The following is a 55966-nucleotide window of genomic DNA, read 5'->3' on the forward strand; positions in this document are numbered from 1 at the left end:
GCGCGCGCCATCCACGAGGTCTTCGAGGACGGCTCGGTGACGAGCATGTTCGGCGGCGACGCCTAAGACGCGCCTCTCATCGCGTCTCGACAGCGCAGACACAGCCCGCCCATAGCGGCCGGCCCTACGCTCGATCCCATGATCAGCCAGGCCGTCTCACCCACCGTTCGGAAGGGCGCCGCCGTCGTCGGCATGGCCGGCATGCTCGTGCTCGCCGGATGCTCCGGCGCGGCCGATACCGGGGATGCCTCGACCGATTCCACAGGGAATTCCGGGAGCGGCGGCGGGGCGCCATCCGGAGACTACGCCGATGGCACCTACACCGCCGAGGGCTCGTATCAGACCCCCGAGACGGTCGAGCAGATCTCCGTGACGCTCACCCTCGCAGACGGCGTCGTGACCGACGTCGAGGTCACCGGCGACCCCCAGGCCCGCGAGACCGAGCAGTATCAGGGGCAGTTCATCGCGGGCATCGCCGATGAGGTGGTCGGTGTCGCGATCGACGAGCTGAACGTCACCCGCGTCGCAGGATCCTCGCTCACCAGCGGCGGGTTCAACGCGGCCCTCGAGGACATCAAGGACCAGGCCGCGAGCTGACGATGGCGACCTGGCGATTCGACGCCATCGGCACGAGGTGGGAGATCGAGACCGCCGAGGCTCTGACCGGCGCGCAGCGCTCCCGCATCGACGCGATCGTCGCCGGGTTCGATGCCACGTGGTCGCGGTTCCGGGCCGACTCGCTCGTCACCGGCTTGTCGGTCGCCGGGGGCCAGGCGGACACCCCGTCGGACGCCGTCGCCATGTTCGATGCGTACCGCGAGCTGTCGGATGCGACAGCCGGCGCGGTCAACCCTCTCGTCGGCCGGAGCCTGAGCGCTCTCGGCTACGACGCTGCGCACTCGCTCTCTGCACGCGATCCCGAGCCCGCGCCCGCCGACTGGCAGAACGTCCTCGACTGGGACGGCGAGCAGCTGTCCCTGGCATCCGGCGCGATCATCGACGTCGGCGCACTCGGCAAGGGCCGTCTCGTCGATCTCGTGGCGGCCGAGCTCGACGACGTCGACGGCGACCTCGTCGTCGACGCATCCGGTGACCTCATCGTGCGCGGCGAAGCGCGCATCGGGCTGGAGCATCCGTTCGACCAGGCCAAGGCTATCGGGATCGCGACGATCCGCGATCAGGCGCTGTGCGCTTCGGCGACGAACCGGCGAGTCTGGGGAGACGGCCTGCACCACGTGCTCGACGCCCGCACCGGCGCGCCGGTGCGGGCCTGGGCGGCGACGTGGGCCATCGCCGAGGACGCCATGCACGCGGATGCCGTCGCCACCGCGCTGTTCTTCGACGGCGGACCGCAGCTCGCCGAGCGCTGGGGCGTCGAGTGGGTGCGGATGAGCACCTCGGGTGCGGCCGAACACTCGCAGAACGCCCCCGTCGAGCTGTTCATGCGGAAGAGTTGAACCGTGACCTCATTCACATCCCTCCGCCAGCGGGTGCTGGCCGTCCTCGGCGCCGTCTCGATGTACCGGCTGACGCTTTCATCGCTCGCGATCCTCGCCGCCATCGCGTTCGTCCTGTCGTTCTTCGGCCTCGTGGGCCCGTCGCCGCTTGAGCTCGCGCTCTCGTTCGTCGTGCTGGCGATCGTGATCTCACTCGTGGATGCCGCAGCGCAGCGTCTGCTGCATCTGCCGTGGCGCCTCGAGTCATCGCTTGTCACCGCGCTCATCCTTCTCTTCGTCATGCGCCCCGGTGCCGATGCGACAGCCCTCGTCGGACTCGCGCTCGCCGGTGCCATCGCGAGCGTGTCGAAGTACCTCATCGCCTGGCGCGGCCGGCACATCTTCAACCCCGCTGCGTTCGGCGCGGCCGTCGTCTCGATCGCCGGTGCATTCGGCGCCTTCGCATGGCTCGGCACGTCGGCATCGTGGTGGGTGGGGACGCCGGCCATGGCGATCCCGGTCGCGCTGTTCGGCCTCGCCGTCCTCTGGCGCACCGAGAAGGTGCGGGTCGTTCTCGTGTTCCTCCTCCTCGCCGTGGGCGCCGCGGTCGTGCGACAGGCCGTGCAGGCACAGCAGTTCGGCATCGCGTTCGACCTGCCGACGGCGCTGTCGTTGGCCGTGCTGCAGTCGCCGTTCCTGTTCCTCGGCGTGTTCATGGTCTCGGAGCCGCTCACGAGCCCGCCGCGACGCTGGCAGCAGTTCTGGGTCGCCGGCGTCGTCGGCGTGCTCGCCGGCTGGCCGATCCCCGTCGGGGACCTCTTCACGCTCGGCCAGGAGCGGGCGCTGCTGATCGGCAACCTGCTCGCGCTCACCTTCGCACTGCGCGGATCGGTGCGGCTCACGCGCGAGAAGCGCGAGTTCATCACCCCGACCGCGCAGGAGCTCACCTTCCGAGCCCAGGGCAGGCTGCGGTTCCAGCCGGGGCAGTACCTCGAACTCGACGTCCCGCACCACCGCCCCGATGCGCGGGGCACCCGTCGCGAGTTCAGCATCGTTTCCGCGCCGGCTGATCTGCCGACGCTCCGGATCGCGTACAAGAACGGCGATCAGAAGCATCCGTCGTCCTACAAGCGCGCGCTCGCCGCGGCCGAACCGGGCACGGTGCTCGCCGTCACCGGAACCTGGGGCGACTTCCTGCTCCCGAAGGGCGAGGCACCCGTCCTCATGGTCGCGGCCGGCATCGGCGTCACACCGTTCGTGTCGCAGCTGCGCGAGCTGCAGGCCGCGGGGCACAACCGCGACATCGTGCTCGTGTACGTCGCATCCGAGGCATCCGAGCTCGCGTTCCGTTCCGAGCTCGAGGCCACAGGAGTGCCGGTCGTCGTCTTCACGCGCGACCGGCCGGAGGGTCTCCCCGCGCACTGGACGTGGGCGCAGGGCGTTCGGCTGGATGCCGAGGGGCTTGAGCGCGTCGTGCCGGACATCTCGTCACGGCACACGTTCATCTCGGGTCCGCCGCGCCTGATCGCCGACCTGGCGCCGGCACTGCAGAAGGCGCGCTCGGTCACGACGGACGCGTTCGCCGGGTACTGATCCCTCTTCCCTGCACCGCACGGATGCAGGGAGAATGAACGGCGGGAGGGCGATGCGCCGACGGATGCCCCTGCATCCGGTCGGCGGCCCTGCATGTGTACGGGACGACTCGTTCTGCACAGTCGATCCGGGTTGCGGCCCCATCCCCAGAAGCGTCATCTCGAACCTGGCGGTGGTCGTTCGTGGGCAAAGATCGTCGGATGCTCCAGCCAGCTCTGCTCATCAGTCATGAAGGCGGTATCGCCCGCGGCGTGCGCCTGCAGGAATTCGGGCTTTCGCGACGGGTGCTATCGGAGGCGGTGAAGGACGGCACGATCCTGCGCGTGCGCCCTGGTGTATTCGCGAACGTGTCGACCGACCGCCGCCTGGTCGCCGCTGCCGAGCACGGCGGAGCCCTGACCTGCGGTGGAGGGCTGCGGTTGCACGGCATCTGGACGCTCCAGGACGATCTGGTGCCGCATGTGTGGCTCGGTGGCACCGGGCGCGTCCATCACCCCCGAGAATGCACGTGCGTCGGTCACTTCTTCGGCGGAACCATGCGACTCGGGCTGGCGCCGTTGGAGATCGTTCTCGTGCATGTCTTCCACTGCCATGGCGATGAGGCGTTCTTCGCGGCTCTCGAGTCCGCTCTCCGCACGGGGCGCATCAGAGCGGCGGCGAAAGATCGTATCCGGCGCAGGCTCCCCGCCCGGGCGCGTTGGCTCGTCGATCTCGCTCGGAATGACGCTGACAGCGGTCTGGAATCGCTGCTCCGGCTCCGGCTGCATGTCCTCGGCATCCGACTCGTTTGTCAGGTCGACATCCCGACCGTCGGCAGGGTGGATTTCGTGATCGGCGATCGGCTCATCCTCGAGGTCGACGGCAAGGAGAACCACGACGGCGGCGCCCATCGGCACAAGGACCTGGTTCGGGACGCCGCAGCATCCGCTCTCGGTTATGAAACGCTCCGGTTCGACTACGCTCAGATCGTCCACGATTGGCAGAGCGTCGAGGCGGCCGTCGTCGCGGCGCTCGTCCGGACGTGATCCCGGGACGGATGCAGGTTCGTTGAACGGATGCAGGGCCAATCACCGGACGATTCTCGTGCATCCGTCCGATGACTCTGCATGCGTGCGGATGTCGGACGAGAGGTCACGCTGTCCGGCGGGGCGTCAGCGGGAAGCGGACCGTGAACGTCGTGCTCCCCGGCTCCGATGTGACGTCGATCGTGCCGTGGTGGCCTTCGACGATCGCCTTCGCGATCGCCAGGCCCAGGCCCGTGCCGCCGGTCTGACGCGCTCGCGAGCTGTCTCCGCGAGCGAAGCGCGCGAACAGCTGATCGCGGACGGCCGGCTCGATACCCGGCCCGTCGTCATGCACGCGCATCACGGCCTCGTCGCCCTCGCGGGCGACGCTCAACGTGATCTCCGTCCCCGCCGGTGTGTGGGTCCTCGCGTTGGCGAGCAGGTTCGCCACGACCTGGTGCAGGCGGCCCGCGTCGCCGAGCATCACGACCGGCTCGGCGGGTACATCGATGTTCCAGATGTGCTCGGGGCCGGTGGGGCGGGCGTCCGACAGGCCCTCGAGTGCGAGCTGCGTCAGGTCGACGGTGCCGTGCACGAGCTCCTGCCCCTCGTCGAGGCGGGCCAGGAGCAGGAGGTCCTCGACCAGGCGCGTCATGCGCAGCGACTGCGCCTGGATGCGCTCGAGCGCGGTCTCCGTACCGGATGCGTCCGCTCCCTGGGAGAGGGCCCGCAGGGAGAGCTCCGAGTATCCGCGGATGGATGCCAGGGGCGTGCGCAGCTCGTGACTGGCGTCGGCGACGAACTTGCGCATGAGCGCCTCGTTCCGCTGACGCGCTGCGAGGGAGTCGTTCACGTGGTCGAGCAGCTTGTTCAGCGAGGCGCCCACGATGCCGGTCTCCGTGCGCGGATCGGCCTCGGCCGCCGGAACGCGCTCGGTGATCTCGACCTCGCCGCGGTCGAGGGGCTGATTCGCGACACGCGTCGCCGTGCGTGCCACGGCGCGCAGCGGCCGGAGGCTGTAGCGGATCGTGACCGCCGTCGTGAGGGCGAGCAGGATGAGTCCGCCCAGAGTGGCGAGCGTGATCACGGTGAGCAGCTGCGCCATGGTGCTCTGGATCTCGGTGCGGGGGAGGCCTGTGACGATCCCCACCCCGTTGCGCGAGGTGACGGTGACGAGGAAGGACCCGACCCCCTCCAGGTTCACGGAAGCGTCCGGAGAGCTCTGCACGGCTTCGTTGATCGCCAGCAGCTGGGAGCGGCTGAGCTCGATGGTCTCGTCGGACGTCACGACCACCCCCGTCGCCCCGTCGGCCGATGCTACGGCGAGGAGCACGCCCTGGCCCTGAAAATGCTGGCCGGAGAGCACGCGCTCCGCCGTGATCGGCTGCCCGTCGACGGCCGCGGCCTGCGTCCGCTGGGCGACCAGAAAGCTCGTCTGCGACGCCGTCGCCTTCACCTGATCGAGCAGGCGCCCCTCCAGGGCGGTCCCGAGCGTCGCGCTCGTGATGACGGCGACGATGATGAGGATGATCGACACGAACCCGATGACGGCGGTCATGAGCCGCGCCTGCAGGGTCAGCGGTCGATGCAGCCTCGGTGCGATCACTGCGGAGCCTTGATCATGTATCCGACGCCACGGACCGTGTGCAGCAGCGGGGTGCGGCCCGCGTCGATCTTCTTGCGGAGGTACGAGATGTACAGCTCGACGACCGAGGACTTGCCGCCGAAGTCGTAGCTCCACACGCGGTCCAGGATCTGCGCCTTCGACAGCACGCGGCGCTCGTTGCGCATGAGGTAGCGCAGCAGCTCGAACTCGGTCGCGGTCAGCTCGATCTCGGTGCCGTCGCGCTCGACCTCGTGGCTGTCCTCGTTGAGGGTGAGATCGCCCACGCGCAGAATCGACTGACCGTCGTCGGACGTCGCCGAACCGGTCCGGCGGATGATCGCACGCAGGCGCGCGATGACCTCCTCGAGGCTGAACGGCTTGGTGACGTAGTCGTCGCCGCCGGCGGTGAGTCCGGCGATGCGGTCGCCGACGGCATCCTTCGCGGTCAGGAACAGTACGGGCACGAGATTGCCGGACTCGCGCAGACGGCGCAGGACGCTCATGCCGTCGAGGTCGGGCATCATGATGTCGAGCACGAGGGCGTCCGGTTCGAACTCCCGCGCCACCTGCAGGGCCTCGAGGCCCGAGGATGCGGTGCGCACCTCCCAGCCCTCCATCCGCAGCGCCATCGCGAGCAGGTCGGTGAGCATCTGCTCATCGTCCACGGCGAGGATGCGCAGCGGGGATCCGTCAGGGCGGTGCAGTTCGGGCAGATCGGTGCTCATGGCTCCATTGTGCGCATCCGATCGGAGCGAATCCATAGAGCGCGCTATGCGATTCCTGTGAACCGCTGGTCATACGATTCTCATCACCCGTTGATCGCGCGCCCATCGATCGCGTTCCTACTGTCGAATCCGTTCCGCGACGCACGCGGCAGAAGGAGAGACATGTACGCAACGTATCTGCGGCGCGAGCTGGCGGGCCGCAAGAGACAGACCATCATCGTGGCGGTCGGGCTGGCGGTGGCGATCGCGCTCGTCAGCTCGCGACCGTGCTCGGCACGGACGGCGTCGCCGCGGCATCCGGGGCGCTGAGCCTCACGAACTCGACGTTCTCGGGCGAGCTGCCCAGCGGCGGGTTCGGGCAGCCGGGCGAGGGAACGCCCGGCGACGGCGAGGCGCCGCCGACCGGCGGGGCGGACGGCGAGGGCGGCAGCGCCTTCGGCATCGATTCCTTCACGGTGCTCGGCATCGACCCCGGTGAGGATGCCATCGGCCCGCTGGCCTCGGTGGAGGTCAGCGACGGCCGCGGATTCGACGCCGCCGACAGCGGCGAGCTCGTCGCCCTCGTGGACTCGTCGTACGCCGCCACGTCCGCGATCGCCGTGGGTGACACGATCGACGTCGCAGGCTCCGACGTCGAGGTCGTGGGCATCGTGGCATCCACCTCCGACTCCGCCGACACGGCCGCGAATGTCTACCTGCCGCTGGAGACCGCGCAGGAGCTTGCGGGCGTCGAGGACGTCCTCTCGACCGTCTACGTGCAGGCCGATTCGGCATCGGCCATCGACTCCGTGCAGGCCGCTCTGTCCGACGAGCTCCCCGACGCCACGGTGAGCTCGCAGTCGGATCTCGCCTCCACGGTCTCCGGGTCGCTCTCCAGTGCCAACGAGATGATCACGAACCTCGGCACCTGGCTGTCGATCATCGTGCTCGCCGTCGCCGTCATGATCTCGGTGCTGTTCACGATCTCGGGCGTCACGCGGCGCACGCGGGAGTTCGGAACGCTGAAGGCCATCGGATGGTCCAATGGCCGCGTCGTGCGCCAGGTGGCAGGGGAATCGATGGTCCAGGGGCTGATCGGCGGGGCCGCCGGACTCGTGCTGGGTCTGGTCGGAATCCTGCTGATCAACGTCATCCAGCCGACGATCTCGGCCGCGGCTGAGACGCCTTCGGGCATGGGCGGGCCCGGCGGCGGCATGGGGGGCCCGACCGGCGGCGGAGGCGGCGGGATGTTCGAGACCGCGCAGGCGACCGACATCGTCCTGAGCGCGCCCCTCACCCCCTGGGTGCTCTTCGCCGCCGTCGGACTCGCGGTGCTCGGCGGACTCGTCGCCGGCATGTTCGGCGGGTGGCGCGCCGCCAGGCTGAGCCCCGCCGAGGCCCTGCGCTCGGTCGCGTGACCGGCGCCGATCAGTGAACCACGACAAGGAGCAAGAGATGACCATGACAGACACCGTGCCTGCAGAGCGGACTCCCGACGCACCGGCGACGCTGTATCGCTTGGAGGGTGTCACGCGCACCTACACGCAGAAGCAGCGCGTCGTGAAAGCGTTGACCGGCGTCGACCTCGAGATCGGCTTCGGCGAGTTCGTCACGATCCAGGGACCAACGGGAGGGGGCAAGTCGACGCTCCTGCAGCTGCTGGGAGCGCTCGACAAGCCCACCTCCGGGTCGATCAGCCTCGGCGCCGCCGAGCTCTCGTCCGCGTCGCCGACGGCGCTCGGCCGGATCAGGGCCGAGGAGATCGGATTCGTGTTCCAGGGCTTCAATCTCATCCCGACGCTGACGGCCGCCGAGAACGTGAACATGGCGCTCGAACCGCTGGGGCTGAGCGGTGCAGAGCGGAAGACGCGCGTCGACGAGGCCCTGGCGCACGTGGGCCTCGCGGATCGTGGTGACCACCTGCCGACCGAACTCTCCGGCGGCCAGCAGCAGCGCGTCGCCATCGCGCGAGCGATCGTCAAGCGTCCGCGAGTGCTGCTGGCCGACGAACCGACTGGAAACCTGGACGAGAGCATGCGCGACGAGATCCTCGTGCTCCTCGAGCGGCTGTGCGCCGAGGGATTGACGCTCGTCATCGTCACCCACGACTCTGCCGTCGCCGCGCGGGCCAGCAGGCGATTGCGGCTCGCGAAGGGAGTGGTCACCGACATCACGCGCGGATGAAGCGCGAGAGGCCGGCAACCTGACGGTTGCCGGCCTCTCGTCGCAGACGCACGCGGTCAGTGCGTGTCTTCCGCCTCGATCTCGGTGCGGTCGCCCGACCACTGCGTGTGGAAGGTGCCGTCCTTGTCGATGCGCTTGTAGGTGTGGGCGCCGAAGAAGTCGCGCTGGCCCTGGACGAGGGCTGCGGGGAGGCGGTCGGCGCGGATGCCGTCGTAGTACGACAGCGAGGAGCTGAAGGCGGGGGCGGGGATGCCCGAGGTCGCGGCGGCGATGACGACGCGGCGCCAGGCGGCCTGTCCACGGGTGAGTGCTTCGGCGAAGTACGGGGCGGTCATGAGGACCGGCAGGTCCGGGGCCTCGTTGTACGCGTCGGCGATGCGGTTGAGGAACTGGGCACGGATGATGCATCCGCCGCGCCAGATCTTCGACACGGCGCCGAGGTCGATGTTCCAGCCGTATTCGGCGGCTCCGGCGCGGATTTCGTCGAACCCCTGGGAGTAGGCGACGATCTTCGACGCGTACAGGGCCAGGCGGACGTCTTCGATGAACGCGTCGACGTCCTCGGCGGGGACGGTGAAGTCGCCCTCCGGGCCGGGGAGAGTGGTGGCGGCGGCGCGCTGCTCGGGGTGCGAGGACAGCGACCGGGCGAAGGTGGCCTCGGCGATCCCGGAGACGGGGACGCCGAGGGTGAGCGCGGTCTGAACCGTCCAGGCTCCGGTGCCCTTGGCGCCGGCCTGGTCGACGATGACGTCGACGAGAGGCTTCCCGGTTTCGGCGTCGACCTGGCGGAGCACCTCGGCGGTGATCTCGATCAGGTAGGACTCGAGCTCGCCGGTGTTCCAGTCGGCGAAGATGTCGGCGATCTCGGCCGGGGTCTTGCCGGTGCCGCGGCGGATCAGGTCGTACGCCTCGGCGATGAGCTGCATGTCGGCGTACTCGATGCCGTTGTGGACCATCTTCACGAAGTGCCCGGCACCGTCGTGCCCGATGTGCGTGACGCACGGCTCACCCTCCGCGACCGCGGCGATGGAGCGCAGGATCGGTCCGAGGGTGACCCAGGACTCGTCCGACCCTCCGGGCATGATCGACGGCCCGGTCAGGGCGCCCTCCTCGCCGCCGGAGATCCCGGCGCCGACGAAGTTGATCCCGGTCTCGCGGACGGCCTTCTCGCGGCGGATCGTGTCGGGGAAGTACGCGTTGCCGCCGTCGACGATGATGTCGCCCGGCTCGAACACGCGCACGAGCTCGTCGATGACCGCGTCCGTACCGGCACCGGCCTTGACCATGATGATCGCGGTTCGCGGCTTCTGCAGCGACGCGGCGAACTCCTCGTAGTCGAATGCGGGCACGAACCCCGCCTCCGGGTGCGCTGCCACCAGCTCATCCGTCTTCGACCGCGACCGGTTGAACACGGCGACCGTGTTCCCCTCACGCGACGCGAGATTCCGCGCCAGATTCGAACCCATGACGGCGAGTCCAACGACTCCGATATTCGCTGATGCTTCGGGCACAGATACTCCTCGATCGTGAAGCCAGGGGGATGGACTTCAGCGTATCGCTGTGCGAGCGACCAGGGCGCACTGTGTGACGCCTGGCGCTGAGGTGCTCAGTCCTTGCGGTAGCCCGAGCGGCCCAACGAGAAGAGGGCACCGATGCTGAAGACGGTCGCGCACACGGTCATGGCGCCGATCAGCCATGCGATGGCGTGGGAGAGGAATGCGCCGTCGATCATGCCGGACTCCTGTTTCTTCGTGGTGGGTTCTGAGAGCGTCAGAGGTCTGGGTTTCAGCCTATCGGGTCTTCGGGTAGGATAGATGAGTTCCTCGGCGAGGGATGCTTCGCGTGCGCAGCATCCGTAATCGACGCGGCGAATCCAGCCTCGTGGCTCTTTCGCGCGTCTGCGTCCGGGAAGCCGATCACAAGACCACCACGCGGCGAGCAGTTCGCCGCGTGCCCCGAAGGAGAACCCATGTCTGAGGACACCAAGGTCCACGCCGAGGTCCGCGAGCAGTTCGGCAAGGGCTTCGCCCGCCGCCTCCGCGCCGCCGGCAAGATCCCCGCCGTCATCTACGGCCACGGCACCGAGCCCGTTCACGTCGCCCTCCCGGGCCACCAGGTCTCGCTCATCATCCGCCGCGCCAACGCGCTGCTCGAGCTCGACATCGAGGGCAAGGACCAGCTCGCCCTGGTCAAGGACGTCCAGAAGGACCCGGTGCACCAGGTCATCGAGCACATCGACCTCCTCGTCGTGAAGAAGGGCGAGAAGATCCAGGTCGACGTCCCCGTGATCGTCACCGGTGAGCCGTTCGCCGGCACCGTCGCCAACCTCGACGCCACCTCGATCGCTGTCGAGGTCGAGGCCACGCACATCCCCGAGCACGTCGAGGTCTCCGTCGAGGGTCTGGAAGAGGGCGCGCAGATCACCGCCGCCGACGTGAAGCTGCCCAAGGGCGCCACGCTCCTCGCCGACCCCGAGACGCTCGTCGTCGCGGTCTACGTTCCGACCGAGGAGCCGGAGGCCGAGGAGGGCGACGAGGCCGCTGAGGCCGAGGCCCCCGCCGAAGAGGCCGCAGCAGAGTAAGACATCTGCTTCCACGAAGGGGACGCGAGCTGATCGCGTCCCCTTCGTCGTATTCTGGCGACCGAGAAGACAAGAGATGAGAGACGCATGGCCGACACCTGGCTGATCGTGGGGCTGGGCAATCCCGGTCCGCGGTACGAGGCGACCCGGCACAACGTCGGGCAGATGGTGGTCGACGAGCTCGCCGGCCGGCGCGGCGAGAGCTTCCGCGAGCACAAGGGCGGCGCTCGTGTCGTCGGGACGTGGTTGCGCCCCGGTGCGGACAAGATCGTGCTCGCCAAGCCCAACTCGTTCATGAACGTCTCGGGCACCCCGGTCGCGGCCCTCGCGCGCTTCTACTCGGTGCCTCCCGAGCGCACCGTGATCGTGCATGACGAACTGGACATCCCGTTCGACGCCCTCAAGCTCAAGACCGGTGGCGGGCACGGAGGGCACAACGGCGTTCGCGATGTCGCGCGTGCCATCGGGACGGCGGACTTCCCGCGGGTGCGCGTCGGCATCGGGCGCCCGCCAGGACGGCAGGACCCAGCCGACTGGGTGCTCTCGCCGTTCGGCAAGACGGAGCGCGAGACGCTGCCGATCCTCGTGTCGGATGCCGCGGATGCCGTCGAGCTCCTCGTCGCGGAGGGTCTGCTGGCAGCTCAGCAGAAGCACCACGCACCGCGGTGACGGTTGAACCTTCGGTGCTTCAGGGTCCGTAGGTAGAGACCGCACCAGCACCCGCGCCGGCGCCGAGGGTCGCACCGAGCACGACGAAGAAGATCACCGGCCCGAGCACGGCGAGGATCAGGGCCACCACGCCCCAGACGCGACCCGCCCGCTTCACGATGGCCATGATGCCGAGGACGATCGCGGCGATGCCGCCGAGAGTGCCGACCCAGAAACCGATCTCTCCGATGAGCACCTGATCGCGCACCGGCGAGAGGAACGAGAGGTCTGAGGTCGTCGGGTCGACGTACTGGGTGACGGTGGGCAGCTGGAACCCGATCTGGTACCCGGCGATGCCGGCCACGATCGGCGCGACGACGGCCGCGACGATGGACAGCACGAACGCCACGATGCCCAGGACCGCCGAGCGCGGCTGTGCGGGAGCAGGAGCCGGCGCCTGGTAGCTGCCGGCCGGTGCGGCGTAACCGCCCACGGGCGCCGCATACGCGCCGGGCGGCGTCTGGTACGACGGCGGGTTCTGGTATGACGGCGCGGTCTGCGACGGGGGAGTGCCGTACGGAGAGGGCGGACTCGGAATCGGCGGGACCGATCCGTGCGGGGTGGTCGGAGGAAGCTGCGGGTCGGTCACGCACCCATCCTAGGGTGCGCGACCGACCCGATCGTCACACGCGGCGCAGCAGGCCGACCTTCTCGTAGACGTCGGCGAGCGTGGCATCGGCCACGGCATCGGCGCGCTCGGCATTGGCGGCGAGGATGCGGTCGAGCTCAGCCGGGTCGTCGAGCAGCTCGAGGGCGCGCGAGCGCACCGGCTCGAACTCCGAGACCACGACCTCGGCGAGGCCCTTCTTGAAGTCCCCGTACCCGCGGCCTGCGTACTCGTCCTCGATCGCGGCGACCTGGCGGCCGCTGAGGGCCGCGTAGATCGTCAGCAGGTTCGAGACCCCGGGCTTGTTCTCGCGGTCGAAGCGCACGGAGCCCTCATTGTCGGTGACGGCCCGCATGATCTTCTTCGCCGATTTCGCCGGGTCATCGAGCATCCACAGCACGCCCGCGTCCGTCTCGGCCGATTTCGACATCTTCGACGTCGGATTCTGCAGGTCGTAGATGCGCGCGGTGTCCTTCTGGATGACCGGCATCGGCACGACGAACGTCTCCCCGAACCGGGCGTTGAAGCGCTCCGCGAGATCGCGCGTGAGCTCGACGTGCTGCTTCTGGTCATCGCCCACGGGAACGACATCGCTCTGGTACAGCAGGATGTCGGCCGCCATGAGGACCGGATAGGTGAACAGGCCGACGCTCGTGCCGTCCTGCCCGTAGCGACTGGACTTGTCCTTGAACTGCGTCATGCGTCCGGCCTCGCCGAAACCCGTGATCGTCGAGAGGATCCAGGCGAGCTCGGCGTGCGCGCGCACGTGCGACTGCACGTACAGCGTCGACTTCGACGGCTCGATGCCCGCGGCGATGTACTGCGCGGCAGTACGCCGGGTCTTCTCGCGCAAAGACGCGGGGTCCTGCGCGACCGTCAGCGCGTGCAGGTCGACGACTGAGAAGAACGCGTCGTAGGACGCCTGCAGATCGCGCCACTGCAGGAGAGCACCGATGTAGTTGCCGATCTGAAGCGAGTCGGCGGATGGCTGCATTCCTGAGTAGAGACGAGGTCTGGTCACGGATCAATCCTATGGTGCTGGGGCGACCGCCCTGTCAGTAGGCGTAGTCGACGACCACCGGCGCATGATCGCTCCACCGCTCGGCATACGTGGCGGCGCGTGCCACCCGGTAGTCCTGCACGCGCTCGGCGAGCGCCGGGGTCGCCAGGTGATAGTCGATGCGCCAGCCGGAGTCGTTGTCGAACGCCTGCCCGCGCATGGACCACCACGTGTACGGACCGTCGACCTCGCCGTGGAACCGGCGCCCGACGTCGACCCATCCGAGCCCCGTGCCGACCGTGCCGTCGACGCCGGTCACCTCGGCGCCGGCATCCCCGAGAAACCGGTCGAAGTACGCCCGCTCGCGGGGGAGGAATCCCGCCTTCTTGCGGTTCCCGCGCCAGTTCTTGATGTCGAGTTCGCGGTGACCGACGTTCAGGTCACCCGTGACGAGCGCGAGCGCGTCACCCTGCCCGAGGTCGGCGAGGCGCGCGCCGAACGCGTCGAGGAACTTCCACTTCTCATCCTGCTTGGGCGTGTCGGCCTCACCGCTGTGCACATAGGCGCTGACGACGGTGAGCGGGCGGCCGTCGATGAGGAAGTCGCCCTCGATCCAACGGCCCTTCGAGTCGAAGTCCTCGGCCCCGAACGCGGTGCGCGAGGCGAGCGCAGGGGTGCGGCTCGCGATCGCGACGCCGGCTCGACCCTTGGCCGTCGCCTCGTCGTGGACGATCGACCATCCGGGCAGCGCTGCTTCGAGGTGCTCGTCCTGCCCGCGCACCTCTTGCAGGGTCAGGATGTCGACGTCGGCAGCATCGAGCCACCCGCTCATGCCGTTGCGGGCCGCGGCCCTGATCCCGTTGACGTTGACCGAGGCGATACGCAGATGAGGCATGGATTCAGCCTAACGAGGGCCGGTGACATCCTCCGCCTCGGCACCCTCGATGGCGATGGCCAGAGCATCCTGCGCGCGCCGCACCGCCCGCCCGGCCCAGAGCCTGCGGTACCAGGGCGCGTCCTCGTACGCGTCGCGGGCCCGCCGCAGCTGCACGCGTGCGGCGAGCACCAGGGCCTCCTGCTCGGCCAGCCGGGCGGCCTGCTCGTCCTCGAGCTCCAGCGGGTGGTCGTTGTCGGCCGCGGTGACCGCGATCCAGGAGGCCGCCACGAGCACCACGCTCGCGAGCAGACGGCACCACAGGAGGAGCCCGATGATCACGGCGAAGGACGCGAACAGGGGGTTGCTGGGCACGCGGGTGAGCAGGAAGCCCGCGATGAGCTGGAGGACCACCATCGCCCCGCCGCCCAGCAGCGAGGCCGGCCAGATGAAGCGCCATCGCAGGTCGGCGCCGACGAGGAAGCGCACGAGGGCCGCCAGGGCACCGGCATCCACGATGAAGGCGCTGGCCATCCACAGTACGCGGGCCATCCCCGACAGCACCCAGGAATCGCCCCAGCCGAACAGGTCGAACAGCCACTCCAGCGCCCAGACGCTCAGCACGCTCAGCGCCGCACCGAGCAGCAGCGCGAGGCCGAACAGCACGCCTGCGAGCAGATCGCGCAGCTTGAGCAGCCAGTAGGAACGCGTGTCGAACGGCAGGCCGAAGATGTCTCGGATCGCCCGTCGCGTGAAGGTCACCGCCGCGATCGCGGTCCAGGCGGCGAAGCCGACGGCCACGGCGCCCGTGATGCCCAGTAGGCTCGTGCTGCCCTGGGCGATCTCGACGACGTCGTCGCGGCCGATGAGACCGGGGTCGCCGATGAGCCCTGGCAGATAGCTGTTTGCGAGATCGATGAGCGCTTCGATCGCGCGCGGGCTGGCGCCGAGCCAGATCCCCACACCGGCGAAGCTGACGTAGATGACCGCGAACAGCGAGAACAGGACGTAGTAGCTCATCCCCGCCGAGAGCAGGAAGCCGTTGCCGCGGAGGAACCCGCGCCAGACGCGCACGGGGAACGCCGCGAGCGTGCGATCCTTCAGCTCTGCGGCGCGTTCGAGGGGTCCTTCGAAGCGCTCACGCAGCCGGACTCGGTCCTCCGACATGCCCTCACCCTATCCAGGGGAGCACCGATGCGAGGCGGAGGTCAGGGCCGGCCGCGCAGAATGGCCTGCTTGACCTCGGCGATGGCCTTCGTGACCTCGATGCCGCGCGGGCACGCCTCCGTGCAGTTGAAGGTCGTGCGGCAGCGCCAGACGCCCTCCTTGTCGTTGAGGATGTCCAGACGCACGTCGGCGTTGTCGTCGCGCGAGTCGAAGATGAACCGGTGCGCGTTGACGATCGCGGCAGGGCCGAAGTACTGGCCGTCGGTCCAGAACACCGGGCACGACGAGGTGCAGGCGGCGCACAGGATGCACTTGGTGGTGTCGTCGAAGATCGCGCGGTCGGCGATCGACTGGACGCGCTCCTTGCCCTTCTCGGGCACGCTGTTCGCGACGAGGAACGGCTGCACCTCGCGGTAGGAGGCGAAGAACGGCTCCATGTCGACGATGAGGTCCTTCTCGAGCGGCAGACCCTTGATCGCCTCGACGTAGATCGGCTTCGAGATGTCGAGGTCCTTGATCAGCGTCTTGCAGGCCAGTCGGTTGCGGCCGTTGATGCGCATGGCGTCAGAGCCGCAGATGCCGTGCGCGCACGAGCGGCGGAACGACAGCGAACCGTCGACCTCCCACTTGATCTTGTGCAGCGCGTCGAGCACGCGGTCGGTGGAGAACAACTCCACGTCGTAGTCGACCCAGCGGGGCTCGGCGTCCTGCTCGGGGTCGAACCGGCGGACGATGAAGGTGACCAGGAAGGACTGGACGGCCGGGTCTGCGGCGGCGGGCGCCTCTGCAACAGCGTTCGACATTCTCAGTACTTCCTCTCCATCGGCTGGTAGCGGGTCTGGACGACCGGCTTCGAGTCGAGCTTGATGTGATCTGCGGGCGTCGACGAGTGCGGGTCGCCCGTCAGGTAGGCCATGGTGTGCTTCATCCAGTTCTCGTCGTCGCGCTTGGGGAAGTCGTCGCGCATGTGACCGCCGCGGCTCTCCTCGCGGTTCTGCGCGGCGTAGACGACGACCTCGGCGATGTCGAGCAGGAACCCGAGCTCGACTGCCTCGAGGAGGTCGGTGTTGAAGCGGTGGCCCTTGTCGTCGATGTAGACGTTCTTGTAGCGCTCGCGCAGCTCGGCGATGACGCCCAGCACGTGCTCGAGGGACTCGTGGGTGCGGAACACCTGGGCGCCGCGGTCCATCTCCTCCTGGAGCTTCTTGCGCAGCACGGCGACGCGCTCGGTGCCGTTGCTGCCGCGCAGGTTCTCGAGCATGTCCTTGACGAACCCGGCGGGGTTCTCGGGGAGCGGCACGAACTCGGCGGTCTTGGCGTACGCCACGGCGTTGTTGCCGGCGCGCTTGCCGAACACGTTGATGTCGAGGAGCGAGTTGGTGCCGAGGCGGTTCGAGCCGTGCACCGAGACGCACGCGCACTCGCCGGCGGCGTAGAGACCGGGGACGACCGTGTTGTTGTCGGCGAGGACCTCGGCGTCGTTGTTCGTCGGGATGCCGCCCATGGCGTAGTGCGCGGTCGGCATGACGGGGACGGGGTCGGTGACCGGGTCGACACCGAGGTATGTCCTGGCGAACTCGGTGATGTCGGGCAGCTTGGTCTCGAGGACCTCGGCACCGAGGTGCGTGCAGTCGAGGTAGACGTAGTCCTTGTGCGGGCCCGCGCCGCGGCCGTCGAGGACCTCCTGCACCATGGAGCGCGCCACGATGTCGCGCGGTGCGAGATCCTTGATGGTGGGGGCGTAGCGCTCCATGAAGCGCTCACCCGAGTCGTTGCGCAGGATCGCGCCCTCGCCTCGCGCACCCTCGGTGAGCAGGATGCCGAGACCGGCGAGACCCGTCGGGTGGAACTGGAAGAACTCCATGTCCTCCAGCGGCAGGTTCTTGCGCCAGATGATGCCGACGCCGTCACCGGTGAGGGTGTGCGCGTTCGAGGTGGTCTTGAAGATCTTGCCGAAGCCGCCCGTCGCGAAGACGACCGACTTGGCCTGGAACACGTGCAGCTCGCCCGTGGCCAGTTCGTACGCGACGACGCCGGCGACTCCGGTCTTGCCGTCGTCGTCCTTCACCGTGATGAGGTCGAGCACGTAGAACTCGTTGAAGAAGTTGATGCCGAGCTTGACGCAGTTCTGGAACAGCGTCTGCAGGATCATGTGACCCGTGCGGTCGGCGGCGTAGCACGCGCGGCGGACCGGGGTCTTGCCGTGCTCGGCGGTGTGACCGCCGAAGCGGCGCTGGTCGATCTTGCCCTCAGGGGTGCGGTTGAACGGCAGACCCATGTTCTCGAGGTCGATGACCGCGTCGATGGCCTCCTTGGCGAGGATCTCGGCGGCGTCCTGGTCGACGAGGTAGTCGCCGCCCTTGACGGTGTCGAAGGTGTGCCACTCCCAGCTGTCCTCCTCGACGTTCGCGAGGGCGGCGGCCATGCCGCCCTGCGCCGCGCCGGTGTGCGAGCGGGTGGGGTACAGCTTCGTGATCACGGCTGTCTTCGCGCCCGGGCCCGCCTCGATGGCGGCGCGCATGCCTGCGCCTCCTGCGCCGACGATCACGACGTCGAACTGGTGGTAGTGAACGCCGTCGCGGACGACGGAATCCTGCGTCTCAGTAGTCACTTCTCGATGCTCTCTTGTCAGTTTCCGACGACGCCCGCAGCCACGCAGGTGTCCCACAGCGTGCTGGACTCGGTGACGCCCAGGCACGGGTCGAACGTGAAGACGACCAGGGTGCCGAGGATGATCAGCAGGCCCGCTGCGAGGACGATCGCGCCGACGAGGGCCTTGCGGACCTTGTCATTGGTGGCGTAGTCGTTGACGATCGTGCGCATGCCGTTGCCGCCGTGGATGAAGGCGAGCCACAGCATCAGCACGTCCCACCACTGCCAGAACGGCGTGGCGAACTTGCCGGCGATGAATGCGAAGTCCAGCGCGTGGATTCCGTCGCCGACCATGAGGTTGACGAACAGGTGGCCGAAGATGAGGACGATCAGCACGACGCCGGATGCTCGCATGAACATCCAGCCCCACTTCTCGAGGTTGACGCCGCGGCGGCGGCGCGCCGGTGCGGCGATGGTCTGTGCGGACATCAGTGACCCCCTCCGAACCCGGCGAACGCGAGCGACAGGTGGCGCCCGGTGAAGCCGGCCATGAGCACGACCCAGACGGCGATGACGCCCCAGAACATCTGGCGCTGGTACCGCGCGCCCTTCGACCAGAAGTCGACGAGGATGATTCGCAGGCCGTTCATGGCGTGGAACACGATGGCGCCTACCAGCACCACTTCACCCAGAGCCATGACGGGGTTCTTGTACGTGCCGATCACGGCGTTGTACGCCTCGGGGGAGACCCGGATCAGTGCCGTATCGAGCACGTGCACGAGAAGGAAGAAGAAGATGGCGACTCCGGTGATGCGGTGAAGCACCCATGACCACATGCCCTCACGACCGCGGTACAGAGTGCCGCGCGGGGTCTTGGACGTGGTTTCCGAAATCGACGGTGTCAAGCGTGTGCCTGCGGACACGGTCGTCCTCCCTGATCGATGCGAGGTCGGGTAGCACGTGCGGGTCTGAACAGACCGCTGGACGTGCCCGGCCGTGCACCATCCTATTCCTGTCAGAACGCTGGGTGCGACGAAGGCGACCCTAAGGGGCGGGGCGATCATGTTCGTTCTGCATCGTCACGATTCGGCTCGGCTATCGTGCCGAGGGGCTCCGGATCGGCGGCGGATAGGCTGAGCGCATGGCGCCGTTCGACGACTTCTACGCAGTGATCCCCGCCGGCGGAATCGGCAGCCGGCTGTGGCCGCTGTCCAGGGCGGACGCACCCAAGTTCCTGCATGATCTCACCGGCTCCGGCAACTCCCTGCTGCGCGACACCTGGGATCGACTCGAGCCCATGACGGGCCCCGATCGGATCGCGGTCGTCACCGGGCGCGCGCACCGCGCCGCCGTCGAGTCCGAATTGCCCGGCATCCCCGATAAGAACGTCTTCCTCGAGTCCGAGCCGCGGGAGTCGGCCGCAGCCATCGGACTCGCGGCGGCGATCCTGCACCGTCGCGACCCGGACGTCATCATCGGCTCCTTCGCCGCAGACCACGTCATCCGCGGCACGCGCACGTTCGAGTTCGCCGTCCAGCAGGCCGTCGCCGTCGCTCGTGCCGGCTACATCTGCACCATCGGCATCCAGCCGTCGGAGCCGTCTGTCGGCTTCGGATACATCCAGAAGGGCGACGAGCTGGTCGTCGAAGACGCCCCGGAGGCTGCGACCGTCGAGCGCTTCGTCGAGAAGCCCGATCTGGAGACGGCCAAGCAGTACTACGCCGACCGGTCGTTCCTGTGGAACGCCGGCATGTTCATCTCGAAGGCGAGCGTGCTGCTCGACGAGCTCGCCGCGAACGAGCCCGAGCTGCACGCCGGTCTCCTCGAGCTCGCCGAGGCGTGGGACGACCGCGCCCGCCGCGGTCCCGTCGTCGACCGGGTCTGGCCGCGGCTGAAGAAGATCGCCATCGACTACGCGGTCGCCGAACCCGCCGCCGACAAGGGGCGCCTCGCCGTGATCCCCGGACACTTCGACTGGGATGACGTGGGGGATTTCGCCTCGCTCACCAAGCTCATCTCGGGCGGACGCAAGAACGACCTCGCCGTCCTCGGCCCCAGGGCCCGCGTGCTGTCGGATGCCGCGACCGGGATCCTCGTCAGCCAGACCTCCCGCGTGATCAGCCTGGTGGGTGTGAAGGACATCGTCGTGGTCGACACCGAGGATGCTCTGCTGGTCACCACGGCGGAGCACGCGCAGCGCGTGAAGGGCGTCGTCGAATCGCTCAAGCTCACCGGTCGCGGAGACGTCCTCTGAGCGCACGTCACGGGTCTGTTGCGAGTTTGTAACCATTAACCGTCTTGGGCGGTGCGGACGCCGTGACACTGGGTAACTTAGCCAGACGGACCCTGCGATCGGCGCAGGCCAGTAGTCGTGGAGGCTTACGTGACCATTTCCACCCGAAAGCGCGCTCTCGCCGCGATCGTGGCGACCGGCGTCGCCGTCGCACTCGCAGGCTGTGGAGCCGCTCCCGAGAGCAACGGCGGGAACGCCGGTGGCGAGGAGATCGACTTCCTGCCCTGCATCGTGTCCGACATGGGCGGATTCGACGACAAGTCGTTCAACCAGCTGTCGTTCGAGGGCTCGCAGAAGGCCGCGGACGAGCTCGGAGTCGACCTCAAGGACGTCCAGTCCAACGCCGAGACCGAGTACGGCCCCAACGTGACCAACCTCGTCGACGAGGGCTGCAACGCCATCGTCGCCGTCGGCTTCGCGCTCTCGGCCGCGACCGTCGAGGCGGCGAACGCCAACCCCGACGTCGACTTCATCCTCGTCGACGACGCCGCCGACAACGACTTCGACGGCAAGAAGGACGCCGAGAACGTCAAGCCGCTCCTGTACGACACCGCTCAGGCGGCATTCCTCGCCGGCTACCTGTCGGCCGGCTACTCGAAAACCGGCAAGGTCGGAACCTTCGGCGGCATGGAGTTCCCGACCGTGACGATCTTCATGGACGGCTTCAAGCAGGGCGTCGACCACTACAACGAGGTCAAGGGCACCGACGTCCAGGTCGTCGGGTGGGACGGCAAGACCGGCTCGTTCACCGGTGGCTTCGAGGCCAACCAGGACGCCAAGCAGGTCGCCGTGAACATCCTCGACCAGGGTGTCGACGTCATCCTCCCCGTCGGCGGACCGATCTACCAGTCGGCTCAGCAGGCGATCAAGGAGTCCGGCAAGGACATCGCCCTCATCGGCGCCGACGCCGACCTGTTCGTGACCGACCCGAGCACGGCCGACGTCGTCCTCACCTCGGTCCTGAAGGCCATGGACCTGTCGACCTACCAGGCCGTCCTCGCCAGCGGCAAGGGCGAGTTCGACCCCGAGGCGTACATCGGAACGCTCGAGAACGAGGGCGTCGGCATCGCCGACCTGCACAACTTCGCCGACAAGGTCGACGCAGGTCTGCAGGACGAGGTCGCACAGCTGCAGCAGGACATCATCGACGGCACCGTGCCCGTCACGTCCTACCTCAGCGAGTGACGCTCTGAGACGGGGAGGCCGGCGAGAGCCGGCCTCCCCGTCTCGTTCTGTCCGGCTACTCCCGCAGACCGAGGTCTGCTGAATAGGATCGACCACATGAAGCTTGAACTGCGCGGCATCACGAAGAGATTCGGCGCGCTGACGGCGAACGACCACATCGATCTCGCCGTCGAACCCGGCGAGATCCACTGTCTTCTGGGCGAGAACGGCGCCGGCAAGTCGACGCTCATGAACGTGCTGTACGGCCTGTACCAGGCCGACGAAGGCGACATCCTCCTCGACGACGAGGTGCAGCACTTCTCCGGCCCCGGCGACGCGATGGCTGCCGGCATCGGCATGGTGCACCAGCACTTCATGCTCATCCCCGTCTTCACCGTCGCCGAGAACGTCATGCTCGGCAACGAGCAGACGAAGTTCGGCGGACGGCTCGACCTCGCCGCCGCCCGCAAGCGTGTGCGCGAGATCTCCGATCGCTTCGGGTTCGACGTCGACCCGGACGCGATCGTCGAGGAGCTCCCTGTCGGCGTGCAGCAGCGCGTCGAGATCATCAAGGCGCTCTCCCGCGACGCCCGCGTGCTCGTGTTCGACGAGCCGACTGCGGTGCTCACCCCGCAGGAGACCGACGAGCTGATGAACACCATGCGGCAGTTGAAGTCGCAGGGCACCTCGATCGTGTTCATCACCCACAAGCTGCGCGAGGTCCGCGAGGTCGCGGACCGCATCACCGTCATCCGCCTGGGCAAGGTCGTCGGCGAGGCCTCGCCGACCGCGACCAACGAGGAGCTCGCCTCCCTCATGGTCGGGCGCGCCGTCGAGCTGACGGTGCAGAAGGACGCGCCGAACGTCCGGACCAACTCGCTCGTCGTCGAGGGACTCACGGTCACCGATCGGGTAGGCACCGTGCTCGTCGACGAGGCCTCCTTCGAGGTCCGCGGCGGTGAGATCCTCGCGATCGCCGGTGTGCAGGGCAACGGCCAGACCGAGCTCACCGAGGCGATCATCGGTCTGCAGGACCACGTCCGCGGTAGCATCCGCCTCGACGGGCAGGAACTGATCGGCCGGTCGGTCCGCGACATCCTCGACGCCGGTGTCGGGTTCGTCCCCGAGGACCGCAGCGTCGACGGCCTGGTGAAGGAGTTCACCATCGCCGAGAACCTCATGCTCGACCGCTCGCACGGCGCACCCTTCGTCAGCGCGGGTACGGTCAGGCGCGGCGCCCTCGACGCGTTCGCGCGCGAGAAGATCACCGAGTTCGACATCCGCACCCAGGGGCCGTCGCAGGCGGCGGGGCGTCTCTCCGGCGGAAACCAGCAGAAGGTCGTCCTCGCCCGCGAGCTGAGCCGCGACCTGTCGCTGTTCGTCGCAGCCCAGCCCACCCGCGGCGTCGACGTCGGTTCCATCGAGTTCATCCACAAGCGCCTGATCGACACCCGCGACGCCGGAGTGCCCGTGATCGTGATCTCTACCGAGCTCGACGAGGTGGCCGCCCTTGCCGACAGGATCCTCGTGATGTACCGGGGCCAGGTCGTCGGCATCGTGCCGGGGAACACCTCCCGTGAACGCCTCGGCCTGATGATGGCCGGCATGTCCGAGACCGCAGCGACCGAGGAGGCCAGCGCATGAGCACCACCCAGCCGCAGAGCCCGCTCGCCGCACCCGAAACGAAGGTCGCTCCGTCCCGCTGGCGGCTTGCCATGCAGGCGATCGTGCAGGGCAACGGGATCATCTCGGTTCTCGCCGTTCTGATCGCGGTCGTGGTCGGCTCGATCATGATCGCCGCGACCAATGAAGAGGTCCAGACGACTGCCGGGTACTTCTTCGCCCGCCCGATGGACATGATCGGTGCCGTCTGGGATGCCGTCGCCGGTGCCTACGCCGCTCTGTTCCGCGGAGCGATCTACAACTTCAACGCCGACAGCTTCGCTATCGGCATCCGCCCGCTCACGGAGACGCTGAAGTTCGCCACGCCCCTGATCGCGGCCGGCCTCGGCGTCGGTCTGGCCTTCCGCGCCGGCTTGTTCAACATCGGTGGTCAGGGGCAGATGCTCATGGCCGCCGCGGCCGGCGGCTACGTCGCCACCCAGTGGGACCTGCCCATGGGGCTGCACCTGATCGCCGCGATCGTCGCCGGTATGATCGCCGGTGCGATCTGGGCCGGCATCGCCGGTCTCCTCAAGGCGCGCACCGGAGCCCACGAGGTGATCACGACGATCATGCTCAATCACATCGCGTTCTACCTCCTGGCGTGGATGCTGGCGACGCAGGGCATCCTGCAGGCGCCGGGCTCCAGCAACCCGAAGACAGCCCCGATGCCCGACACCGCGGTGCTGCCGCAGCTGCTCGGGCCGCAGTACAAGCTGCACGCCGGCTTCCTGCTCGCCCTCGTCGCTGTCGCGTTCACGTGGTGGCTGCTGGAGCGCTCGTCGCTCGGCTTCCGGTTCCGCGCCGTCGGTGAGAACCCGGCCGCGGCGCGCGTCGCCGGCATCGACGTCGGACGCATGTACCTGGTGGTCATGCTCATCGCCGGCGCCCTGGTCGGCATCGCCGGCATCAGCCAGATCCTCGGCACCGAGACGAGCGGCTTCGGCGGCGCGATCGACGCCGGCATCGGCTTCGACGCGATCACCGTGGCACTGCTCGGCCGTTCCTCTCCGCTGGGCATCCTCGCCGCCGGCCTCCTGTTCGGTGCGTTCAAGACCGGCGGGTTCACGATGCAGTCGTCGCAGGGCATCCCGATCGAGATCGTGCTGGTCGTCCAGTCGCTCATCGTGCTGTTCATCGCCGCCCCGCCGCTGGTGCGGGCGATGTTCGGCCTGCCGCAGCCCGGAGCCCGCAAGAAGCCCAAGAAGCCGAAGAAGAATGCGGCGCAGATCGCCGAGGAGGTGTCCGCATGACCGTCACGGCCGAACCCGTCGTCAGCGACGAGCAGCGTCGAGTGACCGTCGTCTCCTGGAAGGCACCGGTGATCTTCGCGATCTTCACCGTGCTGTTCGCCCTGCTGCCGCTGCTGGCCCCGCGCGAAGGCGCGACGACCTTCCGACTGTCCGCCGGCGAGGCGTTCTTCACCGTCCCCGACGTCGTGCTGCCGGCCACGGCGACCGCCTGGATCGCCGTGGTCCTGCTCGCCGCAGCCACGGTGTTCGCGTTCCTCCTCGTATCCGGGAGGCGCAAGATCCCGCTGTGGCTGGTCATCGTCTACGTCGCGGTGCTCATGATCGGGTTCCTCGCGTGGGCTGCCGCCGGTAGCACGCTGCCGATGATCGGCCTGCTCGGCGGTGCTCTGGCGCTGGCGACACCGCTCATCTTCGGCGCCCTCGGCGGCGTGATCGGCGAGCGGGCCGGTGTCGTGAACATCGCCATCGAGGCGCAGCTGCTCGCCGGCGCGTTCTCGGCCGCCGTCGCGGCCTCGCTCGCGGGTTCGCCGTGGGCGGGCCTGGTGGCCGCCATGGTCGCCGGCATGCTCGTGGCCCTCGTGCTCGGTGTGTTCACGATCACGTACTTCGTCGACCAGGTCATCGTCGGCGTCGTCCTGAACGTGCTCGTCATCGGCCTCACGACGTTCCTGTTCCGGCAGGTGCTGGCGCCGAACACCGAGACGCTGAACAGCCCCGAGACGTTCAACGCGGTCGCGATCCCCGTCCTCAGCGAGATCCCGGTGATCGGGCCGATCCTGTTCCGCCAGTCGTTCATCGTCTACCTCATGTACGTGGTGGTCGCCCTCGTGTGGTTCGGCCTGTACCGCACCCGCTGGGGACTGCGGCTGCGCTCGGTCGGCGAGCACCCGCAGGCGGCCGACACCGTGGGCATCAAGGTGCTCGCGACCCGCTACCGCGCCGTGCTGCTCGCCGGTGCTGTGGCCGGTCTCGGCGGGGCGTTCTACACGCTCGTGTCGGTTCCGCGCTTCAACCAGGAGATGACCGCCGGTGCCGGCTTCATCGCCCTGGCCGCGGTGATCTTCGGAAAGTGGGACCCGATCCGGGCGACGTTCGCGGCGCTGCTGTTCGGGTTCGCGACGAACCTGCAGGGCGTTCTGTCGGTGATCGGATCGCCCGTGCCGAGCCAGTTCATGCTCATGCTGCCGTACATCGTCACGATCTTCGCGGTCGCCGGACTCGTCGGCCGCTCCCGGGCACCCGCCGCAGACGGCGAACCGTACATCAAGAGCTGAGTCGAGAAGGAGCCATGACAGACATCGATTGGGACGAGCTTCGTCACGTCGCCACCGAGGCCATGCAGAAGGCGTACGCCCCGTATTCGCGGTACAAGGTGGGTGCGGCGGCTCTCGTCTCCGACGGCCGCATCGTCGCCGGATGCAACGTCGAGAACGCGTCGTACGGCGTCGGACTGTGCGCGGAGTGCGCCCTGGTCGGCGATCTGCACATGTCCGGCGGCGGTCAGCTCGTCGCGTTCGTGTGCGTGAACGGCGAGGGACAGACCATCATGCCGTGCGGGCGCTGCCGCCAGCTGCTGTTCGAGCACGCCATGCCCGAGATGCTGCTGGAGACCGTGTCCGGCATCCGGACGATCGATGAAGTCCTGCCCGACGCATTCGGGCCGCGCGACCTGGAGGACGTGCGATGACGACTCCGGAGCCGTTCGACGCGATCGATGTCATCAGGGCTAAGCGCGACGGCGGCGCCGTCCCCGAGCCGGCCCTGCGCTGGATGGTTGACGCCTATACCCGCGGCTACGTCTCGGACGCGCAGATGGCGTCGTTTGCGATGGCGGTCTTCCAGCGGGGGATGGAGCGCGACGAGATCCGCGTGCTCACCGACGCGATGATCGCGTCGGGGGAGCGGATGAGCTTCGGCGAGCTCGGCAAGCGCACCGTCGACAAGCACTCCACGGGAGGCGTCGGAGACAAGATCACGCTTCCACTGGCTCCGCTGGTGGCATCCTTCGGCGTCGCCGTCCCGCAGCTGAGCGGTCGGGGTCTCGGCCACACCGGCGGGACGCTCGACAAGCTCGAGTCCATCCCCGGGTGGCGCGCGGCGCTGTCGAACGAGGAGATGTTCGCGCAGATGCAGGGCGACGTCGGCGCGGTGATCTGCGCTGCGGGTTCCGGTCTCGCCCCCGCAGACAAGAAGCTGTACGCGCTGCGCGACGTGACAGGAACGGTCGAGGCCATCCCGCTCATCGCGTCGAGCATCATGTCGAAGAAGATCGCCGAGGGCACCGACGCGCTCGTGCTCGACGTGAAGTTCGGCTCCGGGGCGTTCATGCAGGACATCGACCGTGCCCGCGAGCTCGCGCAGACCATGGTCGCGCTCGGAACCGATTCCGGTGTGGCCACGACGGCGCTTCTGACCGACATGAACGTGCCGCTCGGCCTCGCGATCGGTAACGCCAACGAGGTCCGCGAGTCCGTCGAGATCCTCGCCGGCGGTGGGCCCGCAGACGTTCGCGAGCTGACGATCGCCCTGGCTCGCGAGATGCTCGCTCTCGCGGGTCTCCCGGATGCCGACGTCGAGCGCGCGCTGGACGGCGGAGCCGCGATGGACGTATGGAAGGCCATGATCCGGGCGCAGGACGGCGACCCGGATGCCGCGTTGCCGACGGCTCGCGAGACGCACGTCGTCACGGCAGAAGCCGACGGTGTCGTCGCCCGCATGGATGCCCTGCCGTTCGGCATCGCGGCCTGGCGCCTGGGAGCGGGTCGCGCTCGTGCCGAGGATCAGGTCGTCCACGCCGCCGGCATCGACCTGCACGCCAAGCCCGGAGACCGGGTGAGCGCAGGGCAGCCCCTGTTCACGCTGTCCGCCGAGGACGAGGCGCGATTCGCCAGGGCGCTGGAGGCCGTCGAGGGAGCCTGGGAGATCGGCGACGCCGCACCCGAGATCGGCCCCCTCGTCCGCGAGCGCATCACCGCGTAGGCTGGGGCGGCTGGCGGTCGGGGCGCACGCTTCGACTCCCTCGCTCAGCACACCGCGGTCTTCGCTCGCTCAACGACCCGCTCGCTCAACGACCCGCAATCGGGAGGACACCCCATCATGTCGATCGCATCCGACGGTGACGTCAAGGTCCAGGGCGCGTCGCTGCGCTCCCTGCCGAAGATCTCGCTGCACGACCACCTCGACGGCGCCGTGCGCCCGGCGACGGTAGTCGAGCTCGCACGGGAGATCGGGCTCGAGCTGCCGCACACTTCGACGGGCTCAGTGAGCGACGGGCGCGCGCTCGGCGACTGGTTCGGTTCTCAGGCCGACTCCGGGTCGCTGGTGAACTACCTCAAGACGTTCGACCTGACCGTGGGCGTCATGCAGTCGGCCGAGGCGCTCACGCGCGTCGCGCGTGAGTTCGTCGAAGACCTCGCCGAGGACGGCGTCATCTACGGCGAGGTGCGCTGGGCGCCCGAGCAGCACCTGTCGGGCGGACTCTCGCTGGATGACGCCGTCGACGCCGTGCAGCAGGGGATCGAAGAGGGGGAGGATGCGGCGGACCGCGATGGTCGGAGCATCCGCGTCGGCCAGATCCTCAGCGCGATGCGTCAGAACGACCGGGCTCTCGAGATCGCCGAGCTCGCCCTCGACCACCGCGAGGACGGCGTGGTCGGCTTCGACATCGCAGGCCCCGAGGACGGCTTCCCGGCTTCCGATCACCGCGAGGCGTTCGACCTGCTCGCGGCGAACTTCATGCCCGTGACCGTGCACGCCGGAGAGGCGGCGGGTCTCGCGTCGATCCGCAGTGCGCTGCTCGACGGCCGGGCACTGCGTCTGGGGCACGGTGTGCGCATCGTGTCGGATCTCGAGGTCATGGGCCGCGACGGAGAAGAGGTGCAGGTCCGCTTCGGCGACCTCGCCCGCTGGGTACGCGACCGCGAGATCCCGCTCGAGCTCTCGCCGTCCTCGAACGTGCACACAGGCGCGATCGAGGCGTGGGGCACCGAACTCGCCGACCACCCGTTCGACCTGCTCTACCAGCTCGGGTTCGCCGTCACGGTGAACGTCGACAACCGCACGATGAGCCGCACCTCGCTCACGCGCGAGCTCGCCCTGCTCGTCGACGCATTCGGGTACGACCTCGACGACCTGGAGACCTTCCAGTTCAACGCCGCGGCGGCGACGTTCCTGCCCGTCGAGGAGCGCGAGGAGCTCGTCGAGATGATCGCCGAGGGATTCCGGCGGGCGTGAGGCGTCCATCATGAGTTCGGCCGTCTTCATCGCGGGCCCCGCGTCGTGGAACTCGATCATCGTGCTGGATCGGCTGCCGGAGCCCGAGCCGCACATGCAGTTCGCCCAGGCGAGCTGGGACACGCTCGGGGGAACCAGCGCCGGGAAGGCCCTGAGCCTCACCGCTCTCGGCGTGCCCGCGACGCTGTACGCCCTCGCGGCCGACGATGACCACGGTTCGCGGGTGCGCTCGGCGCTCGCTTCTGCGGGCGTCGAGACGGTCTGGGGGCAGACCGAGGCGACCGAGCGCCACGTGAACCTCATGACGGCGGCCGGTGGCCGGGTGTCGCTGTACCTCTCGGCGCCGTCGGCATCGGCCCTTCCGCCTCCGCGCGAGGTGCGCTCCGCCATGGCGGAAGCCGAGATCGTGGTGCTCGACCTGGCGGAGGAGCCCCGCCGCCTCCTGCCGCTCGCGGAGGCGGCCGGCCGGCCGGTCTGGGTGGACGTGCACGACTACGACGGCGCCGCCGCGTACCACCGCCCGTTCCTCGCCGCCGCGGACGCGGTGTTCTGCAACGCCGACCGCCTCGCCGACCCCGTGGAGTTCCTGCGCTCGCGCGTCGCCGCCGGCGCATCGCTGGCCGTGTGCACGCTGGGCGCAGAGGGAGCCGTGGCCGTCGACGAGGCAGGGGAGGTGCACCGCGTGGATGCCGTCCCCGCCGATGTCGTCGACACGAACGGCGCCGGAGACGGGTTCTTCGCCGGCGTGCTCGCCGCCCGGCTCGCGGGTGCGCCACTCGATCGCGCGCTGCGGGCCGGTGCCGAAGCCGCAGCGGTCGTGCTCGGCAGCAGGCACCTGCATCCGCTGCTCGACGCCGTCCTCTGAGCGGCGGGCCGGCCGGCCCCCCCGCACGGGGCGGATCAGAGCGCGCGCAACTCCCGCTGACGTGCGGCGAACACCGCGTGCACGGCGGAGAAGAGCGGATGCCCCGGCTCGAGGCCGGTCACGTCCGCGGTGAGCGCGACGGGGTCGTCCGCACCCAGCCTCCGCTGCAGCTCGACGGACTGCTCGTCGGCGGGGTCGTCGAAGGCCGTCGTCGCCGCGATCGCGGCGACGAGGGCCGATGTCGGCAGGCCGCGCTCGGCGGCCTGGGCGGCCGGCCCGATGAAGCGCTCGTGCCGCGACAGCTTGCGCAGCGGCTGGCGGCCGACGCGCTGCACGGTGTCGACGAGCTCGGGATTGCGGAACCGGTCGAGGATCTTCGCCCGATAGGCGGCGAGCTCCTCGGGATCAAGCCCGTGGACGGCCGAGAGCATCGCGCTGGTCTCTTCGAGGGCGGCGCTGACACGCGCGGCGATCGACGGATCGGCGAGAGCGTCGGAGATCCGCTCGATGCCCGCCTGTGCGCCGAAGTACGCCGTCGCGGCGTGACCGGTGTTGACCGTGAACAGCTTGCGCTCGATGTACGGGCCGAGGTCGTCGACGAAGTGCGCGCCGGGGATGCTCGGCAGGTCGCCCTCGAACGGCCCGGACTCGATCGTCCACTCGTAGTACGGCTCGACGGTGACGTCGACGCCGGCCCCCGCCGGCTGCGCGGGCACGATCCGGTCGACGGCCGTGTTGGCGTAGACGGCGCGTCCCGCCGCCGCGGGGTCGATCTTCTCGATCTCGGCGCGCAGCTGATCGGTGGCCCCGATCGCGTTCTCGCACGCCATGACCTTCAGAGGCGGCAGATCGGGGGAGCGGCGGGCGAGGCCCGCTACGATCGCCGGGGCGATGAAGCGCAGGACCGTCGGCCCCACGGCGCACGTGACGACATCGGCTGTCGCGACCTCGTCGGCCACGGCATCCGGGTTCTCGGCGCTGTTGACGGCACGGTACCCGGTGACCACGCGGTCGACCCCGCCGGGCCCCGCCTCGTGGACCGTGTACGAGTCCGTGGCGTTGATGGCGTCCACCAGCGGGCCGGCGACGTCGGAGAAGACGAGCTCGTACCCGCCCTCGTGGAGCAGGAGCCCCACGAAGCCGCGCCCGATGTTGCCGGCGCCGAAGTGGACGGCCTTCATGCCTCGTTCACCGCCGACAGGAGGGCGAACAGTTCGTCCGGCGTCTGCGCGGCGTTGAGCTTCGCGACGTCGTCCTCGTCCGAGAACAGGATCGCGATCTGCGAGAGGATCTCGAGATGCTCGTCTCCGCGACCGGCGATGCCGATCACGAACGTGGCCTGCTCACCCGCCCAGTCCACGCCGCCGTCGTAGCGGACGACCGAGAGCCCGGAGGCGAGGATCGCCTCCTTCGTCTCGTTCGTGCCGTGCGGGATGGCGAGGCCGTTGCCCATGAACGTCGACACGGTCTCCTCGCGCTGACGCATGGCGTCGACGTACGCGGGGGTCACGGCGCCGGCGGCGACGAGGATGTCGGTCGCCTCCTGCAGCGCTTCCTCCTGCGTCGCAGACCCTGAGTGGATGCGGACCTGTCCGATCTCGAGAACGCTCATTCCGTCTGCTCCTTCTGGGACTTGACCATTTCGACGACCTCTTCATACTGCGGTGCATTCATGAAGTTGTCGACCGAGACATGGAACGAGTTCGGGGACTTGCCCTTCGCCCGGTCGGTGAGCTGCTGCTGCGTGATCACCAGGTCGGCCGTGCCGTCGAGGTTCGCGATGGCGGCATTGGTGACCGTGACGTCCTCGATGCCGGCCTTCTTGAGCTTGTTGCGCAGCACGCTCGCGCCCATCGCGGACGACCCCATGCCGGCATCGCAGGCGAACACGATGTTCTGGATCGGTGTGGTGGCGACAGCCGTCGCGGCCGGCGCCGACGCACCCGCAGTGGAGCCCGTGCGTGCGGCGAGGTTCGACAGGTGCTCGGACTTCTTGCCCTTGTTCGCCTCGGTCTGCGCGATCGCGGCAGCGAGCTTGTCGCCGCCGGCTGCCTCGGCCTCGAGGTCGCGTCGACGCGTGGCGAGCAGGAACGGCATGCAGACCACGAACGTGACGGCAGCGGCCAGGATGACCGACAGGATGACGCCCAGGTGGCTTCCCGGTGCGGTCTGGAACAGCACGGCGAAGATCGACCCCGGAGCCGCAGGAGCGACGAGACCGGACTGGAAGATCACGTTGGTGAGCACTCCGGTCGCACCGCCGGCGATGAGGCCGAGGATCAGTACGGGCTTGGCGAGGACGTACGGGAAGTACACCTCGTGGATGCCGCCGAGGAACTGGATGACCGCAGCGCCCGGAGCCGTGGCGCGCGCCGCGCCGACACCGAACACGGTGATCGCCATGAGCAGGCCCAGGCCCGGGCCGGGGTTGGCCTCGATGAGGAACAGCAGGCTCTTGCCCGTCTGTGCCGACTGATCCGTTCCGAGCGGCGTGAACACACCGTGGTTGATGGCGTTGTTCAGGAACAGCACCTTCGCCGGCTCGACGATGATGCTCGCCAGGGGGATGAGTCCGGTCTCGACCAGCCATCCCACGGCGCCGCCGAGGATGTCGGTGAGCCACTTCATCACAGGAGCGAGCCAGAAGAACGCGGCCAGCGATGCGAAGAATGCCACGAAGCCGGCCGAGAAGTTGTCGACGAGCATTTCGAAGCCGGGCTTGATCTTGCCCTGCCACGGCTTCTCGACGTACTTCAGGATGAGTGCGGTGAGCGGACCGGCGATCATCGCGCCGAGGAACATCACGGTGCCCTCCGCGCCGATGATCACGCCGAAGGCGGCGACCGCGCCGACCACGCCGCCGCGGTGACCGTGGACCATCCGGCCGCCGGTGAAGGCGATCAGAAGCGGGAGCAGGTAGTTGATGATCGGGCCGACCAGACCGGTGTACTGCGTGTCGCCGATCACGCCGCCGCCGAGGATCGCGGAGTCGGCCCACTGCCATGCCTCGATCGGGCCGTCGTTGCCGACCCAGCCTTTGTCGATGAACAGGGCGGTGATGATGCCCCAGGCGATGAAGGCCGCGATGTTCGGCATGATCATGCCGGACAGGAACGTGCCGAATCTCTGCACGCGAACGCGGACACCGCCACCGCTGGCGGGGGCGGTCGTTGACGTCGTCGTCATGATGTCGTCTCTTTCTGGTGTGAGGGTAGGTCCGTGAAGGCTTCTGCCACGGCATTGCGTGCACCGGCTGCATCATCTGCAGCCAGGGCGATCTCGGCGAGGCGACGCGTCTCGTCGAGCGTGCGCTCGGAGAGCGCGAGTCTGACGTCCGCCAGGGCGGCGGGGGCCATCGAGAGGCTCGTGACGCCGAGCCCCACGAGCACCAGCGCGAGCAGCGGGTCGGCAGCGGCCTCGCCGCAGACGCCGACCGGTTTGCTCGTGCGTGCACCGGCTGCACCCACCTCGCCGACCAGCCGCAGCACCGCAGGGTGCCACGGGTTCTGGAACAAGGCGACGGAGCCGAGCATCCGGTCGGCGGCCATCGTGTACTGGGTGAGGTCGTTCGTGCCGATCGACGCGAAGTCCGCGTGGGCGAGGACGCGGTCGGCCAGCAGGGCGCTCGCCGGAACCTCGACCATGACACCGGCGGTCTTCAGGCCGTACTCGCGGGCGAGGCCGGTGAAATACTTCGTCTCCTCGACCGTCGTCACCATCGGAGCCATGACCCAGAGGTCGGCCTCGGTCTCGGCATCCGCCTCGGCGAGCGCGGTGAGCTGCTCACGGAGGATGTCCTCGCTGGCGCGCAGGGATCGGAGCCCCCGAAGGCCGAGCGCGGGGTTCTCCTCGTGCGCGTCGTTGAGGAACGCCAGGGGCTTGTCGGCGCCGGCGTCCAGCATCCGGACGACCACCTTCTTGCCGGGGAACGCGCTGAGCAGGTCGCGGTAGGACGTGCGCTGCTCGGCGACGGTCGGGGCCTGCGATGCGGAGAGGAACAGGAACTCCGTGCGGAACAGGCCGACGCCCTCCGCGCCGCGCGCGACGGCCTCGGCGGCATCCGCTGGCTTGCCGAGGTTCGCCAGCAGCGCGATCTTCGTACCGTCCGCGAGCGCACCGGGGGAGGGCGGAGCATCGACGGCCGCGGCTCTGGCGTCGGCACGCACCTGCGCGCGCTCGAGCTCCTCGGCCGAGGGGTCGGTCGTGACGGTGCCGGCGGCGGCGTCGACGATGACCTGCTGTCCATTCTCCAGCGAGGCCGCGTCCGCAGCGCCGACGACCGCGACGATGCCCTTCTCGCGGGCGAGGATCGCCGTGTGCGAGGTGGGGCCGCCGTCGGTCGTGATGAGCGCGAGGACCTGGTCGAGCTTCAGCAGTGCCGTGTCGGCCGGCGCGAGGTCGCGGGCGACGAGGACGAACGGATGCCCGGGATCGGGGATGCCCGGTGCGTCGACGCCGCGCAGGTGGGCGAGCACGCGCTGGGCGATGTCATCGAGGTCGGCCGCGCGCTCGCCGAGGTAGCCCCCGACCGCTTCGAGCGTCGCCTTGAACCCGGCGAATGCGTCGTGCACGGCCCATTCGGCGGTGCCGCCGTCGTCGATGCGCGCATCGACCTCGTCCTGCAGGGTCGGGTCCTCGGCGATCATCGCCTGCGCCTCGAGGACTTCCTGCGCCGCGCCGCCGGCGGTCTCGGCGCGCTCCTGCAGCTCGGCGGCGACCGCCGCGACGGCCTCGCGTGCCCTGGTGCGCTCGGCGTCGGCGCCCGCCGCGCTCGCGGTCTTCTCCGGCGCCGGCAGCGCCTCGGCCATGCGGACCACCGGGCCCTGGGCGACGCCCTGGCCGATGCCGACGCCGCGGATCTCGGTCATCAGGCGGGCTCCTGGTCGTGGTCGGTCGTCAGGAGCTCCGTCAGCGTGTCGATGACGCCCTCGGCGCCGTCGCCGTCAGCCGTGATCGTGACGTAGTCGCCGTGCTCGACGGCCAGCGCGATCACGCCGAGGATGCTGGCGGCATTGACCGGCTTGCCGTCGCCCTTGGCGATCGTGACGGGGATGCCGGAATCCTTCGCCGCCTGCGCGAACAGCTTCGCGGGGCGGGCGTGCAGCCCGTGGGAGGAGCCGATGCGGACGGTGCGGGAGATCTCGGTCATGATTTTCCTTTCGCGGTGGACGGTGGGGAATCAGCGAGTGCGGCTTCGACGATCGCGAGCGTTCGGGTGCCGTGGCGGTCGCCGAAGACGTCGTCGGGGAGCACGATCACGGGGCCACGGGTCGCGGCGCGGATGCGGTCGACGCGGTCGGCGAGGTGGGGGCCGATGAGCACGAGATCGGCGAATGCCGTGGCGATCGTGCTCTCTGTTCCGGCGGCGGTGTCCCAGTCGCGACCGGCCGCGGATGCGGCATGCCGCAGCCGCTGGGCGACGAAGGTGCTCGACGCGCCCGCGCCGCACACCACCAGGATCCTCATCGATGCCACCTCACCCTTCGCACTTCACCGAGGCTTCTCCCATTCTGGGAAAGCGCTGAGCGCGCTGCCACCACGTTCCTTTCCGCCCCTGCGGAACGATCGCTTCCGCCCGGAGCCCGGCGCGCTGCTGGCATCATGGGAGGCATGTCGCGACAGCGCCAGGACCGGCTCCTGCAGACCCTGCTCCGGCAGGACGAATGGGCGACCGCCGCGAGCCTGGCTGATCTGCTCGGGGTGACTCCGCGCAGCGTCCGCTCCTACGTGTCGGCGCTGAACGCCCGGACTCCGCAGGGCGACGCCGTCGAGTCCGGACCGGCGGGATACCGCGCCGGCCAGGGCGCGCACGAGGCGCTGCGGGTGCGTGGGGACGGCGAGACGGCACCGCGCGATCGCCTGCACGCCCTGGTGCGGCTTCTGCTGGATGCCTCGGACGGCATCGACGTCTACGAGACGGCCGAGCGCATGCATGTGAGCGAGGCGACCCTCGAGTCCGACCTCAGCCGCGTCCGCGGGCTGCTGGACGGCATGGACCTGCGCCTCGAGCGCGACAGAGAGATCGTGCGCCTGCGCGGCGCCGAGGTCGCGCAGCGCCGGCTGCTGAGCCGGCTCGCGCACGACGAGATGGATGCCGGATCGTTCCACCCCGAGAGCATCAGGCGCGCGCTGACCGGCACAGCCGTCGCGGCGCATGCAGTCGGCCCGTTCAAGACCGCGCTGGTGCGCGAGCTGGGGGCGCTCGGCTACTACGTGAACGAACTGGCGATCTCGGACGTCCTGCTGCACATCGCGATCGCAGCCGACCGGGTGGCCGCAGGCCGCGCGCTGGAGACGCCGGCCAGCGGAGCACGGCAGGAGATCCCGAAGCTGGGTGCCGTCATCCGCGATCTCGCAGCAGAGCACTTCGACGTCGCCCTGGGTGACGGCGACAGCGCGCACCTGGCGACGCTCGTGCTCACGCGGGCGATCGCGCCGGGTCAGGGCGCCGCGTCGGATGCCGTGCGCAGCGGCGTGGACCCCACGATCGAGGCGGCGGTGCGCGCCGAGATCGTCCAGGCCGCCGCGGACTACCAGGTCGACCTCGTCGATGAGAAGTTCATCCTGCGGCTCGCGCTGCACGTGCAGAACCTGCTGCGCAGAGCGGAGGAGCAGGCATGGACGCGCAACCCGCTCACCCGTTCGCTGAAGTCGTCGTACCCGATGATCTTCGAGGTCGCCGTCTCGATCGCGAGCGGCCTGCACGACCGGCTGGGCGCCCCGATCCACGACGACGAGATCGCGTACATCGTCATGCACATCGGCGGTCGCCTGGAGCGCAGCCGCAAGGCCGAGTCGATCCTCACCGCCACGATCGTCTGCCCCGGCTACTACGAGCTGCACGAGTTGCTGCGCTCGAGCGTCGACCGGTCGCTGGGGACGTCGGTCGAGGTCACCGGCGTCGTCACGACGGTCGACCCGGACTGGGCGAGCATCGACACCGACCTCGTGCTCACGACGATCGACCCGGGGGAGAGCGGAGACCGCTACGTTCGGATCCAGCCGTTCCTCACCGATGCGGACGTGGACCGCGTGACGCAGACCGCCGCCCGCATCCGCCGTGGGCGCCGGCTGAACCGGCTGCGCGAAGAGCTGTCGCGGTACTTCTCGCCCGAGGCGTATCTGCATCCGCTCCCCGATGAGGGCGAGGAGGCGGTGATCCGGCACCTCGGCGGGATGCTCGTGGCATCCGGCCTCATCGGCGACGACTACGTCGAGAACACGATCCTCCGGGAGCGCATGTCGTCGACGGCTTTCACCGACGCGCTCGCCGTTCCCCATGCGCTGCAGATGACCGCCGAGCGCACCGCGATCGCCATCGGCGTCGCCGACGGCTCCGTGGCCTGGGGCGACGGCCGTGTGCAGGTGGTGGCGCTCGCCGCGTTCAGCGAGACCGATCGCGCGGCGTTCCAGACCGTGTTCGAGCAGCTGGTCGAGGTGTTCAGCGAGCGCGACAGCGTGCAGCGGATCGTCCGCCGGGGCACGACGTTCGAGGCGTTCCTCGACGAGCTCGTCGCCGTCATAGACGGCTGAGGCCGTCGCTCTCCCCGCGACGGCTCAACCGTGCGGGGCGAGCACGCCCGCCATGGCATCGAGGACGCTTTCGGCATCGGGCGAGGAGGCCGTGCCGAGGACGACCTCGTCGCCCTCGGCGAGCCCGAGCTCCATCACGGACAGGACGCTGGACAGATCGACGACCGATCCGTCCGGCGTGGTCAGGGACACAGGAGCCGGATGCTCCAGCGCGAGTCGCACGAGCTCAGCGACGGGCCGCGCATGCGCCCCGTGCGCGGCGGTGATCGTCACGCGTCTGGTGGGCATCCGGCATCCGCGCTAGGAGCGCTCCTCCAGCAGCGTTCGAACTCCGGCCTCGAGGGCGCTGACGACATCTCGCGCCTCCGCGGCCGAGTCAGCCTGAGCGTCGAGGTAGACCTTGAGCTTGGGCTCGGTGCCGCTCGGGCGCACGATGACGCGCGAGCCGTCGGCGAGCCGGTAGCGGAGCACATCGCCGGAGGGCTGCCCCGGTGCGGCCTCGAGCAGATCCTCCGCCGACGCGATCGCCGTGTCGCCGATCCTCGTCGGGGGCAGCATCCGCAGCGCCAGCATGACCTTCCCGATGATCGACAGGTCGTCGACGCGGATCGAGACCTGGCCGCTTGCGAAGTGCCCGTACGTCTCGCCGAGGTCGGCGAGGAGGTCCGCGATGGTCTTGCCGCGCTCGTTCGCCTCGGCGGCGAGGCCCAGCACGGCTACGGCCGCCGAGATGCCGTCCTTGTCGCGCACGGTCTCGGGGTTGACGAGGTACCCCAGCGCCTCTTCGAACCCGAAGACGATGCCGGGTGCCCGCGAGATCCACTTGAAGCCGGTCAGCGTCTCGTGGAAGTCGAGGCCGTGGTGCGCGGCGATCGCCGCGAGACCGGGGGAGGACACGAGCGAGCAGGCCAGGGATGCTCCGGGCGTGCCCGCGTGGGCGCGCGCAGCGCGGGCGCCCAGCAGCAGTCCGATCTCGTTGCCGCTCAGCCGGCGCCAGCCGCCATCCGCGGACTCGTCGGGGATGGCGACCGCGAGGCGGTCGGCATCCGGGTCGTTGGCGAGGATGAAGTCCGCCCGCGTGCGGCGTGCGGCCGCGAACGCGAGATCCATGGCGCCGGGCTCCTCCGGATTGGGGAACGCGACGGTGCGGAACGTCGCATCCGGGCTCAGCTGCTCGCCGACCGTCTTCGGGCGGGGGTAGCCCGCGGCATCCAGGATGCGTGCGAATGTCTCCCATCCCACGCCGTGCATGGCGGTGTAGACCCAGGTGAGGCCCTTCGCCGACGCGGGAGCCGGGGCAACCGCCGCGGTCGCGGCGATGTAGGCGTTCACGACGTCCTCGCCCGCGGTCTCGTACTCCGTCGAGCGGGGGAGCGCAGAGATGTCCCCGGCGTCCGCGACCTGCTGGATGTGCGCGGCGATCTCGGCATCCGCGGGGGAGACGATCTGCGATCCGGCATCCGCCCCGCCGAGGTACACCTTGTAGCCGTTGTCGTTCGGCCGGTTGTGGCTCGCCGTCACCATGACCCCGGCATCCGCGGCGAGGTGGCGCACGGCGAACGCCAGCACCGGCGTCGGAAGCAGACGGGGCAGCAGGATGGCATGGAGCCCTGCGCCGGCGAAGAGCTCGGCCGAGTCGAGCGCGAACCGGCGCGAGTTGCGTCGTCCGTCGTAGCCGACGACGACCGTGGGGGTCGCGCCGCCCGCGCGCTCGCGCAGGTACGCGGCGAAACCGGCGGCGGCCTGCGACACGAGCACGCGGTTCATCCGGTTGCTGCCGGCGCCGAGCTCTCCGCGCAGTCCCGCGGTACCGAACGCCAGGCGAGCGCCGAAGCGGTCGTCGAGGTCGGCTGCGGCCGCGGCGTCGCCTGCGGCCGCACGCGTGATGACGCCGGCGAGCTCGTCGCGGGTCTCGGCGTCCGGGTCCTGGCGCAGCCAGGCACGGGCCTGCGCGAGACGCGCCTCGAGCGCCTCGGCGTTCACAGCGCCTCCACGACGCGGGCCAGCAGCGCCGAGATCACCGGTTCGGCGGCCTTGCCTGCCTCGATGACCTCGCCGTGGCTGAGGGGGGTCTGCTGGATGCCGGCGGCGAGGTTCGTGATGAGCGAGAAGCCCAGGATCTCCATGCCGGCCTCGCGCGCGGCGATCGCCTCGAGCGCGGTGGACATGCCGACGATGTGTCCGCCGATGGCCTTCGCCATCTGCACCTCGGCGGGCGTCTCGTAATGCGGACCGCGGAACTGCGTGTACACGCCTTCGTCGAGCGTGGGCTCGATGCTCCGGGCGATCTCGCGCAGGCGCTTCGAGTACAGATCGGTGAGGTCGACGAACGTCGCGCCCTCGAGCGGCGAGTCGGCGGTGAGGTTGAGGTGATCGCTGATGAGCACGGGCTGACCGGGCTTCCACGTCTCGCGGATGCCGCCGGCGCCGTTGGTCAGGACCATGACCTTCGCGCCGGTCGCTGCGGCGGTGCGCACGCTGTGCACGACCCGGCGGACGCCGTGGCCCTCGTAGTAGTGGGTGCGGGCGCCGATGACGAGAACGTTCTTCCCGCCGGGGGTGCGGATGCTGCGGAGAGTCCCGACGTGGCCCTCGAGAGCGGGCTTGGAGAATCCGGTGACCTCGGTGGCCGGGATCGTGGCGACGGTCTCGCCGATGAGTTCGGCAGCCTTCCCCCATCCGCTGCCGAGCGTGAGGGCGATGTCGTGCTTCTCGACGCCGGTGAGCCGGGCGATGTCCGCGGCGGCCTCGGCTGCGATCGCGGACGGGTCTGCGTCCGGAGCGTCGAGCGGGTTGTCGTGAATGTCGGTCATGGATCCACTCTAAGGAAGGCGACGGCAAGTCGGTGAGGATTGCGGAAGAATGGAGATCATGTCTTCGACTCCTTTTGAGCGCACTCAGCGCGTCGCCGTCCTCGGCGGCGGCCCCGGCGGATACGAGGCGGCGCTGGCCGCCGCTCAGCTCGGCGCCGAGGTGACGCTCGTCGAGAGGGTCGGTGTGGGCGGATCGGCGGTTCTCACGGATGTCGTGCCGTCCAAGAGCCTCATCGCGACGGCGGATGCCGCGGTCGCCATCTCGGAGGCCAGTGACCTGGGCGTGCAGTTCTTTGCCAAGGGTGCGCACGGAAAGCCGCTCAAGCCCGAGATCGCGATCAACCTCGCTGCGGTCAACAAGCGCCTGCTGGCGCTCGCGGGGCAGCAGTCCGAGGACATGCGCTCGACGCTGCTGGAGTCCGGCGTCCGCATCCTCTCCGGCCACGGCCGGCTCGAGGGCCCGAACGCGATCATCGTCTCCACCGGTCCAGGCGGCACCGACTTCGACCGCGTCGAGGCCGACACCATCGTCGTCTCGGTCGGCGCCTCACCGCGCGAGCTCGACTCCGCCAAGCCCGACGGAGAGCGCATCCTCACCTGGACCCAGCTGTACGACATGAAGGCGTTGCCCGAGCACCTCATCGTGGTCGGCTCCGGTGTCACCGGCGCGGAGTTCGCCTCGGCGTACATGAACCTCGGCGCGAAGGTGACGCTCGTCTCCAGCCGCGACCAGGTGCTCCCGGGGGAGGACCCGGATGCCGCGCACGTGCTCGAGAAGGTCTTCAAGCGCGGGGGCATGACCGTGCTCTCGAAGGCCCGCGCCGACAGTGTGGTGCGCACCGAGAACGGCGTGCTGGTCACACTCGCCGACGGACGCACGGTCGAGGGCAGCCACTGCCTGATGGCGGTCGGCTCGATCCCGAACACCGCAGGCATCGGCCTCGAGGACGCCGGCGTCGAACTCACCGAGTCCGGCCACGTCCGGGTCAACAAGGTCGCCCGCGCCTCGGTGCCGAACATCTACGCGGTCGGCGACTGCACGAACTTCTTCCCGCTGGCATCCGTCGCCTCCATGCAGGGGCGCACGGCCGTGTTCCACGCGCTCGGCGACATCGTCATCCCGCTGGAGAAGGTCAAGGTCACCTCGAACATCTTCACTGCGCCCGAGATCGCCACGGTGGGCCTGGGCGAGAAGGACATCGAGAACGGCGCGGCCGAGGGCCTCGTCTACAAGCTGCCGCTCGCCGCGAACCCCCGCGCGAAGATGATGGGCATCAAGGACGGCTTCGTGAAGATCATCGCGCGCAAGGGCTCGGGCACCGTCATCGGCGGCGTGATCGTGGCGCCGAAGGCGTCCGAGCTCATCTATCCCATCGCGGTCGCGGTGGAGCGCCGGCTCACGGTCGACCAGGTCTCGCGCGTGTTCGCCGCGTACCCGTCGCTGTCGAGCAGCATCACGGATGCCTCCCGCGCGATGCACCTCGTGAACATCTCGTAGCGCCCCAGCGGCCTACAGAACGGGCCCCCGAAGGGTGACGACAGATCTCGTCAGGAGATCGTGAGCAGCTGATGCCCGGCGGCCACCGTGGTGCCGGCATCCGCGTTGATGTTGCCGATCACGCCGTCTTTGTGCGCCTGCATGGGCTGTTCCATCTTCATCGCCTCGAGCACGACCACGAGGTCGCCCTTGACGACCTGCTGGCCCTCCTCCACGGCGATCTTGACGACGGTCGCCTGCATGGGCGACTTCACGGCGTCGCCGGATGCGCCGGCGGACGCGGTCTTGGCGTGGCTGCGGCGGGACGGCGGGACGGCGGCAGGGCGGCCGGCGGTTCCCGAGGCGACCGTCACACGGTCGGGAAGGCTCACTTCGAGGCGCTTTCCGGCGACCTCGACGACGACGGTGTGACGGCTCGCGGCAGCGGCCGGCGATTCGAGCTCGCCGTCCCACGCCGGGATGTCGTTGTCGAACTCCGTTTCGATCCAGCGCGTGAACACACCGAACTCGCCGTCCTCCGCCGTGAACGCGGGGTCGCTGACGACCTTGCGGTGGAAGGGCAGGACGGTGGGCAGGCCCGCGACCTCGAACTCGTCGAGGGCGCGGCGGGCGCGCTCGAGGGCCTCTGCGCGGTCGCGGCCGGTGACGATGATCTTCGCCAGCAGCGAGTCGAACGCGCCGGAGACCGAGTCGCCTGCGGTCACGCCCGAGTCGAGGCGGATGCCGGGGCCGCCGAACGTCTTGAAGACGTGGATCGGGCCGGGCTGCGGCAGGAAGCCGCGACCCGGGTCCTCGCCGTTGATCCGGAACTCGAACGAGTGGCCGGTGGGCGTCGGGTCGTCGTAGTCGATGGTGCCGCCGGCAGCGATGCGGAACTGCTCGCGCACGAGGTCGATGCCGGTGACCTCCTCGGAGACCGGATGCTCGACCTGCAGACGCGTGTTCACCTCGAGGAACGACACGGTGCCGTCGGCGCCGATGAGGAACTCGCAGGTGCCCGCACCGACGTAGCCGACCTCCTTGAGGATCGCTTTGGATGCGGCGTACAGCTGGCGGTTCTGCTCCTCCGTCAGGAACGGCGCGGGGGCCTCCTCGACGAGCTTCTGGTGACGGCGCTGCAGCGAGCAGTCGCGCGTGGAGATCACGACGACGTTGCCTGCGGCATCCGCCAGGCACTGGGTCTCGACGTGACGCGGCTTGTCCAGGTACTTCTCGACGAAGCACTCGCCGCGGCCGAACGCCGCGACCGCCTCGCGGGTGGCGGACTCGAACAGCTCGGCGACCTCGTCGAGTTCGCGGGCGACCTTGAGACCGCGTCCGCCGCCGCCGTAGGCGGCCTTGATCGCGATCGGCAGGCCGTATTCCTTCGCAAATGCGACGACCTCGTCGGCGGTCTCGACGGGGCCGGGGGTGCCGGGCGCGAGAGGCGCGCCCACCTTCTCGGCGACGTGACGCGCGGTGACCTTGTCGCCGAGCGATTCGATGGCTTCGGGGGAGGGGCCGATCCAGGTGAGGCCGGCGCCGATCACCGCGCGCGCGAAGTCGGCGTTCTCGGCGAGGAAGCCGTAGCCGGGGTGAACGGCGTCAGCGCCCGAGCGGCGGGCGATCGAGAGGAGCTTCTCGATCTGCAGATAGGTCGTGGCGCTCGTGTCGCCGTCGAGGGCGTAGGCCTCGTCGGCCAGGCGCGTGTGCAGTGCGTCCCTGTCCTGATCGGCATAGACGGCGACGGAGGAGATTCCCGAATCGCGAGCAGCGCGGATGATGCGTACGGCGATCTCACCGCGGTTGGCGATGAGCACCTTCTCGATTGGCATGAGTGCCAGCCTAGCGAGGTCGAGGGCGATATCTTTGAGCACTCTCCACAAGAAACGCGGAAGAACGTGGCGGGATGTCTACGACCACAGCTCCGGCCACGAGATGTCGAGCTGGTTCACCAGGCGCCGGATCGTCGACAGCGACATGCCGACGACGGTCGACGGATCCCCCTCGACGCGGGTGATGAACGCGCCGCCGAGGCTGTCGACCGTAAAGGCTCCGGCGACATGCAGGGGCTCTCCGGATGCGACGTAAGCGGCGATCTCGGCATCCGTGATGTCCGCGGCGAACGTCACGGACGCCTCGGCGACGGCGGTCGCCTCGCGCGGCTCCTGGCCGGGCCGGATGCGGAAGACCGAGTGCCCGGAGTGCAGGACACCGGTGGCGCCGCGCATCTCCCGCCAGCGCCGGGTGGCCTCCTCCGGCGTGTACGGCTTGCCGTACACCCGGCCGCCGAGGGCGAACATCGAGTCGCCGCCGATGACGATGCCGTCGAAGTCCGGCGTGTCCGCCGCGAGCCCCCGTGCGACGTCTGCCGCCTTGGCGCGCGCGAGCAGCAGCACCAGTTCGTCCGGTGGCAGATCGGCCCCCCGGTCGGCCGCGGCCTGGGCGGTCACGGCATCCTCATCGGTCTCGGGCGCTCGCGTGAGCGGTTCGATCCCGGCCTGCCGCAGCAGCATGAGGCGAGCGGGGGACGTGGACGCGAGGCAGACCTGCATGGACTCCACCGTATCCTCGAAGGATGGCCCCCTCAGCATCCGACCTGCTCGATCTGGACATCACCGGCATCGCCCACGGCGGCACCTTCATCGCCCGTCACGAGGGGCGTGTGGTGTTCGTCGCCGACGCGATCCCGGGGGAGCGGGTGCGCGCCCGGATCACGGACGCGTCGAAGCCGTCGTTCTGGCGGGCGGAAGCCGTGGAGGTTCTGGATGCCTCGCCCCATCGCCGGGGGCACGTCTGGGCTGAGGCCGACATCTCCCGGGACCCGGACGACCGCGCCGGCGGTGCCGACCTCGGCCACATCGCGCTCGACCACCAGCGCGTCCTCAAGCGGCAGGTGCTCGCCGAGGCGCTGGACAAGTTCGCCGGCGGCGGTCTCGAGGCGCCCGAGGTCTCGGCCGTCGACGACCGTGACGGCACCCGCTGGCGCACGCGCGTCTCGCTCCACGTCGATGACGACGGCGTCATCGGGCCCTACGCGGCCCGCAGCCACCGGGTGATCCCGGTGACGTCGTTCCCGCTTGCTCGTGCCGGCGTCGAGGCCGAGGCGCTCGCTCTGAAGAACCTCAAACCGGGACGCGTCGACCTCGTGGAATCGGCCGACGGCACGGTCCACGTGCTGCGCAGATCCGAGCGGGGCAAGCGGCATGCTGCGCCGGCGATCATCGAGCGGGTCGGCGACCGCGCCTTCCGCCTGGATGCCGACGGCTTCTGGCAGGTGCATCCCGCCGCAGCGGCGACGCTCGATGCGGCCGTCCGCCGTGCGCTCGACGGGCGCGTCGATCCCTCGGCCACGCACCTCGACCTCTACGGCGGCGTCGGCCTGCTCGCCTCGTCGCTCGCCGCGGCCGGTGCGACCGACATCGTGACGGTCGAGTCGAGCAGGCGGGCGACCGGGCACGCCGCGGACAACCTCGCCGACCTCGGTGCGACGGCCGTCACCGCGCGGGTCGACCGGTATCTCGCATCCTTCCCCGAGGGAACCGCCGCCGGCGCCGTCGTGCTCGACCCGCCGCGCGCCGGAGCGGGCAAGACCGTCGTCGAGGGCGTTCACGCGCTGCGCCCGGACGCGATCGTCTACGTCGCCTGCGACCCCGTCGCGCTCGCGCGCGACCTCGGCACGTTCCGAGGGCTGGGGTGGGAGGTGCAGTCGCTGGAGGCCTTCGACCTATTCCCGCACTCGCATCACTTCGAGGCGATCGCCCTCATGACCCGCTGACGCGCGGGGCGGTCGATAGGCTGACTGCATGAGCAGGGTCGCGCTGATCGACGATCACGAGTCCGTCCGTCTGGGACTGGAGCTCGCGTGCGAGCGCGCCGATGAGGGCACTGTGGTCTTCTCGGGCAGCACCGTCGGGTCGTATCTGGACTGGCGGGCGGCGACCGGCGCGACGCCGGCGGACGTCGTCGTGCTCGACCTGACCCTCGGCGACGGCACGACGGTCACCGAGAACGTGACCGCACTCGTCGCGGACGGTGCGAGCGTCGTCATCCACAGCGTCGCCGATCGGCCCGCAGCCGTGCGCGAGGCGCTCGCCGCCGGTGCGGCCGGTATCGTGAGCAAGTCCTCGTCGCTCGACGACGTGCTGCACGCGATCCGCACGGTCGCGTCGGGGGAGGCACTGAACAACGTCGAATGGGCGAGCGCCGTGGAGGGCGACCGGGAGTTCGCTGACGCGCAGCTCTCCGTGCGCGAGCGCGACGTGCTGCGCCTCTATGCGACGGGCCTGCCGCTCAAGGCCGTCGCCGAACGCCTCGGCGTCGCCTATTCGACCGCCAAGGAGAACATCACCCGGGTGCGCGTGAAGTACGTCGAGGTCGGTCGCCCTGCGCCGACCAAGGTCGATCTGCTGCGGCGCGCCATGGAAGACGGCATCGTCGCCTCCGACGGAGCCGTGAGTGCAGGCTGACGCCGCTCTGCGGGCGGCGTGGGGACAGATCCCGTCGCCCGGCACGGCGGGCACGGAGTTCGAACGCTTCACGGGCAAGCGCATGGAGCGCATCCTCGCGACCGTCGTCGCAATCGGCGCGGGGATCCTCGGCGTGCAGGCGCTGTTCGCGGCTTTGGCAGGGCAGGGCGAGAAGACCTCGTTCGTCCAGTACGTGCTGCTACTCATCGTCTACGTGCCGCTCGTCGCGATGCTCGTGGCCTGCGTAGTAGGCCGCGCCGTGCGCGTGGTCGCCGGATGCTTCGCCGTGATCTACGTCGCGGCGCTCGCCGCGTGGCCGTACGTCGTCGAGTCGCACGGCCTCAGGGCGGGCCAGCCGTGGATCTTCTTCCTCGTGAACGTCGGCGTCGTGGCCGCCATGCTCGCCTTCCCCATGTGGATGCAGGTGCTCTGGGCCTTCGGGGTGCCGCTCGTGTACGGGTACGTCCGGCTCGTGGAGGGGGAGTTCACCGGGGCGTACTGGACGCGCACGGCATTCGACGTGTCGTTCACGATCATCCTCGGCGTCGTGATCGTGTCGCTGGGCTGGATGTTCCGCTCGGTCGCCGCGGGAGTCGACGAGGCCCGAAGCAAGGCGGTGGCCTCGTACGCTTCGGCGGCGGCGGGAGCAGCGGCCGAGGAGGAGCGCGTCGCGATGGCCGCGCTCATGCACGACAGCGTTCTCGCGGCGCTGATCGCGGCCGAACGCGCCGACTCGGACCGTACGCGCGATCTCGCCGTCGCGATGGCGAGGGAGGCGCTCACCAGGCTCGCCAACACCGAGGCCGCGGTCGCGCAGGAGGGCAGCGACGATCCGGTCGGCGCCGCGCAGATCGTGGCAGAACTGCGGCGCGCGCTGTCGGAGCTCGGCGCCGACGCGATCGTCGAGGAGCGCGGAACCGGTGGTCTGATGCCGGGGAGGGCCGCGCGAGCGCTGGTGCTCGCGGCACGGCAGGCGATCGGAAACGCCATCGCGCATGCGAACGGACGCGGCCTGCACGTGATCGCTGAAGGCCACGGCGACGATGGGCTCACGGTGACGGTCGTCGACACCGGTCCCGGATTCGATCTCGACGAGATCGGCGAGGATCGTCTGGGCATCCGCGCCTCGATCATCGCGCGGATGGCCGGGGTCGCCGGATCGGCGAGCATCGATTCGGACGGTACGGGCACGCGGGTCACTCTCGGCTGGCGGCGATCGTGAACCGGTCGGTGCGCAGCGTCGCCACGGCGATCGCCGTCGGCTTCGCGGTCTACTTCGCTGCTCGTGCGGTGTGGTGGACGGTGCAGCCGTCCGCGCCGTTGCTGATGGTCGCTGCGATCGTGCTCTACCTCGTCGTGATCATCGCATCCGTGCTCGTCGACGGCCCGATCGGCGTCCGGCTGCCGGCATGGTGGGGCGGGATCGCGATCGCCACCGGCATCGTCGTCCCCGTCCTCGTGAGCGCCTCGCTCCTGCCCGCGCATCGCACCGAGCCGTTCGCGACGTGGTTCATCGGCGGCGTGGGCCTTCTCGCCGTCGTGTGCATCGTGCGGCGCCGACCGGTGGTCGGCTGGCTCGTCATGGTCGTGCTGATCGTGACCTCGAGCATCTATCTCGGTCCGCTGATCGCGCTCGAGCTGGGCCTGGTCGGCTCGATCATGTGGGCGGTCGTGGCTCACCTGCTCGTGCTGTTCTGGGACCGGGCCGTGAAGGACACCGAGCACCTCGCCGACATGCAGAGAGCCGTCTCCGCATGGCACGCGACGCAGCTCGTGCGTCAACGGGAGCGCCGGGTCCGCGTCCAGTACGCGCTCGGTGCCGCAGGTCCCGTGCTCACCAAGACCATCGCGTCCGGGGGGCAGCTGACCGACGATGATCGTCTGGAGGCGCGGCTTGCCGAGGGGCGCCTGCGGGACGAGCTGCGCGGTGCGAGCCTGCTCAACGATGCGGTCCGCGGCGCCATCCATGACGTGCGCCTCCGCGGGACGGCCGTGACCGTCTTCGACGAGGGCGGGCTGGACGAGCTGGACGAGTCGCGTCGAGATGAGATCCGAAACGAGCTGGCCGATGTGATCTCCCGGGCGCAGGCGGAACGGGTCATCATCCGCGCGGCCCGTGACGCGCAAACGGCGGTCACGGTGGTCGGGCGCACCGGAGCGGGAGATTCGTCCGATGACGACGCCGTGGGGCTCTGGCACGAGATCCCGCGGGAGCGACGGACCGACGCCGCGAGCTGAGCGGTGCGCTGGAGCGCACCGAAGAGAAGGGCGAGGGGCGGCGAAGCCGCCCGCCCCTCGCCAGATGCGGTGTGGTTACCCGAAAACCCACCGCGGGAGATCGATCATCGTCTGCCTACCCTGGGGCAGAGAGACCGATCGAACGCGAAGCGTCGATATCAGTCTGACGACGCGCAAGAGGTTTGTCTGTAGGTATTTCGGGGGACAACGATGCGACTGAATACGTTCAGCCGGAGAAGCGTCCCCAGGGGATATCGCGGCGCAACGGTGCGCGCATCGGACGTTGCGTGCGCTGCCATGCCGAGATCCGCGGCGTGGCAGCGACGGCTGCGGCCGCTTCGCGCTCATAGGTGTCGGAGACGACCGCGATGAGCGCGGCCAGTTCCTCCTCGTTCGCGCTGCCGCGGACGATGCGCAGGTCGGGGGATGCGTGCTCGTCGGTCACAGCGGGATGTTCCCGTGCTTCTTCGGGGGGAGCTCCGCGCGTTTGCCGCGCAGGGCACGCAGCGCCTTGGCGATCGAGACGCGGGTGTTCGCCGGTTCGATGACGCCGTCGATCTCTCCGCGCTCGGCGGCGAGGAACGGACTCGTCACGCTGTACGTGTACTCGTTGGCGAGGCGCGTGCGGACGGCGGCGACGTCCTCGCCCGCCTCTTCGGCGCGCTTGATCTCGTTGCGGTACAGGATGTTGACGGCGCCCTGCCCGCCCATGACGGCGATCTCGGCGGTCGGCCAGGCGAGGTTGACGTCCGCCCCGAGCTGCTTGGAGCCCATGACGATGTATGCGCCGCCGTACGCCTTGCGGAGGATCACGGTGACCAGCGGGACGGTGGCCTCGGCGTAGGCGTAGATGAGCTTGGCGCCGCGGCGGATGACGCCCGTCCACTCCTGGTCGGTGCCGGGGAGGTAGCCGGGGACGTCGACGAGGGTGACGATCGGGATCGAGAACGCGTCGCAGAAGCGCACGAAGCGGCTGGCCTTCTCGCCGGCCTCGATGTTCAGGGTTCCGGCCATCTGCGAGGGCTGGTTGGCGATGATGCCCACCGAGCGTCCCTCCACGCGTCCGAAGCCGATGACGATGTTCGGGGCGAACAGCGGCTGCACCTCGAGGAAGTCGTCGTCGATCACGTGGTCGATGACGGTGTGGATGTCGTAGGGCTGGTTCGCGGAGTCGGGGATGAGGGCGTTGAGGGTGCGGTCAGCATCCGTCGTCTCCCACTCGAAGCCGGACTCGTAGCCGGGGATCTCGGCCATGTTGTTGTCCGGCAGGAACCCGAGGAGCGTGCGTGCGTAGTCGATCGCGTCGTCCTCGTCCTCTGCGAGGTAGTGCGCGACACCGGAGCGGGTGTTGTGCGTCAGCGCGCCGCCGAGCTCCTCCATGCCGACGTCCTCGCCGGTCACGGTCTTGATGACGTCCGGTCCGGTGACGAACATCTGGCTCGTCTTGTCGACCATGATGACGAAGTCGGTGAGGGCGGGTCCGTAGACCGCGCCGCCGGCGGCCGGGCCCATGATGATCGAGATCTGCGGGATGACGCCCGAGGAGCGGGTGTTCAGGCGGAAGATCTCGCCGTACTTGCTGAGCGCCAGTACGCCCTCCTGGATGCGGGCTCCGCCGGAGTCGAGGATGCCGATGATCGGCATGCCGCTGGTGAGGGCGAACTCCATGATCTTGATGATCTTGTCACCGGCCACCTCGCCGAGCGAACCGCCGAAGGTGGTGAAGTCCTGCGAGTAGACGGCGACGGTGCGGCCGTGGATGGTGCCGATGCCGGTGACGACCGAGTCGCCGTACGGGCGGTTGCGGTCCATGCCGAACGCGGTCGTGCGATGACGGACGTACTCGTCGAACTCGACGAAGCTGCCGGGGTCCACGAGCAGCTCGATGCGCTCGCGGGCGGTCATCTTGCCCTTGGCGTGCTGCTTCTCCTGCGCGATCTTCTCGGGCTCGGTGACCGCCTCGTTGAGGCGGGAGCGGAGGTCGGCGATCTTGCCGGCGGTCGTGGAGAGGTCAGGGGTGTCCGTCACGGATTCCACCCTAGCGCCGGGATGCGGCGCCACGTTGGATGCCTCGCACAACGGGGCGCCCGTTCCTTTGGCGGGTCGAGCGAAGCCCCGGTGCAGATGAGAATCAGACTGTGCCCGACGACAGCTCCTCGTAGGCCAGCCTGCCGAGCAGTCGGATGAACTCCGCGCGCCGGTCCTCGCGCGCGAAGAGGTGATCGACGAGCCTGTTGTTGGTGTCCTGATTGCTGAGCACGGCACCAGTGACGGCATCCGAGAGGTCGGGCGACTCGAGGAACTGCGTCTGCGAGTTCGCCGCGGCCTGCGCACGGATCCGGTCGTCGTCGACGAGGACGGTCACGACGCCCTGCGCCCATGACTCGACGCCCGAGGACGTGAAGTCCTCATCGGCGAACAACTCGTTGATGCGACCGAGGATCTCGGCGAGCCGCGCGAGCTTCGGGTCGCGCGTCTGACCCGTTCCGCCGGAACCAGGAGGGTCCATGGGCGATGCCGTTCCGGCATCCAGATCGAGGGCGTGGTCCCCGCTGCGCGTCTGCTTGATGTGCGTGAGCTCGACGGTCGAGAAGTCGATGGGGCCCTTGGTGACCCGCCCGGTGAGGCGGGGGAGCAGCAGGCGCAGGTACAGCGACCGCTTCTCGAGCCCGGTGTCGCCGTAGTCGAAGATCTGCGACAGGAAGTCGTACATGCGCACGAAGGTGCCGACATCCTTGCGGAACAGATCCAGAGCATCCTGCTCGATCTTGTCCTCTGCGGCCACCGCGGCCGCATAGCGCTGATTGAAACGGTCGGATGCCGCCTTCAGGGGCGCCGTGTGCGGACCGTGTTTGGGCAGCGTCGCGGCTGCGAGGAACGCCTCGGTGAACGCGTCGATCTCGGCTTCGGTGTAGACGCCCGCACTATCCAGTTTGACCTGCAGGTCATGGATCTGGTCGGGGTCGCTCGTCTCGCTGAGTTCGGCCGTGCGGTGATACTGCCGGAACGTCTCGAGGATCTCCTCAGGGTCGTTGACGAAGTCGAGGATGAAGGTGGTGTCTTTGCCTCGCGCAGGGTAGGTGCGGTTGAGGCGCGACAGCGTCTGCACGGCCGTGACGCCGTCGAGGCGCTTGTCGACGTACATCGCGCACAGCAGCGGCTGATCGAAACCGGTCTGATACTTGTTCGCGACGATGAGGATCTGGAAGTCGTTCGAGGCGAACGCGGCCGGAAGAGTTCGCCCCCGCAGACCTGTGTTGAGGTTCGCCTCGGAATACGGCGGCTCGACCCCGGCGAACGCGACACCGGGAACTTGCTCGGCGGTCATCGTGCCCGAGAACGCCACGAGTGTGGCGAGCCGGTACTTCTTCGAGGCGATATAGGCATCGATCGCCTCCTTGTAACGGATGGCATGCTCGCGGGAGGACGTCACGACCATCGCCTTGGCGTGTCCGTCGAGAAGGTGCCGCACGTTCGCGCGGTAGTGCTCGACGATGATCTGCACCTTCTGGGCGATGTTCGTCGGGTGAAGTGAGACCCAGCGCATCAGGCCCTTCGTGGCCTCGGCCTCGTCGACCTCGTCCACGAGCTGCAGGTGACGCTTGGTGCGCTCTGCCAGACGGAAGGCCGTGTCGTAGGTGGTGTAGTTGCGCAGCACGTCGAGGATGTAGCCCTCTTCGATCGCCTGGCGCATCGAGTAGACGTGGAACGCCTGCGGGATGCCGTCGGCATCGGGCCGTCCGAACAGCTCGAGGGTCTTCGGCTTGGGAGTGGCGGTGAACGCGAAGAACGAGAGGTTGGGGGATGCCGCGCGGGCGGTCATCTGCGCGGCGAGAACAGCTTCGGCATCCAGCTCTCCGCTATCGTCGAGCGCCTCCTGCTCGCCGGTGGTGAGCACTTCCCGGAGCTTCTGCGATGCGCTGCCCGTCTGGGAGGAGTGCGCCTCGTCGGCGATGATCGCGAACCGGCGGTCGGCGAGCCCCTTGTTCTCCTGGATCGCGGTGAGCGCGAACGGGAATGTCTGCAGCGTGACGATGATGATGAGCTTGCCCGACAGCAGCGTCTGGGCGAGCAGGCCCGACTTCGAACCCTCGCCGGCCTTGCGCACCTCGTCGGCGTTGATCGTCGCGACCGTGCCGTCGACGCCTTCGATCTGCTTGATCGCCTTCTGCAGCTGGTCGTCGAGCACCGTGCGATCGGTGATGACGATGACGGAGTCGAACACCTTGCGATCTTCATCGTCGTGCAGATTCGCCAGGCCGTGGGCGAGCCACGCGATCGAGTTCGTCTTGCCGGATCCCGCGGAGTGCTGCACGAGGTAGCGCTGGCCAGGGCCCTCGTCGCGGGCCGCCTGGACGAGCGAGGTCACGAGCTCCCACTGGTGGAAGCGCGGGAACAGGAGCGTCGTGCTCTTGGTGATCTCGCCGGTGATCGGGTCGGTGGACGTGGACTTCTCGATATGCAGCAGGCGACCGATGATGTGCAGCCATGCGTCGCGCTGCAGAACCCGTTCCCACAGGTAGCTCGTGGCGGCGGCGCCCGGGTTGATCGGGTTGCCGGCGCCCTGATCTCGCCCGAGGTTGAACGGCAGGAAGCGCGTGCCGGGGCCCGCAAGACGGGTGGTCATGGCGACTTCGTCGGTGGAAACGGCGAAGTGGACGAGGGCACGGTTGGCGAAGCCCAGGAGAGGCTCGCCCTTGGGATCGCGGGCGCCTCGATACTGTGCGATCGCGTCGTCGACGGACTGCGTGTTGTCGGTCTTGAGCTCGAGGGTGGCCACCGGGATGCCGTTGACGAACAGCACCAGGTCGATCGACGCGTTGTGCTTCGTGGAGTAGAAGACCTGGCGAACGACGCGCAGGCGCACCGCCTCGTAGTCTCTGATCGCCTGGGCGTTACGGGTCGTCGCTGGTTTGAACGCGCACATGCGGAACGACGCCGGGGTCTTCTTGAATCCGCGCCGAAGGACGTTGAGCGTGCCACCACCGGCATCCAGCGGGACATCGAGCGACTTCACCAGTCGGTCGAGGAGCTGTTCCTTCGCTTTGGCCTGCTCGGCCTCGGATGCCTCAGGCTTCACGATCTTGGCCCACTCATCGGGCTGCGTCTGCTGCAGCCAGGCGAAGACGTCTTCGGGGAAGAGAGCGCGGACCTTGTCGTAGCCGTGGGTGTTCTCGGGCTCGTAGATCCAGCCGTTCGCGGCCAGGTGATGGCAGATCTCGTCTTCGAACGCCTTCTCGTGTTCAATCCCCATGCATGTAAGCATGTCGCATTTATGCGTGCGGCGTCGGCAGTGTGCACGGGGAGTGCGGCGCCTCGTGATCGAGGCGCCGCGTGGTCAGGCTGCCGGGCGTTCGATGCGTCGCACGCCTGCGAGGTCGACAGTCTGACGTGCGTGCCACAGGTCGTATGCCTGCTGCATCGTGAGCCAGCTCTCGGCGGAAGCGCCGAGAGCCTTCGACAGTCGGAGAGCCATCTCCGGTGTGACCCGCGCGGTGCGATTCAGGATGCGGTTCAGCGTAGACGGCGCCACGCCGAGTTCGATGGCCAGCTCCCGCGCGCTCATCTCCCATTCCGCGAGGTACACGTCAGCGATGATCTCGCCGGGATGCGGCGGATCGTACATGGGACCGATGTCGTCGTTCATCAGTGATAGTCCTCGTAATCCAGAATGTAGGCGTCGCCGCCATCGAATTCGAAGGTGACTCTCCAGTTTCCGTTGACCCAGATCGCCCAACCGCCTGCGCTCTGCCCCTTCAGTGGATGGAGCCGGAACCCGGGCCGGTCGACATCGTCGATGGAAGCCGCAGAGTCGATCACGGCCAGTTGCAGTTGCAGCCTCCGTGCATGCTGGGGTTGCACGCCGGTGGCCTTGCCGGATTCGAACAGTACTCTCAAGCCCTTGTGTCGGAAGGACTTGATCATCGCTCAAGCATAGCGTGTTGCGCAACGCGAATCAATGAAAGGGGCGCAATCAGTGCCCCGTGCCGTTCGTCAGACAGTTCGATGAACCACTCAGCGTGCTACGGTGTGCTACATGTCGACCGCGAGCACGATCAGTCACCGAGAGATGCGCAACAACAGCGCCGACGTGCTGCGACGTGTCGAGGCCGGCGAGACGATCATCGTCACGAATCACGGGCGCCCGGTCGCGCAGCTCGGTCCCGTCGAGCGCTCGGCGATCGACGACCTGATTGCACGGGGAGACGTGCGACCTGCACTCCACGGGCCGGAGGTGCTGCGCGGACTCCGACGAGCGAAGCTCGCCGACGGCGTGACGAGCGCGGATGTCATCGCCGACATCCGCGGATACGACCGCGGATACTGACCGTGCTCGCGTATCTGGATACCTCGGCGGCGCTGAAGCTCGTCATCGACGAGCCCGAGTCCGACGCGATGGAGGAGCTCATCTGGGATGAAGAACGGGTTGTCGTCTCTTCGTGGCTTCTGCACACCGAGCTCCACTGCGCGCATGCACGGCGAGAGGGAGTCGGATCGGCGCTCATCGACGCGGTGCTGGGAATGACCCGACTGGCCGAGGTGCACAGGGCCGACCTGATCGCGGCTGCGGGTCTTGAGCGGTTGCGCACGAACGACGCGATCCACCTCGCGACCGCAGTGCGGCTCGAAGCGCAGGAGATGATCACCTACGACGCCGAGCTCGCCGCGGCCGCTTCGCGCCTCGGGATGCGTGTGCTCTCACCGGGCCTCGCCCGCTGAACCCCGGACTCTAGCCTGCAGGAACCTCGATCTGCCCGGTGACCGCCGCCGTGATCAGCGCAGCACGTCGCTCCTTCGAGAGTTCGATGAACCGCTCGGCCTTGGCGATGAGCGTGTCGATTCTGGCCGTCTGGTCATCCAGAAGATCAGCGACAGCTGCCTGTTCAGTCAATGGAGTGGCGGGGATTCGCAATGCGCGCAACTTCTCGGCTGTGAGATGTGCGATCGTCGACCCGTCGCAGATCAAGTCGATTATCCCGTCATCGCGATATGCGCGGAGAACGTATCGCAGCCAGGCGGTGGACCAACCCGAGCTCGACCGCACGCGATTGACCGTCTTCTGGAACGACCAGCCGGGCATCCCGTCGGAGACTAGGATCGCGGTGCCCACCGCTCCGCCCTCGACGACCAAGAGATCGTCGACTCGAAGGTCCAGGCGTGAGGCTTCCGCGGGAGAGAACCACATGCGGTTCACGTCTCGCAGGTCGAGGCCACGGTCTTGAATGTTGGCCGCACGGATGTATGGCAGTTCACGGTGAGTCGGTTCTGGCTGACGTTTGGCATCGAGCATCTTCCCGAGCGTGACGTTGAACATGGTTCCAAGAGCCGGTCCGCCACTGCTTCCGCTCCCGAGCGGGTTGAACCCGCGCAGGACGGATCGACTGATCAGTGCCTTACGCCGCTCCCGCAGCGTCGCGATGAGCTGCTCCTGCTTCGCGATGAGTGTGTCGATCTGGGCAATCTCGTGGTCGAGGTAGTCAGCGATCGCTACCTGAACCTCGATGGGCGGCAGCGCGATCGAAATCGACCTCATGGCGCTGTAGCGAGTCGACCACAGGTCTGCCACGATGCCCGAGCCCCAGCGGTAGAACTCCTCCTGGAACGCCGTACTGCGTATCAGATAGTGGGCGAAGCGCGGTGTGATGCTGTCTCGCGGCTCCAGCACTGTGTAAACGACAGACACACTGCCGTCGCGGTCAGACAATCCGCTCGATCCCTTGCGGTCGGATCGGGAGTTGATCACGACATCGCCCTGACGAACAAGTTTGCGTTGGTCGACGCTGTTACTAAGCCCCGATCCACCGATGACCGTGGGTGCTGGGCAGCTAACGCGACTCGGAAATGTCCCTCTGACCGGGAAGGATGGAGCATCCCTGTGGTCCTATTCATCCAACCCTGACAGTCATCTC

At 68.8% G+C, this 55966-nt stretch carries 56 protein-coding genes (1 of these 56 cut by a window edge); 27 read left to right on the forward strand and 29 right to left on the reverse strand.

The features are described from left to right. The 5 genes from KEC56_RS11445 to KEC56_RS11465 form a co-directional block, all read left to right on the forward strand. On the forward strand, positions 1-66 hold the final stretch of the coding sequence (locus KEC56_RS11445) for a ribose-phosphate diphosphokinase (protein ID WP_227531052.1). 969 nt of this gene lie to the left of the window's left edge; only the last 66 of its 1035 coding nucleotides appear in the window; its start codon lies beyond the left edge, outside the window; the stop codon is at positions 64-66. Between the two features lie 72 nt (positions 67-138). Next, positions 139-597, forward strand: coding sequence for an FMN-binding protein (locus tag KEC56_RS11450; protein ID WP_227531053.1), 459 nt, complete (start codon positions 139-141; stop codon positions 595-597). A 2-nt stretch (positions 598-599) separates the two neighbouring features. Next, positions 600-1457, forward strand: coding sequence for an FAD:protein FMN transferase (locus KEC56_RS11455; protein WP_227531054.1), 858 nt, complete (start codon positions 600-602; stop codon positions 1455-1457). A 60-nt stretch (positions 1458-1517) separates the two neighbouring features. Next, on the forward strand, positions 1518-3029 hold the full coding sequence (locus KEC56_RS11460) for a flavodoxin reductase (RefSeq protein WP_227531100.1): 1512 nt from the start codon (positions 1518-1520) through the stop codon (positions 3027-3029). A gap of 200 nt (positions 3030-3229) precedes the next feature. Next, positions 3230-4054, forward strand: a complete 825-nt coding sequence (locus KEC56_RS11465) for a DUF559 domain-containing protein (protein WP_227531055.1) — start codon at positions 3230-3232, stop codon at positions 4052-4054. Between the two features lie 106 nt (positions 4055-4160). Here KEC56_RS11465 and KEC56_RS11470 read toward each other — a convergent pair whose 3' ends face one another. Together KEC56_RS11470 and KEC56_RS11475 are read right to left on the reverse strand one after the other, a co-directional pair. Beyond that, complete coding sequence (locus tag KEC56_RS11470; protein ID WP_227531056.1) at positions 4161-5591, reverse strand: sensor histidine kinase; 1431 nt, start codon at positions 5589-5591, stop codon at positions 4161-4163. A gap of 44 nt (positions 5592-5635) precedes the next feature. Continuing rightward, positions 5636-6364 (reverse strand): response regulator transcription factor, encoded by a 729-nt coding sequence (locus KEC56_RS11475; RefSeq protein WP_175985522.1) that lies wholly within the window; start codon positions 6362-6364, stop codon positions 5636-5638. 162 nt (positions 6365-6526) lie between these two features. Between KEC56_RS11475 and KEC56_RS14130 the strand changes: the two genes are divergently transcribed. The 3 genes from KEC56_RS14130 to KEC56_RS11485 are packed head-to-tail and all read left to right on the forward strand — an operon-like array spanning position 6527 to position 8527. Continuing rightward, positions 6527-6673 (forward strand): hypothetical protein, encoded by a 147-nt coding sequence (locus tag KEC56_RS14130; RefSeq protein ID WP_372456277.1) that lies wholly within the window; start codon positions 6527-6529, stop codon positions 6671-6673. Further along, on the forward strand, positions 6631-7761 hold the full coding sequence (locus KEC56_RS11480) for an ABC transporter permease (protein WP_372456278.1): 1131 nt from the start codon (positions 6631-6633) through the stop codon (positions 7759-7761). The genes KEC56_RS14130 and KEC56_RS11480 overlap by 43 nt, the downstream gene beginning before the upstream one ends. Positions 7762-7798: 37 nt before the next feature. Beyond that, complete coding sequence (locus tag KEC56_RS11485) at positions 7799-8527, forward strand: ABC transporter ATP-binding protein (protein WP_175985523.1); 729 nt, start codon at positions 7799-7801, stop codon at positions 8525-8527. A gap of 56 nt (positions 8528-8583) precedes the next feature. Here the strand turns inward: KEC56_RS11485 and gnd are convergent, their stop codons facing one another. Together gnd and KEC56_RS13965 are read right to left on the reverse strand one after the other, a co-directional pair. Then, a complete protein-coding gene (gnd, locus tag KEC56_RS11490) occupies positions 8584-10038 on the reverse strand; it encodes an NADP-dependent phosphogluconate dehydrogenase (protein ID WP_227531057.1) in 1455 nt (484 codons plus the stop codon). Positions 10039-10133: 95 nt separating this feature from the next. Next, positions 10134-10259: a hypothetical protein gene (locus KEC56_RS13965; RefSeq protein ID WP_264675287.1), complete on the reverse strand. Its 126-nt coding sequence runs from the start codon at positions 10257-10259 to the stop codon at positions 10134-10136. A 237-nt stretch (positions 10260-10496) separates the two neighbouring features. Here KEC56_RS13965 and KEC56_RS11495 point away from each other — a divergent pair, with 237 nt between their 5' ends. Together KEC56_RS11495 and pth are read left to right on the forward strand one after the other, a co-directional pair. Beyond that, positions 10497-11108 carry a 50S ribosomal protein L25/general stress protein Ctc gene (locus KEC56_RS11495; RefSeq protein WP_227531058.1) on the forward strand — a complete coding sequence of 204 codons (612 nt, stop codon included), beginning with the start codon at positions 10497-10499 and terminating at the stop codon, positions 11106-11108. An 87-nt stretch (positions 11109-11195) separates the two neighbouring features. Then, on the forward strand, positions 11196-11777 hold the full coding sequence (gene pth / locus KEC56_RS11500; protein ID WP_227531059.1) for an aminoacyl-tRNA hydrolase: 582 nt from the start codon (positions 11196-11198) through the stop codon (positions 11775-11777). A 19-nt stretch (positions 11778-11796) separates the two neighbouring features. Here pth and KEC56_RS11505 read toward each other — a convergent pair whose 3' ends face one another. Genes KEC56_RS11505 through sdhC form a run of 8 tightly spaced genes read right to left on the reverse strand, consistent with a single transcriptional unit; the run spans position 11797 to position 18979 of the window. Further along, entirely contained in the window at positions 11797-12405 is a 609-nt protein-coding gene (locus tag KEC56_RS11505; protein WP_227531060.1) for a hypothetical protein, read from the reverse strand. A 34-nt stretch (positions 12406-12439) separates the two neighbouring features. Next, positions 12440-13444: a tryptophan--tRNA ligase gene (gene trpS, locus KEC56_RS11510; protein WP_175985527.1), complete on the reverse strand. Its 1005-nt coding sequence runs from the start codon at positions 13442-13444 to the stop codon at positions 12440-12442. Between the two features lie 34 nt (positions 13445-13478). Then, entirely contained in the window at positions 13479-14318 is an 840-nt protein-coding gene (locus KEC56_RS11515; protein ID WP_175985528.1) for an exodeoxyribonuclease III, read from the reverse strand. Between the two features lie 9 nt (positions 14319-14327). Further along, positions 14328-15464, reverse strand: coding sequence for a YihY/virulence factor BrkB family protein (locus KEC56_RS11520; RefSeq protein ID WP_227531061.1), 1137 nt, complete (start codon positions 15462-15464; stop codon positions 14328-14330). Positions 15465-15505: 41 nt separating this feature from the next. After that, positions 15506-16267: a succinate dehydrogenase iron-sulfur subunit gene (locus KEC56_RS11525; protein ID WP_175985530.1), complete on the reverse strand. Its 762-nt coding sequence runs from the start codon at positions 16265-16267 to the stop codon at positions 15506-15508. A 2-nt stretch (positions 16268-16269) separates the two neighbouring features. Further along, positions 16270-18075, reverse strand: a complete 1806-nt coding sequence (gene sdhA, locus KEC56_RS11530) for a succinate dehydrogenase flavoprotein subunit (protein WP_175985531.1) — start codon at positions 18073-18075, stop codon at positions 16270-16272. 17 nt (positions 18076-18092) lie between these two features. Next, positions 18093-18545, reverse strand: a complete 453-nt coding sequence (locus KEC56_RS11535; RefSeq protein WP_175985532.1) for a succinate dehydrogenase hydrophobic membrane anchor subunit — start codon at positions 18543-18545, stop codon at positions 18093-18095. Next, the gene (gene sdhC / locus KEC56_RS11540) at positions 18545-18979 is read right to left on the reverse strand and encodes a succinate dehydrogenase, cytochrome b556 subunit (RefSeq protein ID WP_175985533.1); all 435 of its coding nucleotides are present in this window, start codon (positions 18977-18979) and stop codon (positions 18545-18547) included. Before sdhC ends, KEC56_RS11535 begins: the two co-directional genes overlap by 1 nt. 218 nt (positions 18980-19197) lie before the next feature. Between sdhC and KEC56_RS11545 the strand changes: the two genes are divergently transcribed. The 9 genes from KEC56_RS11545 to KEC56_RS11585 all read left to right on the forward strand — a co-directional run bounded on the left by KEC56_RS11545 (position 19198) and on the right by KEC56_RS11585 (position 29526). Continuing rightward, on the forward strand, positions 19198-20310 hold the full coding sequence (locus KEC56_RS11545) for a mannose-1-phosphate guanylyltransferase (RefSeq protein ID WP_227531062.1): 1113 nt from the start codon (positions 19198-19200) through the stop codon (positions 20308-20310). A 129-nt stretch (positions 20311-20439) separates the two neighbouring features. Further along, a complete protein-coding gene (locus tag KEC56_RS11550) occupies positions 20440-21534 on the forward strand; it encodes a BMP family lipoprotein (protein ID WP_227531063.1) in 1095 nt (364 codons plus the stop codon). A gap of 96 nt (positions 21535-21630) precedes the next feature. After that, positions 21631-23157: an ABC transporter ATP-binding protein gene (locus KEC56_RS11555; RefSeq protein ID WP_175985536.1), complete on the forward strand. Its 1527-nt coding sequence runs from the start codon at positions 21631-21633 to the stop codon at positions 23155-23157. Beyond that, a complete protein-coding gene (locus tag KEC56_RS11560; RefSeq protein WP_227531064.1) occupies positions 23154-24428 on the forward strand; it encodes an ABC transporter permease in 1275 nt (424 codons plus the stop codon). The genes KEC56_RS11555 and KEC56_RS11560 overlap by 4 nt, the downstream gene beginning before the upstream one ends. Then, positions 24425-25702 carry an ABC transporter permease gene (locus KEC56_RS11565; RefSeq protein WP_175985538.1) on the forward strand — a complete coding sequence of 426 codons (1278 nt, stop codon included), beginning with the start codon at positions 24425-24427 and terminating at the stop codon, positions 25700-25702. The genes KEC56_RS11560 and KEC56_RS11565 overlap by 4 nt, the downstream gene beginning before the upstream one ends. Before the next feature lie 14 nt (positions 25703-25716). Beyond that, positions 25717-26115: a cytidine deaminase gene (locus tag KEC56_RS11570; protein WP_175985539.1), complete on the forward strand. Its 399-nt coding sequence runs from the start codon at positions 25717-25719 to the stop codon at positions 26113-26115. After that, positions 26112-27407: a thymidine phosphorylase gene (locus tag KEC56_RS11575; RefSeq protein WP_175985540.1), complete on the forward strand. Its 1296-nt coding sequence runs from the start codon at positions 26112-26114 to the stop codon at positions 27405-27407. Before KEC56_RS11570 ends, KEC56_RS11575 begins: the two co-directional genes overlap by 4 nt. A gap of 117 nt (positions 27408-27524) precedes the next feature. Beyond that, on the forward strand, positions 27525-28661 hold the full coding sequence (locus KEC56_RS11580; protein WP_227531065.1) for an adenosine deaminase: 1137 nt from the start codon (positions 27525-27527) through the stop codon (positions 28659-28661). Positions 28662-28671: 10 nt separating this feature from the next. Then, positions 28672-29526 carry a carbohydrate kinase family protein gene (locus tag KEC56_RS11585; RefSeq protein WP_227531066.1) on the forward strand — a complete coding sequence of 285 codons (855 nt, stop codon included), beginning with the start codon at positions 28672-28674 and terminating at the stop codon, positions 29524-29526. A 35-nt stretch (positions 29527-29561) separates the two neighbouring features. Here the strand turns inward: KEC56_RS11585 and KEC56_RS11590 are convergent, their stop codons facing one another. From KEC56_RS11590 to KEC56_RS11615, 6 genes are read right to left on the reverse strand one after another with little or no spacing between them, the layout of a single operon-like run. Beyond that, positions 29562-30707, reverse strand: a complete 1146-nt coding sequence (locus KEC56_RS11590) for a mannitol-1-phosphate 5-dehydrogenase (RefSeq protein WP_227531067.1) — start codon at positions 30705-30707, stop codon at positions 29562-29564. Next, positions 30704-31138, reverse strand: coding sequence for a PTS mannitol transporter subunit IIA (locus KEC56_RS11595; RefSeq protein ID WP_175985544.1), 435 nt, complete (start codon positions 31136-31138; stop codon positions 30704-30706). Before KEC56_RS11595 ends, KEC56_RS11590 begins: the two co-directional genes overlap by 4 nt. Further along, entirely contained in the window at positions 31135-32712 is a 1578-nt protein-coding gene (locus KEC56_RS11600; protein WP_227531068.1) for a PTS mannitol transporter subunit IIBC, read from the reverse strand. Before KEC56_RS11600 ends, KEC56_RS11595 begins: the two co-directional genes overlap by 4 nt. Further along, positions 32709-34394 (reverse strand): phosphoenolpyruvate--protein phosphotransferase, encoded by a 1686-nt coding sequence (ptsP, locus tag KEC56_RS11605; RefSeq protein ID WP_227531069.1) that lies wholly within the window; start codon positions 34392-34394, stop codon positions 32709-32711. The genes KEC56_RS11600 and ptsP overlap by 4 nt, the downstream gene beginning before the upstream one ends. Continuing rightward, positions 34394-34675, reverse strand: coding sequence for an HPr family phosphocarrier protein (locus tag KEC56_RS11610; RefSeq protein WP_227531070.1), 282 nt, complete (start codon positions 34673-34675; stop codon positions 34394-34396). Before KEC56_RS11610 ends, ptsP begins: the two co-directional genes overlap by 1 nt. Beyond that, complete coding sequence (locus KEC56_RS11615) at positions 34672-34992, reverse strand: PTS sugar transporter subunit IIB (RefSeq protein WP_227531071.1); 321 nt, start codon at positions 34990-34992, stop codon at positions 34672-34674. Before KEC56_RS11615 ends, KEC56_RS11610 begins: the two co-directional genes overlap by 4 nt. Positions 34993-35136: 144 nt before the next feature. On the opposite strand from KEC56_RS11615, the gene KEC56_RS11620 reads away from it, so the two are divergent. Continuing rightward, positions 35137-37059, forward strand: a complete 1923-nt coding sequence (locus KEC56_RS11620; protein ID WP_227531072.1) for a BglG family transcription antiterminator — start codon at positions 35137-35139, stop codon at positions 37057-37059. A 24-nt stretch (positions 37060-37083) separates the two neighbouring features. Here KEC56_RS11620 and KEC56_RS11625 read toward each other — a convergent pair whose 3' ends face one another. From KEC56_RS11625 to KEC56_RS11635, 3 genes are read right to left on the reverse strand one after another with little or no spacing between them, the layout of a single operon-like run. Beyond that, complete coding sequence (locus KEC56_RS11625; protein WP_227531073.1) at positions 37084-37347, reverse strand: HPr family phosphocarrier protein; 264 nt, start codon at positions 37345-37347, stop codon at positions 37084-37086. 12 nt (positions 37348-37359) lie between these two features. Continuing rightward, positions 37360-39042 (reverse strand): phospho-sugar mutase, encoded by a 1683-nt coding sequence (locus KEC56_RS11630; RefSeq protein ID WP_227531074.1) that lies wholly within the window; start codon positions 39040-39042, stop codon positions 37360-37362. Then, the gene (locus KEC56_RS11635; protein ID WP_227531075.1) at positions 39039-39872 is read right to left on the reverse strand and encodes a purine-nucleoside phosphorylase; all 834 of its coding nucleotides are present in this window, start codon (positions 39870-39872) and stop codon (positions 39039-39041) included. The genes KEC56_RS11630 and KEC56_RS11635 overlap by 4 nt, the downstream gene beginning before the upstream one ends. 49 nt (positions 39873-39921) lie before the next feature. On the opposite strand from KEC56_RS11635, the gene KEC56_RS11640 reads away from it, so the two are divergent. Then, positions 39922-41370 (forward strand): NAD(P)H-quinone dehydrogenase, encoded by a 1449-nt coding sequence (locus KEC56_RS11640; RefSeq protein WP_227531076.1) that lies wholly within the window; start codon positions 39922-39924, stop codon positions 41368-41370. A gap of 50 nt (positions 41371-41420) precedes the next feature. Here the strand turns inward: KEC56_RS11640 and KEC56_RS11645 are convergent, their stop codons facing one another. After that, positions 41421-43184 (reverse strand): acetyl/propionyl/methylcrotonyl-CoA carboxylase subunit alpha, encoded by a 1764-nt coding sequence (locus tag KEC56_RS11645; RefSeq protein ID WP_227531077.1) that lies wholly within the window; start codon positions 43182-43184, stop codon positions 41421-41423. Between the two features lie 78 nt (positions 43185-43262). Then, positions 43263-43904: a Maf family protein gene (locus tag KEC56_RS11650; protein WP_227531078.1), complete on the reverse strand. Its 642-nt coding sequence runs from the start codon at positions 43902-43904 to the stop codon at positions 43263-43265. 23 nt (positions 43905-43927) lie between these two features. On the opposite strand from KEC56_RS11650, the gene KEC56_RS11655 reads away from it, so the two are divergent. From KEC56_RS11655 to KEC56_RS11670, 4 genes are read left to right on the forward strand one after another with little or no spacing between them, the layout of a single operon-like run. Next, complete coding sequence (locus KEC56_RS11655) at positions 43928-45127, forward strand: class I SAM-dependent RNA methyltransferase (protein ID WP_227531079.1); 1200 nt, start codon at positions 43928-43930, stop codon at positions 45125-45127. A gap of 28 nt (positions 45128-45155) precedes the next feature. Next, positions 45156-45818, forward strand: coding sequence for a response regulator transcription factor (locus KEC56_RS11660; RefSeq protein ID WP_227531080.1), 663 nt, complete (start codon positions 45156-45158; stop codon positions 45816-45818). Beyond that, positions 45808-47040, forward strand: coding sequence for a sensor histidine kinase (locus KEC56_RS11665; RefSeq protein ID WP_227531081.1), 1233 nt, complete (start codon positions 45808-45810; stop codon positions 47038-47040). Before KEC56_RS11660 ends, KEC56_RS11665 begins: the two co-directional genes overlap by 11 nt. Beyond that, positions 47037-48056, forward strand: a complete 1020-nt coding sequence (locus KEC56_RS11670) for a DUF2781 domain-containing protein (RefSeq protein ID WP_227531082.1) — start codon at positions 47037-47039, stop codon at positions 48054-48056. Before KEC56_RS11665 ends, KEC56_RS11670 begins: the two co-directional genes overlap by 4 nt. Positions 48057-48282: 226 nt before the next feature. Here the strand turns inward: KEC56_RS11670 and KEC56_RS11675 are convergent, their stop codons facing one another. The 5 genes from KEC56_RS11675 to KEC56_RS11695 form a co-directional block, all read right to left on the reverse strand. Continuing rightward, positions 48283-48501, reverse strand: coding sequence for an acyl-CoA carboxylase subunit epsilon (locus tag KEC56_RS11675; RefSeq protein ID WP_227531083.1), 219 nt, complete (start codon positions 48499-48501; stop codon positions 48283-48285). After that, entirely contained in the window at positions 48498-50093 is a 1596-nt protein-coding gene (locus tag KEC56_RS11680; protein ID WP_175985559.1) for an acyl-CoA carboxylase subunit beta, read from the reverse strand. Before KEC56_RS11680 ends, KEC56_RS11675 begins: the two co-directional genes overlap by 4 nt. 94 nt (positions 50094-50187) lie before the next feature. Then, positions 50188-53310, reverse strand: coding sequence for a type I restriction endonuclease subunit R (locus KEC56_RS11685; RefSeq protein ID WP_227531084.1), 3123 nt, complete (start codon positions 53308-53310; stop codon positions 50188-50190). A gap of 84 nt (positions 53311-53394) precedes the next feature. Then, positions 53395-53703 (reverse strand): HigA family addiction module antitoxin, encoded by a 309-nt coding sequence (locus KEC56_RS11690; RefSeq protein ID WP_227531085.1) that lies wholly within the window; start codon positions 53701-53703, stop codon positions 53395-53397. Beyond that, positions 53703-53981, reverse strand: a complete 279-nt coding sequence (locus KEC56_RS11695; protein ID WP_227531086.1) for a type II toxin-antitoxin system RelE/ParE family toxin — start codon at positions 53979-53981, stop codon at positions 53703-53705. The genes KEC56_RS11690 and KEC56_RS11695 overlap by 1 nt, the downstream gene beginning before the upstream one ends. Positions 53982-54093: 112 nt before the next feature. On the opposite strand from KEC56_RS11695, the gene KEC56_RS11700 reads away from it, so the two are divergent. Together KEC56_RS11700 and KEC56_RS11705 are read left to right on the forward strand one after the other, a co-directional pair. Then, positions 54094-54384 (forward strand): type II toxin-antitoxin system Phd/YefM family antitoxin, encoded by a 291-nt coding sequence (locus KEC56_RS11700; RefSeq protein WP_227531087.1) that lies wholly within the window; start codon positions 54094-54096, stop codon positions 54382-54384. A gap of 2 nt (positions 54385-54386) precedes the next feature. Next, complete coding sequence (locus tag KEC56_RS11705; protein WP_227531088.1) at positions 54387-54776, forward strand: type II toxin-antitoxin system VapC family toxin; 390 nt, start codon at positions 54387-54389, stop codon at positions 54774-54776. A 10-nt stretch (positions 54777-54786) separates the two neighbouring features. Here the strand turns inward: KEC56_RS11705 and KEC56_RS11710 are convergent, their stop codons facing one another. After that, positions 54787-55800, reverse strand: coding sequence for a restriction endonuclease subunit S domain-containing protein (locus KEC56_RS11710; RefSeq protein WP_227531089.1), 1014 nt, complete (start codon positions 55798-55800; stop codon positions 54787-54789). Between the last annotated feature and the right edge of the window lie 166 nt (positions 55801-55966).

Origin of the sequence: Microbacterium tenebrionis (assembly GCF_020682665.1) — a bacterium.
GTDB classification, from domain to species: domain Bacteria; phylum Actinomycetota; class Actinomycetes; order Actinomycetales; family Microbacteriaceae; genus Microbacterium; species Microbacterium tenebrionis.

What these genes read in the sequence shown, in the direction of transcription:
- KEC56_RS11450 (WP_227531053.1), top strand. Translation starts at nt 139, where the DNA reads ATGATCAGCCAGGCCGTCTCACCCACCGTTCGGAAGGGCGCCGCCGTC.
- KEC56_RS11455 (WP_227531054.1), top strand. Translation starts at nt 600, where the DNA reads ATGGCGACCTGGCGATTCGACGCCATCGGCACGAGGTGGGAGATCGAG.
- KEC56_RS11460 (WP_227531100.1), top strand. Translation starts at nt 1,518, where the DNA reads ATGTACCGGCTGACGCTTTCATCGCTCGCGATCCTCGCCGCCATCGCG.
- KEC56_RS11465 (WP_227531055.1), top strand. Translation starts at nt 3,230, where the DNA reads ATGCTCCAGCCAGCTCTGCTCATCAGTCATGAAGGCGGTATCGCCCGC.
- KEC56_RS11470 (WP_227531056.1), bottom strand. Translation starts at nt 5,591, where the DNA reads ATGACCGCCGTCATCGGGTTCGTGTCGATCATCCTCATCATCGTCGCC.
- KEC56_RS11475 (WP_175985522.1), bottom strand. Translation starts at nt 6,364, where the DNA reads ATGAGCACCGATCTGCCCGAACTGCACCGCCCTGACGGATCCCCGCTG.
- KEC56_RS14130 (WP_372456277.1), top strand. Translation starts at nt 6,527, where the DNA reads ATGTACGCAACGTATCTGCGGCGCGAGCTGGCGGGCCGCAAGAGACAG.
- KEC56_RS11485 (WP_175985523.1), top strand. Translation starts at nt 7,799, where the DNA reads ATGACCATGACAGACACCGTGCCTGCAGAGCGGACTCCCGACGCACCG.
- KEC56_RS13965 (WP_264675287.1), bottom strand. Translation starts at nt 10,259, where the DNA reads ATGATCGACGGCGCATTCCTCTCCCACGCCATCGCATGGCTGATCGGC.
- KEC56_RS11495 (WP_227531058.1), top strand. Translation starts at nt 10,497, where the DNA reads ATGTCTGAGGACACCAAGGTCCACGCCGAGGTCCGCGAGCAGTTCGGC.
- pth (WP_227531059.1), top strand. Translation starts at nt 11,196, where the DNA reads ATGGCCGACACCTGGCTGATCGTGGGGCTGGGCAATCCCGGTCCGCGG.
- KEC56_RS11515 (WP_175985528.1), bottom strand. Translation starts at nt 14,318, where the DNA reads ATGCCTCATCTGCGTATCGCCTCGGTCAACGTCAACGGGATCAGGGCC.
- KEC56_RS11520 (WP_227531061.1), bottom strand. Translation starts at nt 15,464, where the DNA reads ATGTCGGAGGACCGAGTCCGGCTGCGTGAGCGCTTCGAAGGACCCCTC.
- KEC56_RS11525 (WP_175985530.1), bottom strand. Translation starts at nt 16,267, where the DNA reads ATGTCGAACGCTGTTGCAGAGGCGCCCGCCGCCGCAGACCCGGCCGTC.
- KEC56_RS11535 (WP_175985532.1), bottom strand. Translation starts at nt 18,545, where the DNA reads ATGTCCGCACAGACCATCGCCGCACCGGCGCGCCGCCGCCGCGGCGTC.
- KEC56_RS11545 (WP_227531062.1), top strand. Translation starts at nt 19,198, where the DNA reads ATGGCGCCGTTCGACGACTTCTACGCAGTGATCCCCGCCGGCGGAATC.
- KEC56_RS11555 (WP_175985536.1), top strand. Translation starts at nt 21,631, where the DNA reads ATGAAGCTTGAACTGCGCGGCATCACGAAGAGATTCGGCGCGCTGACG.
- KEC56_RS11560 (WP_227531064.1), top strand. Translation starts at nt 23,154, where the DNA reads ATGAGCACCACCCAGCCGCAGAGCCCGCTCGCCGCACCCGAAACGAAG.
- KEC56_RS11565 (WP_175985538.1), top strand. Translation starts at nt 24,425, where the DNA reads ATGACCGTCACGGCCGAACCCGTCGTCAGCGACGAGCAGCGTCGAGTG.
- KEC56_RS11570 (WP_175985539.1), top strand. Translation starts at nt 25,717, where the DNA reads ATGACAGACATCGATTGGGACGAGCTTCGTCACGTCGCCACCGAGGCC.
- KEC56_RS11575 (WP_175985540.1), top strand. Translation starts at nt 26,112, where the DNA reads ATGACGACTCCGGAGCCGTTCGACGCGATCGATGTCATCAGGGCTAAG.
- KEC56_RS11580 (WP_227531065.1), top strand. Translation starts at nt 27,525, where the DNA reads ATGTCGATCGCATCCGACGGTGACGTCAAGGTCCAGGGCGCGTCGCTG.
- KEC56_RS11585 (WP_227531066.1), top strand. Translation starts at nt 28,672, where the DNA reads ATGAGTTCGGCCGTCTTCATCGCGGGCCCCGCGTCGTGGAACTCGATC.
- KEC56_RS11590 (WP_227531067.1), bottom strand. Translation starts at nt 30,707, where the DNA reads ATGAAGGCCGTCCACTTCGGCGCCGGCAACATCGGGCGCGGCTTCGTG.
- KEC56_RS11595 (WP_175985544.1), bottom strand. Translation starts at nt 31,138, where the DNA reads ATGAGCGTTCTCGAGATCGGACAGGTCCGCATCCACTCAGGGTCTGCG.
- KEC56_RS11600 (WP_227531068.1), bottom strand. Translation starts at nt 32,712, where the DNA reads ATGACGACGACGTCAACGACCGCCCCCGCCAGCGGTGGCGGTGTCCGC.
- ptsP (WP_227531069.1), bottom strand. Translation starts at nt 34,394, where the DNA reads ATGACCGAGATCCGCGGCGTCGGCATCGGCCAGGGCGTCGCCCAGGGC.
- KEC56_RS11610 (WP_227531070.1), bottom strand. Translation starts at nt 34,675, where the DNA reads ATGACCGAGATCTCCCGCACCGTCCGCATCGGCTCCTCCCACGGGCTG.
- KEC56_RS11615 (WP_227531071.1), bottom strand. Translation starts at nt 34,992, where the DNA reads ATGAGGATCCTGGTGGTGTGCGGCGCGGGCGCGTCGAGCACCTTCGTC.
- KEC56_RS11620 (WP_227531072.1), top strand. Translation starts at nt 35,137, where the DNA reads ATGTCGCGACAGCGCCAGGACCGGCTCCTGCAGACCCTGCTCCGGCAG.
- KEC56_RS11625 (WP_227531073.1), bottom strand. Translation starts at nt 37,347, where the DNA reads ATGCCCACCAGACGCGTGACGATCACCGCCGCGCACGGGGCGCATGCG.
- KEC56_RS11635 (WP_227531075.1), bottom strand. Translation starts at nt 39,872, where the DNA reads ATGACCGACATTCACGACAACCCGCTCGACGCTCCGGACGCAGACCCG.
- KEC56_RS11640 (WP_227531076.1), top strand. Translation starts at nt 39,922, where the DNA reads ATGGAGATCATGTCTTCGACTCCTTTTGAGCGCACTCAGCGCGTCGCC.
- KEC56_RS11645 (WP_227531077.1), bottom strand. Translation starts at nt 43,184, where the DNA reads ATGCCAATCGAGAAGGTGCTCATCGCCAACCGCGGTGAGATCGCCGTA.
- KEC56_RS11650 (WP_227531078.1), bottom strand. Translation starts at nt 43,904, where the DNA reads ATGCAGGTCTGCCTCGCGTCCACGTCCCCCGCTCGCCTCATGCTGCTG.
- KEC56_RS11655 (WP_227531079.1), top strand. Translation starts at nt 43,928, where the DNA reads ATGGCCCCCTCAGCATCCGACCTGCTCGATCTGGACATCACCGGCATC.
- KEC56_RS11660 (WP_227531080.1), top strand. Translation starts at nt 45,156, where the DNA reads ATGAGCAGGGTCGCGCTGATCGACGATCACGAGTCCGTCCGTCTGGGA.
- KEC56_RS11685 (WP_227531084.1), bottom strand. Translation starts at nt 53,310, where the DNA reads ATGGGGATTGAACACGAGAAGGCGTTCGAAGACGAGATCTGCCATCAC.
- KEC56_RS11690 (WP_227531085.1), bottom strand. Translation starts at nt 53,703, where the DNA reads ATGAACGACGACATCGGTCCCATGTACGATCCGCCGCATCCCGGCGAG.
- KEC56_RS11695 (WP_227531086.1), bottom strand. Translation starts at nt 53,981, where the DNA reads ATGATCAAGTCCTTCCGACACAAGGGCTTGAGAGTACTGTTCGAATCC.
- KEC56_RS11700 (WP_227531087.1), top strand. Translation starts at nt 54,094, where the DNA reads ATGTCGACCGCGAGCACGATCAGTCACCGAGAGATGCGCAACAACAGC.